A 56559-nucleotide genomic window follows, 5' to 3' on the forward strand; every position below is an offset into this window, starting at 1 on the left:
GGCAAGACCATCGCTTCTGCAAGTTTAGACAAAACCGTCATACTCTGGGATGCGGCTACAGGTAAATCAATCACCACCCTCAAGGGGCATAGCGATAGGGTCTATAGCGTCGCATTTAGCCCCGATGGCAAGACCATCGCTTCTGCAAGTGCTGACAAAACCGTCATACTCTGGAAAGTGTACCTAAATAATAATCTAAATGATTTAATCGTCTACAGTTGCAATAGGCTACGTGTTTATTTACAATCAAATCCCAATGTGAGCGATCGCGATCGCACTCTCTGCGATGGCATTCCTACCAAAAGCAATTAACTTTGCAGCCAGAAATCAATTACTGCGATCGCGCTTTCGGGAAACTTTCGGGGCGATCATAATTTGTAATTCGTAATTAAGAAAGTCAGATAGGGTCTGGGTTTTGCGGTTTGAATGTGTTGCAGAATTTTAGAGAATTGGGGTAAAACCCAATGGTCAAGGATGCACTTGGCGTAACCTACCGGGAGATTTTCTCGGCAAACTGTGTACACCTATTTTCGCAATTGGCGAGAAGATGGAACATGGGTGAGTATTCATGTCAACTAAGAGCCTGGGTAAGAGTGGACAACGAGGGAACCGCCAGCCCAACAAAAGCGATAATCGATAGTCAAGGGTTATGCGAAGTGCCCAAAACGAACAAATACCGTTAGAGATATTATGGCTAATTTGTACAGTGCCTAAGTCCTAAATCTGTCTGTAAAGCGATCGGCCCCATCCGCCAAAATCATGAATTTTAATTTCTAACAAAGAAATTATCCAGTAATCAACTTGCTGGATTAAAGCATTGTAGTAGCTGAGTTGTGTAGACTCTTAATCTATTGGTTGCGGGTTCAAATCCCTCGTCACCCACTTTTTAATTAAGTATTTTGTGCATTAACTAATTCTTTGTTACTGTTAACAGATTAATATCCTCTTTGAGAAATTATTGTCACTTTGAGCCTAAATTATTTATTAATTCTTCTAAAGCAGAATGTTTTATATCTTCAGGTAGATAATTAAAGACTTTTTGTAAAAGTTCTGGGGATGTATTTTTAGCGAACCAGTCATCACTAGGGTTTTCTGTGATTTTTAACAAATACTTTAAACGTTTTTCTATACCCTCTCTGTCTGGTGGTTCTAGTTGTCCAATTCGGTTTAACCAATTTCCTGCTGAGTCTTTAAAGCAATTAGCATCAACAGTACATATCTGATGCACTAAGGCAAAGGATTTCTGAACAAGACCATTTTTACTTGTACTGTTAATTGGATATACTGTTGGTAAACCTTTATATGTTTCTTTTGAAGTTAATGGAATAAGCGTAAAAGTTTGTATATAGTTACAGTCATCTTGAAATTGGTCATTTGTCCAAATAATGTGAGGATGCTCTCCCCTAAAAACGCGACTAGAATTAATTTGCAGCGTGCAGGAGATAGCCTTACATTCTAGCTCACCCGGTTCATTTAGGTCATAAATATGATTATGACCTGACCTGCAACAAAGAGATACTTTATGGGGATTTATTAAATAGATACAACCTTGTCGAGGTCTATATCCAGCCACTTTATAACCCTAATTCACTTATTAATTTTTCTCTTTCCGTTTGTAAGTTAAGCCGAACTTTTTCATCTGGTTTATGGATATCTTTAACTTCAAGCATCGGAGCAGTACTGTATACATAAGCTAGTAACTGATTCAGTTTATCTGAACCAGCCCACTCTCTTTTAATATTATCAAGCACTAGCTTGAGACTCACAGGCAGTTCCAGATCATCTGAACTAACCGCTTCAGCACCAAGTTTGATGAGCGTTGTATTAGAGTGAGATTCTTGAATAATCTCTTTTCCATTCATTTTATTTAAAGCAACATCAATGTCCTCATGCCAAGGTCCATAGTTATAATAATACCAGTCTAGTTCAGTAAGCTGCTTTCCCGTCCATTTAACAGAGTAAAGGTCAGCCAAGTACAAAAACTTAATTAATTGTGTTTTTGTGATATACCCTTTTGTCTCGTAGACAAAATACTTTATGAGCTTGTCCAGCATAGCTCTTTGTTCTTGTGATTGTTGATAAGTTGTTGGTTAAGCATTGATATACATAATGAATATTCGTGCTAAGTACTGTTTATTACTGTACCAGATAAACATTTTACAAATAATCAATAATACAACCTTGTTAGCTCAAATCTTAGTTCATATGTACTATAAGTTTTAGTACATATTCAACAAGCTTGTTAAAACTTTACAATTGACTAGGATGTAAGCCGTTGGGACAATTCCTTTCATAGGCATACTCCTGAGCGACACGAGACATAAATTTAGTGCCTCACTTTTAGCTTGGCGCCAAAGTTTCCCTTCCCATATCTGGCTATCCAAAGAAGCGCTATATTAACCAATTAGTGCGTGTTTACATGAGTTGCATCATGGTAGCTTAAATTCATCTTTGCAGAAATTATTTCAGAATTTATTTAAAAAAGAATATGGAAATCAAAAAAATTTGCGTGATTGGGGCTGGAATCAGTGGTCTGGTAACAGCTAAAACTTTTGTCGAAGAAGGCTACGACGTTACTGTATTCGAGAAACAAAAAGGACTTGGTGGTGTTTGGGAAAAATCTCGAAGTTACCCAGGATTAACAACCCAGAATACAGGCGACACATATAGTTTTTCTGACTATCCCATGCCTGCATCATACCCAGAGTGGCCCACAGCAGAGGATATGCGGAATTACCTAGATTTATACGCCCAGAATTTTGGGGTTTTTGAGAAGATTCGCTTCCAAACGGAAGTGACCAATGTTTCCCGAAAAACTGGGGAACGACCAGGATGGGTAGTTACCATCACAGTCAAGGAAGGTAATCGGGCTGAGACAAAAGAGGAAAAGCACGAATTTGACTTTGTGCTAGTGTGCAATGGGATATTTAGCATCCCTGAGCTACCTTCGTTACCAGGTAGGGAGGAGTTTGTAGTATCTGGAGGACGGGTACTGCATTCTACCGAGTTTAACGATGCCTCAATCATTGAGGGTAAGAGGGTAGTAGTAGTGGGTTTTGGCAAATCTGCCTGCGACATTGCAACTTTGGCGGCGAACACAGCCAAAGAATCCACCCTCGTCTTCCGTCAGCCCCTATGGAAGATTCCGAGATTTTTCCTGGGTTTAGTAAACCTGAAGTATATTTTATTAACCCGCTTTGCAGAAGCTTGGTTCCCCTACCGTCAGATGGGACGACTTGAAAGAGTGCTGCATACTCTGGGTAAGCCACTTGTGTGGGCTTTCTGGCGCACTAACGAGATGCTGCTACGCCTGCAATTTGGGCTTGATAGTTGCGGAATGTTGCCCGAACATTCGATGAATCAGGCTAACTGTCAAATTACCATAGCTCCTCCAGATTTCTTCAAGTACGTACACTCTGGTAAAATTCAGGCAATTAAAACGAGTATCGCCAAGTTTATCCCTGATGGCGTAGAATTAACTAATGGTCAGCAGTTGCAGACAGATATAGTAATTTTTGGTACAGGATTTCGCCAAGAGCTTCCCTTTCTCGAAGAAAAATATCGCCGACAGATAATTGATGAAGATGGTAATTTTAGCCTTTACCGTTATTTGATTCACCCTAATATTCCACAAATGGGTTTTGTTGGCTATAACACCAGCTTCTACAGTCAGTTAACATCAGAAGTTGCTGCTTGGTGGCTGCTAGAGTATGTCAAAGGCAACTTGTTATTGCCTTCGCCGTCAGTAATGTATCAAGAAATGGCAGCAGATATGGATTGGATGAAAACTCAATACCATAGTGTTGTAGCGAGAGGGACATGCATCTTTTCGTTTACCTTGCGTTACACTGAGCAACTTATGGAAGATATGGGTGCAAATAATCAGCTTGGTGTTTGGAAGGAAATTTCACAGATTATGATGCCTGTGGATTCATCCCTCTACAATAAACTTCGACAGGAATTAAAGTCGCAAAGACTGAAAAATATCAATGATTCTCCTAACCAATTAACCGAATCATTGTGAGTTTAAAACAGGCGGCTAAACTAACTCCACTGAGGAAGCACCGAAACGATAACCTTTGCCGTAGACTGTGTGAATCAGCGCAGTTTCTCTACCTATCTCAATCTTACGGCGCAGCAAACGAATTAATGCCGCGATCGCATTACTATTAGGTTGTTCTTCTTGCCACAAATTTTGCATAATCTGGGCATGAGTCATTAATTGTCCAGTATGTTCCATAAAATATTGCAGCAGCTGGCTTTCTTTTTGCGATAGCTCAATTATTCGTCCTTGGCGATAGGCTACTTGATTTTCACAATCGAGTTCTAAATCAGCGACAGTTAGGCGTCCAGTAGTGGTTTCATAGGTTTGGGAACCGGAACGACGCAATAAAGCACGGACTCTGGCTAATAACTCCCGCAGTTCAAAAGGTTTAACCAAATAGTCGTCAGCACCAGCATCTAAACCTTGTACACGGTCATCTAGAGTATCCTTGGCTGTGAGAAACAGCACGGGAGTGGTTTTGCCTTGGCGTCGCAATTGCTGACAAATCTCTAACCCCGTTTTTCCTGGCAGCATCCAATCTAAAATTAGTAGGTCATAACTGCCTACTTGTGCATGTTCGCTGCCACTTGTGCCATCGTAAGCGGCATCCACAGTGTAACCCTCGCGAGTTAATAAGCGACTCAAGGGTTCAGTTAGTTCAACTTCATCATCAACTAATAAAATTATCATGCTGCTTGTGGTAAGCATATAGAGATATTCTCAATATTATTCAACTGCTAAGACGCCAAGGATACTAAGAAAAAGAATGCTGACTGTTGCATTGCCAAAAGGGGAACTACTTAAAAATAGCATCCGTCTGCTACAATCTGTCGGGTTAGACTTTAGTGCTTTTTTAGATTCAGGAAATCGCCAACTTCAAATTCCTGACACGAAGGGACAAGCGAAAGCTTTGCTGGTACGGGCGCAGGATGTACCCGTTTATGTGGAATATGGTCAAGCACAACTGGGTATTGTTGGTTACGATGTGCTGCGGGAGAAGCAGCCGCAAGTTGCCCACTTGGTGGATTTGCAGTTTGGGCATTGTCGGATGTCGGTGGCGGTAAAAGCATCTAGTTCTTACCAATCGCCTTTAGATTTATCACCGCATGGTAGAGTTGCTTCCAAGTATGTAAATTGCGCTCGTGAATATTTCCACAATCTGGATTTACCCGTGGAAATAGTGCCGTTGTATGGTTCAGTGGAATTAGGGCCGATTACTGGGATGTCAGAGGCGATCGTGGATTTGGTTTCCACAGGGCGGACTTTGCGCGAAAATGGTTTGATTGAAATTGCTACTCTGTATGAAAGCACGGCACGGTTGATTGCCCATCCTTTGAGTTACCGTCTGAACACGGGTAATCTAAGTGATGTGATTGCCAAGCTGCGGTCAGCCGTTTTGGTTGGGGTTTAACAGTAGCCCTTTTAAGGTGAGCATATGTACTATCAAGGTTTTTACGACATTTTAGGCATCGGCTGGAATTGAACAAAGAATTTATCCATTAAACTCCTCTCTTTTTGGACTGTAAATTAAGCGATGCCTACGGCGGACTACGCCTACGACTGAGCAAAAATACCAAAATTGGGTTAAAATATCATTTATTTGATAGTACAAACGTTCACCTTGAAAGGGCTAGTCCTAATATAGTTTTTGTGAATTGGTATCAGATCAAAGCTTAAAGCCAATTTGTTTGCAAGTTCCTAAAGCTTGCCGATACAAGTTTAAGGATCTGGGATTTTGATTATAGTTAGCGTAGATTGCCCCAATGTTTTTCAAGGTTATGCATTCACTCCGAACGGAGCCGATTTGTTGGAGAATTACTAAAGCTTGCCCAAAAAACTCTAAAGCTTTTTTGTATTGACGCTGGTTATAGTAAACAGACCCAATGCCTCTAAGTGTTGCACCTTCCCCCTGTTTGTCGCCGATTTGTTTGGTAATCACTAAGGCTTGCTAGTATAACTCTAGGGCTTTGGGGTACTGACCGATATCGTTATAAACTTCCCCAATGTTATTAAAGGTCTTTGCTTGGTGGGAGCGATGCTCTTTTGGAGCCGCTTCGCTAACGCCAATTTCTCGATAAATAACTAAAACCCGTTGAAATGTCTCTAATGCTTCTGTTAACTGACCTTGATTATACTGTTGTTCGCCTACTTAGTACAGACGCAATGCCTCGTCTGTGCGTTTTTGGTCTGTTTGCGTCTGTGCCGATGCACTTAATATTCCTGAATTGGTTACAAAGAATGGTAAGGTCAAAGTTAGAGAAACTAACACACTCGCACTTAGCAAGCTCTGGCGATGAAGTCTGTTTTGCAACCAAGTGCGGAAAAAATAATCCATAGAAATACTCCTTGCTCATTTAAAGCAGAGATGTTTGGCTTTAGTTTTATATCACTCTTTTTCTCACAAAATTACGCAGATGTTGAACCTCAACAATAATGTGAATGTAGTATTTTAAACAGACTTTCCTGAAAAGCCAGAGGCGGGGAAAGGAGTAACAATTATTAAAAAAGGTTAAGCTATTCTTGAGATAGCCACGCTGCTAACTGAATATTATATTTAGACTTATTAATAAAAGTTAATGAAAGCTGGACACATTGATACAGAAGCGGCGAGGCTAGAAGCGCTCCGCCAGTATCAAATTCTTGACACCGAACCCGAAGAAGCCTACGACAATCTGGCTCAATTAGCGGCATCTATTTGTAGCACTCCCATATCCTTGGTAAATTTCATTGATGAAAACCGTCAATGGTTTAAGGCAAAAGTCGGTTTAGATGTATCAGAAATGCCTCGGAGTGTTGGGTTATCTTACCTTTGCCAAGAGCGGCGTAATGTTGTGGTGGTTCCTGATACCCTAGCTAATGAAAAATTGGCAACTAATCTGGTAGTAACTGGCTATCCCTATGTGCGATTTTATGCAGGTGTACCCCTAATTACCCCGAAGGGAGATATGCTAGGAACCCTGTGTGTAATTGACCGAGTTCCACGGCAATTGAGCCAAAAACAAGTGGAGGCGCTAGTAGCTCTGAGTCGCCTGGTAATCGACCAACTAGAACTCAGGCGTCATGTAGCTGAAGTATCTCAAATTACCGAGAAACTATTGGCGCACGAGCAAGCAGCCCACGCCCAATCTGAAGCCGCCAGAACCCGCATCACTAATCTGCTCGAAAGCATCACTGATGGTTTTTTTGCCCTGGATAAAAAGTGGCGATTCACCTACATGAATGGTCAAGCAGAACGGCTCTTGCAAAAAACCCAGTATGAGCTTTTGGGTAAAAACATCTGGGAGGTGTTTCCAGAAATCATCGGCACAACATACCATCGTCAGTATCACAGAGCAATCTTAGAACAGGTGAGTGTGGAATTTGAGGAGTTTTATCCGCCACAGAAGTGCTGGCTTCAAGTCCACGCCTATCCTGCAAAAGACGGCTTGTCTGTTTATTTCCAAGACATTACTGAACGGCGGAAAACAGCAGAAGCACTACGAGAGAGTGAAGAACGCTGGCAATTAGCATTACATGGTAATAATGATGGTATTTGGGACTGGAACCTGAAGACTAATGAAGTGTTTTTCTCAACTCAGTGGAAGGAAATGCTCGGCTATGAAGACCACGAAGTTTCCCATGATTGGGATGAATGGACAAAACGAATCCATCCCGATGAGCGAGATCGGGTACTTCAAGCTTTCCAATACCACTTTACCAAGAAAACACCGTTTTACGTTTGTGAATATCGAGTCCAATGCCAAGACGGCAGCTATAAGTGGATTCTAGATCGAGGACAGGCACTTTGGGACGCATTGGGTGATATAGTGCGGATGGTGGGGTCCTATACTGATATCACAGATCGCAAGCGGGTAGAAGAGGAATTAAAGCAGCAGAATCTGCGATCGCAACTATTTGCCGAAATCACTCTGAAAATTCGAGAATCTTTACAAATAGATGAAATTCTCCAAACCACGGTTACTGAGGTACAAAAACTACTACAAGCTGACCGAGTTTTTATTTTTCAACTGGAGACTGATGGTTCGGGAACAGTGGTGCAAGAGGCGGTGTTGCCTGGTTGGCCGGTAATTCTAGGAAAAAATCTGCTCGATACTTGCTTTAAAGAAGAATACCTAGAAAAATATCGCCAGGGAAGAGTGAGTGCAATTGAAGACATTGAATCTGTTGATATTCACCCGTGCCATCGAGAATTTCTTAGGCAGTTTGCCGTCAGAGCTAACCTGGTAGTACCGATTCTCGTCAGACAAGGTATTTGGGGCTTGTTAGTGGCTCATCAGTGTAGTGCACCTCGACAGTGGAATAACTTTGAGACGGAGTTGTTACAGCAACTAGGTAACCAAATTGGGATTGCTTTATCTCAAGCGCAACTATTAGAAAAAGAAACCCAGCAAAGTCAGGAACTTGCCCGTTCCAATGCAGAATTGGAACAGTTTGCCTATGTGGCTTCCCATGACTTGCAAGAGCCGTTGCGGATGGTAACCAGTTATTTACAACTACTGGAGCAAAGATACAAAAATAGACTGGATGCGAATGCCGATCAGTTTATCACCTACGCAGTAGATGGGGCCCGCCGGATGCAGACGCTAATTAACGATCTGTTGAACTATTCCCGCGTCAGCAGCCGGGGACAGCCCTTTATGTTAGTTGATTGTAATATTGTCTTAGAGGGGGCGATCGCTAATCTTCAACTGGCGATCGCGGATAGTAAAGCAGTTGTCACTAATGATCCTCTACCTGAAGTGATCGCTGATGCTACCCAACTGACACAAGTATTTCAAAACCTGATCGCCAACGCGATCAAATTTTGCCTTAATCAGCAGCCACGAATTCACATCGGAGTAGGGAAGCCAGATGCAAATCTAGATGGGGAAAGTTTAAATCTTATCCCGTCGGCAGATGAATGGTTGTTCTGGGTGCGTGATAATGCAATTGGTTTGGAATCCCAGTATGCAGAACGTATATTTATAATTTTTCAGCGCTTGCATGGTAGAAGCAAGTATCCAGGTACTGGAATTGGTCTAGCAATTTGTAAGAAAATTATAGAACGCCACGGCGGCCGAATCTGGGTTGAGTCGAAACTAGGTCAAGGCTCGACTTTCTACTTCACAATTCCAGATAGAGATATTAAGCTATCATGACCACCATCACAGCGATTATGCCTATTCAGGTTTTGTTAGTAGAAGACAATCCTGGCGATGCCCAACTCACACGCATCGCCCTGGAAGAGAGCAAAATCTCGATTCACTTGAACGTGGTCGAAGATGGTGTAGAGGCAATGGCATTCTTGCGAAAACAGGAAAAATATGTCAAAGCAGCCCATCCAGATATTGTACTGCTCGATTTGAACCTCCCTAAAAAAGATGGTCGGGAGGTATTAGCAGAAATTAAAGGAGATGAAAACCTCAAAAGAATTCCTGTAGTCGTCCTCACCACTTCCCAAGCTGAAGAAGACATTCTCAAAGCTTATAATTTATATGCTAACTGTTACATAACTAAGCCAGTAGATTTCGATCAATTCGTTAAAATTGTCCAATCAATAGAAAATTTTTGGTTTGCGATCGTAAAACTGCCACCGGAGTAATGAAAATGGCAGGTAAAAATATTAAAGTTTTGTTAGTAGAAGATAACCCTGGTGATGTCTTTTTATTACAGGAGTTATTAAAGGAAGTTACCACAGTTGTAGTTGATTTGATGCCCGTTGTGCGGCTTTCGGAAGCACTCAACTACCTAGCAAAGGAGATTTTTGATGTAATTCTGTTAGACCTCTCGCTGCCAGATGGCCAGGGACTGGAAACCTTTGTGATCACTCACAATCATGCAAAAGCCACTCCGATAATTGTACTGACGGGTATAGACGATGAAACCCTGGCAATTAGGGCAATGCAGGAAGGAGCGCAGGATTATTTGGTGAAAGGGCAAGTAACTGGCGATTTGCTGGTGCGCTCAATGCGTTATGCGATCGAGCGTCAACGGGCAGACAATGCACTGCGACAGAGTGAGGAACGATTTCGGGTTGCCCTGAAAAACTCTCCAATCTTTGTTTACAACCAAGATAGGGAGTTACGTTACACCTGGGTTTACAATCCCTCCTATGGATTGACGGTTGAGGAAATGTTGGGCAAACAAGACTTGGATATCATCCCAGTTGAAGATGCTCAACGTCTGATCACCATTAAACGTGGGGTGTTAACCACTGGCATCGGAACGCGAGAGGAAGTATCAATAACAATCAAAGATACAACTCGATATTATGACTTAACAGTCGAGCCATTGCGGAATGAGTCCCAAGAAGTTGTCGGGGTGACTTGCGCCAGTATCGATATTAGCGAACGGCAAGCTGCATTGCGCGAACAGCAAGCTGCGCTACGCGAACGCAAATTGGCTGAAGAAAAAATCCGCGAACAAGCAGCATTACTAGATGTCACTACAGATGCCATTTGTGTGCGAGATTTAAACAATCAAATTATCTTCTGGAACAAAGGCGCAGAAACACTTTTCGGCTGGGAAGCTACAGAGGCTTGGGGTAAAAATGCTAGTGAGCTTTTGTATGACGAACCTTCACCGGAAATCGAAGCGGCTCTGTTGCAAGTTATTAGTAAAGGTAAGTGGCAAGGCGAGTTAACTAAACTTACTAAAACTGACAAAGAAATCCTCGTTGCTAGTCGCTGGAGTCTAGTGTGCGATGAACAAGGGAAACCTAAATCAATTCTCACCGTTGACACAGATATAACCGAGAAAAAACTCCTAGAAGCCCAATTGTTTCGCGCTCAACGCCTGGAAAGTATTGGCACTCTAGCTAGTGGCATTGCTCACGACCTCAACAATATCCTGACACCGATTTTGACAGGAGCGCAACTGTTAACACTCAAATTTCCTAATGTGGATGAACGGACTCGCCATCTACTGGAGATTTTGGAAATCAACGCTAGACGCGGCGCTGATTTAGTCAAACAAGTGCTGTCCTTTGCGCGGGGTGTGGAAGGGAAGCGGATCACTTTGCAACTCAAGCATTTGATTGTGGAACTTGCCAAGATTCTTAAAGAGACATTTCCTAAATCTATAGAAGTTATCACTGATGTACCGCAAGATTTGTGGATGGTTTCAGGAGATAGCACCCAACTGCATCAAGTGCTGATGAACCTCTGCGTTAACGCCCGCGATGCTATGGCCAATGGCGGTAGTTTGAGTATCACTGCCGAGAATGTATTGATTGACGAAAATTATGCCCGCATAAACCTGGAAGCCAAAGAGGGACCATACACAGTGATTACTGTCTTTGATACTGGAGTTGGGATTCCTAGAGAGATATTAGATAGAATTTTCGAGCCATTCTTTACCACAAAAGATGTAGGACAAGGCACAGGGTTAGGACTTTCCACTGTACTTGGGATCATTAAAAGTCACAAAGGTTTTGTAAAAGTGTATAGCGAACCGGGAAGTGGCACTAGCTTTAAGGTTTATTTACCAGCAGTAGAGGGAATGGAAACACTCAGCCCCGAAGATTTGCCACCACAGACAGGACATGGAGAATTGATTTTGGTTGTGGATGATGAAGTTGCCATTCAAGAGATTACCAGAACATCACTGGAAGCTCACAACTACAAAACCATAATTGCCAGTGATGGCATTGAGGCGATTGCGATATACGCTCAAAATAGGGACAAAATTAGTGCCGTACTAATGGATATTATGCTGCCCTCGCTGGATGGTTTAACTGCCATCCGTACCCTGCAAAAAATTAACCCCAAAGTCAGAATTATTGCCAGCAGTGGACTTATGTCTGACAAGAAACTAAATGCAGTAGCCGCTATTGGTGTGAATACGTTTTTGTCAAAGCCCTATACTGTCAACGAATTATTGCTTTCTTTACAGAAAGTACTATCGTGAGTCAAGTCATTACCTAAGTAACCTGATAGCCGTAAGTACAAAAGGCTGCTTCACTGATGTGGGTGCAAATTGCCTGGATTTGATATGATTGAGCCTCGGTTAACACACTTCTCTTACCGATACTCACAACGCTGGCTAAATCAATATGCCTAGGTTTCTCAGGTTAATCATCAATCTAGTAGTCTTGGGAGCCTTGTTAGTCATATCTGTGCAAGTTTGGGCGCAAGATTGGCGTCCGGTTCGCGGTGGTATCCCTTTCGGTATCAGTGGTATAGCTTTGATAGAGCAGCAAAGCAATACGCTCAATTTTCTGATTGTCCATGACAATAAACAAAAAAACCAAGGTCGTTTAGCAATCATTAGCATTAAGGGTAAGAACCAACCTGAATATTTCCCATTGAACTGGCCAAGTAACACAGAATTGCCCATCGACTTAGAAGCTTTAACATCTGTTCCAGAGAAAACAAAATCTTCTTTTATTGCTTTAAGCAGTTCTGGAAAAGCTTATTACATCAGGTTAGAGCCTGCCAAGAAGACCATCTCGGTTCTCAAGGAATTCAATCTTCCAGGAATTATTCAAGGAAATAATTTTGAAGCATTTGGATTACAAAATATAGACGGCAAATTAGTTGCGATTTGGGGACATCGCGGTGAAGGAGAACAACCAGCAACTATTTTTTGGGGAGTGTTTGACTTGGCTAAATATCAAATTACTCTCGCAGGTTCTGCCAATCTGAAAGTACCGTTTCCATCGGGCAATGTTCGTCATATTTCAGATATTAAGGTAGACCCCGTAGGAATTGTGTACATCACCTCAGCAAGTGATGCTGGAGATGATGGCCCATTTCAGTCAGCTGTGTATATCGCTGGTTACCTGGGATTGCGTGATCAAAAAATTACATGGCGGCAAAATCCTCAACTTGTTCCCCTCTACCGCTCTAATTACCACAAAATTGAAGGTATAGAACTTGTTCCTGGTGCAGAAGGCGGTGTAGTGGTTGGTACAGATGATGAAAATTTGGGTTCCTATGTATACATTGTGGGTGGAAGTAGCTGAAAAGTATGTCCTTTGATGGCACAGCAAGTCAATCGGTTAGCAGGCGCTCAACAGCAGAAGGTTTCGACCTACACGCAGATTTTAGCAGGATTAAAATTTAAAAAAGACTTGATTCGTTGAATATTTCGAGAAAGTATGATATTCGAGCCGGTTTTCTACCAACATGCGATCGCGGATTAAGCATGTTGGCAATGAAAATAAAAACTATTGCGTTGCCGATAAATTTTGGTTATCCCTGATATCACCTGTAATGCGTAAGTAACAGCGATAGGCGTTGTTGCATGAAACAGAAAGAGACAAACTAACTCTTGGCAAAGTTGGTAGTTAGTCTTCCACTTTATAACTGTCTGGTTTGCCCAACTAGATCATGCGATTGATATCTGCATATTGGAGGAATAATTTGACTCAAACGAATTCTGAAGTTAGTTGTCAGCCTTATTGTCATGAGAACGCAATAGCTTTGGCACAGTGATTTCAAAGTTCGAGTCTATAATGCAAGCCTAACTCCTTGCATCTTGAATTGAACCAAGCAAAGTTGCTAGTTCATCTAATTTTTTCAAGATGCTATTAATAGCAGGATAATAAAATTATGCTTTCAGGTAGCATGAACGAAGAGGAAAAAGAATACTTAGACTATGAAGATAATAATCCATTACTGTCTAAAGTTATACAACGCAACATCCGCACTCTTATCCGTCTTCGGGCCAAGGCTGCTAATAAGAGAAACTTGCAAGACCGAATTGCCGACGCTATTACCTCTTTTTCAGGACATATAGTTTTTGTTTACGTACATCTTGTCTGGTTTGGTGCTTGGATTATTTTGAACACTGGTAAGTTAGGTGTACATCCCTTTGATCCATTTCCCTACGGATTGTTGACAATGGTGGTATCGCTGGAAGCAATTTTTTTGTCAACATTTGTGTTAATTAGTCAAAACCAACTGAGTCAAGAAAGTGAGTATCGCGCCAACTTAAATTTACAAATTGCACTCCTGACTGAGCATGAAGTTACACGAGTATTGCAAATGCTAGATGCGATTCAAGATAAAATGGGCATTGAAAATGATGAAGACAGTGAACTTGCTGACTTAGAAATGGAAACTAAACCGGAAGATGTGTTAGTTGAGATTGAGCGACTTCAGCAGTTGGCACTTAAGAGAAAAAAGCTGAATAAACTCAACCACAGATCATAACTACGATTGCAATAAAGTAGTGCGTTTCATCACACAATCGCAATAATTACTCCTTCTAAATGAAGAATATATTGTCATCATTTTGAGGATTACTGGTTTATTTGCGATCGCCTAGCAACTTCCTTAAGGAGTAGCAAGCATATATCGAGATTTTTGTCAATGTGTTGAGGGCGATCGCAATTTAGTGTAGGTTGACCATTATCTCATTGATAACGGCCACCGAATTAATTACACCTACACATTAAATCGGAACAACATTACATCCCCTTCCTGCACAACATACTCTTTCCCTTCACTACGAACCAACCCTTTCTCCTTCGCAGCATTCATCGAACCAGTTGTCACCAAATCTTTATAAGCGACAGTTTCGGCGCGAATAAATCCCCGCTCAAAATCACTGTGGATTACACCAGCAGCTTGAGGTGCAGACATTCCAGCATTAATTGTCCAAGCGCGGGTTTCTTTGGGGCCGCAGGTAAAATATGTCCGTAAGCCTAGAAGCATGTAAGTTGCCCGAATCAATGATTTCAAACCGCCTTCTTCCACACCTAAAGACGCGAGAAAATCAGCTTTATCTTCATCTGGTAATTCCACTAATTCCGCTTCCACTTGGGCAGAAACAATCACAACTTGGGCATTTTCTGTCGATGCAATTTGCCGCACTGTTTCCACAAAATGATTACCAGTTGCCAACTCATCCTCAGAGACATTAGCGGCGTAAATAATTGGTTTATAAGTGAGCAGTTCCAGTCCTTTAATAATTTCTGCTTCTTCTTCATTCAAGCTCACCTGACGCACCGATTTACCTTCATTTAAAGCCGCAGCTAATTTTTCTAAAACTGTGACTTCAAATTGTGCATCTTTGCTGGTACGAGCTTGTTTGCGAGTGCGGTCAATTCGCCGCTCAATTTGTGATAAATCTGATAAGCCCAGTTCTATATTAATGATTTCAATATCTCGCGCTGGGTCAACAGAACCAGCAACGTGGATAATATCGTCATTTTCAAAACAACGTACCACATGGACGATCGCATCAACTTCCCGGATGTGGGACAGGAATTGATTTCCTAGTCCCTCACCCTGACTTGCACCTTTAACTAAACCGGCAATATCTACAAATTCCACCCGCGCCGGGATAATTTGTGCCGAACTGGCAATCTTAGCAAGAACATTTAACCGTTCATCCGGTACTGCGACAACGCCGACATTCGGTTCAATCGTGCAAAAAGGGAAGTTAGCTGCTTCTGCTTTGGCATTAGCAACTACAGCATTAAATAAAGTAGATTTTCCGACGTTGGGAAGTCCGACAATTCCGGCTCTTAGCATTTTGGATTTTAGATTTGGGATTTTGGATTACATTACCAAGGTAATTCAAACAGGTTCCGGTATGGTTTGGGGAATCGGAGCAGGTACTGTTTGAGGAATGGGAGCAGGTACTGGTTCTGGTACAGGCCCTGGTAAAGGTTGGGGAATCGCTGGCCCTGGTACAGGTTCGGGACTCGGTAGCGGGTTCGGTTCCGGATTGGGACTCGGTAGCGGACTCGGGCCAGGAGTAGGAATTTGTGGATCGGGTATAGAAATCGCAGTGGGATTAATCATGGTAAGTCTAAATTAAATTATTCAACCTTCCTAAAGTAGATGACAACCTCATCTGTTGACATCTCCCCAAATGGCTATACCCACGAACACTTCTTTTAATAATTTACTGCTCTTGTCATTACAATTCTCTACGTCCGTCTGCGTTTCCCTCTGCGCGACGGTAGTCGCTACAACGGGGGGAACCCCCGCAACGCGCTGCCTCCCCTCTGCGTTTAAATTTCAACCCTCAATTCACCACGACTTTACGCAAAGCTGTACTAAACTACTGCTCTTTTACCTTTTCTACCACCTCTGGCACTGGATCGTAACCACCTGGATGAAACGGATGACAGCGCAAAATCCGCCGAGTTGCCATCCACCCACCACGCAACACTCCAAATCGTTCAATGGCTTGAATGGCATACATCGAACAAGTTGGTTGAAAGCGACAAGTCGGGAGAAACAACGGCGAGATAAACATTTGGTAGCCCCGAATCAGCCAAATCAATAATAGTTTCATTGCAGTTACCCAAATCTTATAAATTAGTAACAGAGGTAAAAATTTTCATTTGTTGCATCTTTGTTAATTACATTTTCTGACTTCACCTCAATTCCGGTTTTATGGCTGCAAATTGCGTCGGCTGCAATTTGGGTATTACTCATCCTCCTGATTGCATGGGTGGTAAACCGCTTCGCCGACAAGCCAGAAATCGTGCGGAAGATAGTTCATATTGGCACTGGGAATGTGATTTTAATCGCTTGGTGGCTCGATATTCCCGCCAGTGTAGGGATTACAGCTTCCATTTTAGCCAGTGCAATCACCTTATTATCCTACCGATTGCCCATTCTTCCTGGTATTAATAGCGTTGGCCGCCAAAGTTTAGGTACATTTTTTTACTCCGTAAGTTTCGGTATTTTAGTTGCCTGGTTCTGGTACTTGCAACAACCCCAATACGCAGCACTAGGAATTTTGATAATGACTTGGGGAGATGGACTAGCAGCCTTGATTGGGCAACGCTTTGGTAAACATAAGTATAAAGTTTTTGGTACAGAAAAAAGTTGGGAAGGCTCTCTAACGATGATGCTCGTTAGCTATGTTGTCAGTAGTTTGATTTTAGTTGGAACTCAAGGAAACAGTTGGCAAACTTGGGCAATATCGCTGATAGTGGCAGTTATAGCTACTGCTTTAGAAGCTGTTTCATTTTTGGGTATTGACAATTTGACAGTTCCTTTGGGTAGTGCAGCCCTTGCCTTCTTTTTAAGTAACTTAGTTCTTAGTTAATAATCTTCTTGAGCGCCATTCCTAATTGTTCAGGACTTACGCAAAAACTCTTTGTAACTCTTATTCCTTCTCTACGAAACGCCCAAGGGACTGCCTTGTGTACGAGACGCTATACGTAGCTTGCTTTTCTGTAGGGGTAGGCTATCGGTGACGCTTAAATCTTTAGCAATAACCAAAGGCTAATGAGATTATTCTTGAAATTATTGAGAATAAACTCTTATTATTGACACGATCGCTCTTTGACTAATTGTCTCAAAAGTGGTCCAACAACTTTGACGTAAAGAAATAAACATAAAAAAATCCCCAGGCTTAGGATGCTGGGGACTAGGTGCGTTAAGGTCGTAAACTGATTTACTGGTATTAGTAGTCCGATCGCCATTTCAAGATACATCTTAGCCTTGTGCAAGTTAAGCAAGCTCTCTTGGTCGTATCTGTCAGGGTAGCTCATAGCTTTACCTTCCATCGTCAGCTTGATCAGTGCTGCTTGCTCATCAGTGGGTGAATTCATCTCATCTACCACCCCTTCAAGGAATTGAGTAACGCTAAAGCCTGGGGACTTCAACCCTCTTCCTTGTCTTAGTTGAGCAAGTGCTATCTGTGGGAATGCCATCATGGTAACAATCCAACTGATCTTGTACCCTCCGTTCCCAGTAGGCTTTAGTCCGTAACGCCTACACAAGTCTCTCAACTCAGCAGTGGTTTTGATTTCGAGTTCTGACCTTGTAAACATAAAATAGAGTTACCTCTTGTAAAAGTGGTATCGGTGGTGAACCATTTACGAGGTGAGAACACCACCGATTTAAAACTTTATTTGAATGTTAACGTTCCAATCAAGCTATATTTACTTTTCGCAATAATGCCTAATCCTAAAGGGAACCCTCAGAATCTAGAACCCGCTCCATCAGATAGGGAGATTAAGTTAACCGAACAATTGAACTTTCGTGTCACCAAGGAAATGAAGGAAGAGGTAAAGGCTAAGGACGACCCTCCTGAGTTTTGTCGCCAAGCTATCCAAAAAGCACTAGATGAAGATAAGCAGAAGTAGTTAAAAGTTTTTGGACTAATACTTCAAGAACTATAAGAAAGTCCTTGTGAACCTCTTAGAGAGAAAGTAGCACTATATTTGAGATTAGAAAAGAAATTGGATCTTAAATCATGGCTTGGGAAATTACCACTGAAGAGTTATTGAAAAAGTACACTTCCGGTAAACGAAACTTCGCTGGGGCTGTGGTAATTAGAGAAAGAGGATATGGGCGCAACTATATTGACCTTAAAGGTGCTGTCTTGCGGGATATCAACTTGCGTGGAGCCGATTTGAGTTTCGCTGATTTGAGGGGAGCCGATCTGAGTAAAGCCGATCTCTTTAGTGCTTCTCTGATAGAAGCCCGGTTGGATAATGCGATTATCAGAGATGCTAACTTGGAATGTGTCAATTTGTGTGGGTGTAATTTGACCAATGCCGATTTGACTGGAAGTATTTTGTATTATATCAATGCTATTGGTGCCGTGTTCCGTGGAGCTATACTTACTCCTTTTGAACATGCCGTTTTGATTAAAGCTGATTTCCGAGGTGCTGGCCCTGCCCGTTGCAACTGGATCTGTAGTGGCATGAATGTAATCTGGGATACTATCATGTTCGATGGTACTGTTCTACATGGTGCCTACTTTGGAAATTGCGATTCCATCAGCAAGTAAGGGAACAGGTTCAATAATAGGCTTGATAGCATTGAGTTTTTCTATAATCCCTTCAATAGATCGTTCTTCAATTTTTTCTTGAACTTTCGTAGGAATATTAGCGAAGAAATCATATCCGTATAAAAAAGTGGTAGAAAGTAAATTTTTCGTATCGGCTCAATCAATAAAAAATAAATCTTTTTGAATATATTCAATAGCACCCATTACATTAAAATTCTGCCCTTGTCTATTACCGCGATCGCTCCAAAATCCAATCGAGTAAAATCGGATTGACTAACTCCGGCGCTTCATCCTGCGGACAATGCCCCACTCCTTCTAAAGGAATAAACTTTTCTACTTGGGGAAAGTTAGCTAATTCTCTCCCTAATTTAATTGGTTCCCACGGATCAGCCGTTCCCCACAAGATAATCGCCGGACAGGCTAATAGTGGTAAAAGGTCTTCTGGTAATGGCCCTGTAGAATAAGAAGTAAAAGCAAGAAACACAGCCCCAGCCCCCGGATCGCTTGCTGGTGAAGTGAGAATATCTACCAACTCATCTGTCACCATCTCAGCATTAGCATAGGCTTGCAGTAGAATTTTCCGCACTGTTTTCGGTTTGGCGAGTTGATTGAAAAAGAATTCACCAACTGGTTTGATAGATAACAGGCGTTGCAGTAGAGGCGCTCCGAAACGACGAGTCCAAGGTAAAGTTACCCGTTTGCGATCGTGCAACAGCCGTAAAGAACAGTTGAGCAAAGCAACTCCTAAGGCAATATCTGGGTTGCTTACTGCTGCTTGCATGGCTACAATACAGCCAATAGAATTTCCGACTAAAAAAGCTGGCTCACCCACTACTTCGCGGCAAAAATCTGCCACTTGCTGTCCCCAGGTTTCTAATGTGTAGGCAATTTTTTCACCAGGTTGAGGTTTTGCGGAAGCGCCAAAACCAATCAAATCAATTGCATAAACACGGCAATTTTGTGCTATGGCGGGAATATTTTTCTGCCAATGCCACCAAGAAGCGCCAAATCCATGCACGAGGACAACAGATGGTCCAGTGGTTCCTTGGGTTTGATAGCAGATAGTGAAATCTTGCCAAATCCAGGTTTTTGTAGAGGTAAGTGCTGTTTTTGAACTTGAGGTTGTCATGAGAAATTTGATGAATACAAGGGTAAAAGCCTTTCAGTAGCAAGGCGCAAGCAAAATTGTTTTGAATTTGAATAAAATTTATTAGATTTTCAAAGTAAATCCTTGGTAGTGATAACTTAGACATACACCATGAAAGCTTTTAGTACGCGACGGCGTAAATAGAGCAACCATTTAAAATCCCTAAAAAGCCTATTCCATAATACGTTTGAATTTTGAATTTTGACTTTTGCCTTGCGGTACTAGGCTGATAACACTAGCATCAAGCTGATAGTTTTATCCAGCATAGAGAGTTTTCATATTGTTGATAGAGATAATTTACTCACAACTTAGATTATGTCAGTATTAGAAATCATAACTTCTATAATGTGAGTAATATTTTTGCTATTTTTAGATGTGAGCGAATTAGCATCAGTGCTAGATTCAGTAGTTTCACAATTTACGATAGCTAATGCGAGTCTATAAGATTGTCGAATATGAGGCATCGGCTAAGGGGTGGTTTGCAACTGGAAACTGACGCTGAATTTAACAACATTTTTCTTGTTCCTAGTTCTGCGAGCCAGACAACATGAATATACTAGAAACAATCGATACTCCCATTGGGAGCTATGCACCTGATTTTGAACTGCCAGGAATTGATGATCAAGTACACCATCTCAGGCGTTATCTTGAGAAGTTCCGAGCAGTGGGCGTTATTTCCATGTGTAACCACTGTCCTTATGTAGAGTGGTATCTAGACAGGTTAAAAAACATTCAAGCCGAATTTGCCCCAGAAGGCTTCACACTAATTGGGATGAATGGTAGTGATGGTAATCACGACACTAGGTCAAGCTTTGAAAATATGAAAGCTTTTGCCCTGCATCACCAGTTAAATTTCCCTTATCTGTGGGACTCGACCCAAGATGTAACCCGCAGTTTTGGTGCCACAAAAACACCAATGGCCTTTCTAATAGATACTAATGGTATAGTACGCTACAAAGGTAAAATCGACAATCATCCGCAAGACCCATCATCGGTGGGAGAGGATTATTTGAGAACTGCGATCGCTTCTCTGTTTCTTGGTGAAGAAATAGATATACCACAAACCGAACCAATAGGTACTACATTGATTTGGCGTAACTAGACATAGATAGTCCCTGTAACTGCTATCTTAAATTGGAGGCAATTGCAACTTTTTTGATAAAGCGTAACTTCATGGGAACGAATTACCGACGGGTTTTACTCAAACTGAGCGGTGAAGCCTTAATGGGCAACATGGGCTATGGCATTGATCCAGAAGTGGTCAAAGGAATAGCACAAGAGGTAGCAGAGGTGATCGCCACTGGCGTTCAAATGGCCATAGTTGTTGGCGGCGGCAATATTTTTCGTGGCGTCAAAGCGGCGTCGGCGGGGATGGACAGGGCAACCGCTGACTACATAGGGATGATTGCCACGGTAATGAATGCCATGACGCTGCAAGATTCGCTGGAACGTATAGGGGTACAGACGCGGGTGCAAACTGCGATCGCTATGCAAGAATTAGCAGAACCGTATATCCGTCGTCGTGCCATCCGCCATCTTGAAAAAGGACGGGTGGTAATTTTTGGTGCTGGTTCTGGAAATCCCTTCTTTACAACAGACACCACTGCGGCATTAAGAGCCGCAGAAATTGATGCTGAAGTGATTTTTAAAGCTACCAAAGTAGACGGAGTATATGATGCTGATCCTCATATTTATCCTGACGCCAAGCGTTACAATAGCCTCACCTACGCACACGTTTTAGCCAAAGATTTGCGGGTGATGGATAGTACTGCGATCGCCTTGTGTAAAGAAAATAATATCCCAATTCTGGTATTTGACCTAACGGTGCGAGGTAACATCCACCGAGCAGTCTTGGGAGAATCCATCGGCACCCTTGTGGGAGGTTCTTGTGAAATTAGCTGAAGCTGAAAGTACGATGCAAAAAACCGTTGAGTCAACTCAACGAGCTTTTAACTCGATTCGCACTGGTCGCGCCAATGCGAGTCTATTAGATAAAGTCTTAGTGGACTATTACGGTTCGCCTACTTCCTTGAAATCACTGGCAAATATTAGCACGCCGGATGCTACGACGATCTTAATTCAACCCTACGAGCGCAACACCCTAAACATCGTTGAGAAGGCTATTTCCCTCTCAGATGTGGGTTTAACACCCAGTAATGACGGTTCTGTAATCCGGTTGAATATTCCGCCCTTAACGAGCGAGCGCCGTAAAGAATTCGTCAAAATGGCATCCAAATATGCTGAAGAGGGTCGTGTTGCTATTCGCAACATCCGCCGCGATGCCATAGACGCTATTCGCAAACAGGAGAAAGCCTCTGAAATCTCCAAAGATGAATCAAAAGACCAACAAGATAACTTGCAAAAACTCACAAACGAGTATGCTGCCAAAATAGACGCACTGTTGGCAGAAAAAGAAAAAGACATCACGACTGTTTAAAGTCTAAAGTCTGAAGCATAAAGGCTGAAGGATGATGGATAAATTCTTCAGCCTTTATCATTTCTTAGGCATTTAACAAAAATTGATCAAGTATCTCAATAGAAAATAAACTGATTCAGGAGCAAAAATTCAGCCATATGTACGACTGCATCATCGTCGGTGCTGGCCCAGCTGGTGGAACAGCTGCATATCATTTAGCCAAGCAAGGTCGCTCAGTATTAGTGTTGGAAAAAGAATCCCTGCCAAGATATAAACCTTGTGGCGGTGGTGTATCTCCAGCGATCGCTCAATGGTTTGACTTTGATTTTAGCCCAGCGATTTCTGTGAAAGCCGACTCCCTTCGCTTTACCTGGAAATTGGGCGACCCCGTGGAAGCAAAAATCGCCACCAAAGAACTAGTCTGGATGGTGCGACGAGATATTTTTGACCATTTCCTAGTGCAGCAAGCACAGAAGCAAGGGGCTGAACTCCGAGATAATACGGAAGTAACGGGTATTGAATTTAAAAGTGACCATTGGCAAGTTAACACAGCCAATGGGCCAGTTACAGGTCGCTACTTAATTGCGGCTGATGGTGCCAAAGGGTCAATGGCAAAATGGCTAGGCTTCAAAGAACGTAAACGTCGTTTAGCAGGAGCTTTGGAAGCAGAAGTTGCCGCAACTGTAAAGGATAAATCCACAATTCACTTTGAGTTTGGCTTGGTGAAAAATGGTTACATCTGGAACTTCCCGAAGGCGGACGGTTATTCCATTGGCGTCGGTACGTTTATCGGTGGCGAACCTCAGGACTTTAAAAAGATTTTAGATGAGTACGCGCGATCGTTTAATGTCGATATCAAAACTAGCAAGCAGTATGGTTATCCTCTTTGCTTGTGGGATGGCAACCAAAAGTTGCATACTCAAAATGCAGTTTTGGCTGGAGAAGCTGCTTGTGTAGTTGATCCCATGACAGCAGAAGGCATTCGCCCTTCAATTTTTAGCGGTTTGATTGCCGCAGGAGCCATTAATGAGGCTCTTTCTGGTGATACCAATGCTTTAGAAAAATATAGCGAAGCCATTAATGAACAATGGGGTACTGAGATGGCTTGGGCGCAAAAATTAGCTGGAGCATTCTATCGCTTTCCAGGCATTGGCTACAAAGTTGGTGTTAAGCGCCCCTCTGGTGCCCAAATCATGGGTAAGATTCTGTGCGGAGAACTGCGCTATGGCGACGTTGCTGGTCGCGCTCTTAAGCGTTTAATCCCTGGTTTTGGAGGTTAGGGATTGGTAACGAATCTCTAGCGGGCCGGTAAGATACCCACCCCAGAAAAATTAATCATCTCTTGTGGGGTGGGCATCCTGGCCGCTCTATTTTTACTTTATTTTTGCCTATCTACTTCCCATTTATCTAAACTAGGGTTTTAGACAAGGAACTCTCAAAGGTCTGCAATATATATTCCCAGAATCTGATCGACGGCATTAACATAGTATTCAATTGAGTCGATGCAAACAGTATTCTCTTCTAAAGTTAAGAATTTCCAAGCGGTTCCAGTTGTCACTACTCCATAGATGACTGGAATCTCATTTCCTGCCCTTTGATTAAATATCTGAGCAGCAATCATTGTGGCTGCACATTGCCCCAGTCCTGCAATGATATTTTCGTTTTTCGGCTCAATTATTATCACAACTGGAGCACTGATAAAATACTGTTCACCAGATGCACTGAGGATGAAGTCACAAAAACCTGAGAGTCCTTGAGCAGGATCAATATTGAACTCTGTACCTGAAAATAAGCTGATCTGATAATTGAACTGTCGCCTTACCTCAGACAGAATAGGAGCGATTAAGAATTCAGAACGAGCTTTTTAGCTGTTAATGGCAGTCGCTAAAATTAGGTTCTCATCCAGCAACCGCTTTAGCAGGTCAGAGGGCTGCACCCCGCCTACAGTCAGAAACAGATTACGTCTCTCTTGCAAAGTTAAGCCAAAGGCATCTCTGACTTTAACGAGACTAAAATCACTGTATGCATAGACTCATGCTCCAGTTCTATCTTAATTGTGCATAGCTTCCCCGGGCCGATAAGACATTGATCGCTCCATTAAGTAAGTGGGCGTGAATAATTAAAGGTTTATAATAAGCGGATCGAGCCGCTTACTACCAGCCAATTTAATTCATTTTACATTGCGTAACATAGTTTAATTTATTCTTGCCCACTTACTTAACGCGATATTAAAAATACCTAGAGAAAAACCAGATAATCACTCCAGTTCCCAGTACACAAATAATTCCCGCCAAACCAGCTAGGGGTTTTTTGTTCTTACCTGTGAACCAGTCAGAGACTTTATCTGTGTAAGTAATTAGTCCTGCTGTATCTAAAGTTGCGATCGCCCATACCCATCCCGCGTGCAGTCCCCAAGCTAAACCCAAATTGCCGCTAGAGGCAAAGCGTGCCAATACTAGCACCATTCCCATCAGCCACAATCCAGGGAGTTGGGGTACAGTTTCGCGTTGCTCCCAAACCAGGTGTAGCAAGGCAAAAATCAAGCTAGAAATTGCTGCTGCTACCCAAACTGGATAATCCTGCGCTAATTCAGTGAACAGGAAACCGCGAAAAACTAACTCTTCTATCCCACCCACTAATAACGCTATCAAGAAAATCTGTAGCAAGATGGGTAGTAGTAACTTGAAATCCGTCTTTTCAAAAGAACACCAACCTAACCCGAATTGCCCACTAAATACAATCGCTAGGCTCACCACTCCCAAACCGAAACCTAGTGCTAAAGAACCAAGAGTTGAAAGATTCCCAATAAAGCCATAATCCGAAAAAGATTTATTGGTTAGCCAATTAACTCCCCATAGAATCAGGGGAGCTAATAGGTAGAGTGACGCCAATAATGGCATTTTTTGCTCTGGCTGCAAAGGTTTGGGAGGTTGCCAATTGAGCAATATTGCTGATACTGTTGCGACTGGCAACCAGCAAACTATCCAGATAATAAAAAATGCCATCACTACAACTAGTGCTGGTGCATTTTCCATAAACGTCTGTAAGGCGTTGACCGAAGGCTCAAAGAAAGTTATCAAAATAAACAAAAAAAACACGATAGACTTCTTGCACTATAGATTTCTTGCTGATTAATCAAGACTCTACTAATTTTGGTGACTTCTGCAAGGGGTCTAATCGTATTTTTTACTTGTGACAAAATTATCTCAATAGAGCTACCAATTTGCTATTGGGGTAAGGACAAGTTATCATCACCTGAAACTTATCCCTACCATCAGCAAATTTACTCTTCCTCTTCCAAATCTTCATCCGATTCGTCGGAGTCTACATCTTGTGAGGTTAGTTTTTTATCGCTTTCACCAAGTTGAATCAGGTGAATATGCTTGTAACCCAGCCTAATTTCAAACTCATCTCCAGGTTTTAAGCCCATTGCTTTGGTATATGTAGCACCAATCACAATCTGACCATTTTGATGGACACTAACCCGATATGTCGGTTCACGACCCCGACCATCTTTAGGTGCTTCTGGACTTAGAGGAATTCCTCTAGCCGATAGCAAAGCGTCATAAAAATCGGTAAGATTGACACGAACCTGGTTATTCTTAGTAACAGTGTAATAGCCGCACTGTTTAGCTCTTTCTCGGCGTGGTAAAGTGGAAAGTTCTTTTACTTTAGCAAGTAGTGCTTTTCCGGTTAATGGCGCGGTTGCAGTTTCAGTCATTATGCTCAAATTTTCCTTACTCTCTCCAAACTGATAAACGATGTAGTCTCATGCCAGCATTTGTCTTTATTAGCATTTGCATAGAGCTACTTAGGACTCTAGTGTAACGGGTGAATTCCTACCGATAGGAGCCAAAAGCACTTCTATATATGGTTGTCCACAACCAACTAGAGGCCATAGTTGCCACAGACATTAATTTTGGCGATGTTACGGCACTTTTAACCATTATTCGCCATCAGAAAGAAAACTATTTTCTCCTTTGGCGCTACTGTAGCGGTGTAACTTTCAGCCACCTTTACAAATTGGGTAGGTTCTACTACAAATAAGTCGTAGACCCAATAAATTGCAGGTTTTTCACTTTCAGTGCTTGCCTTTCTGACCAATGAGCAAGTAAAGTTTTCTCTACTCGTCCTCTCAAGCTTTGGACAGCATAGTATTTCAATAGAGTCCTATGGGCATACGCCCTTTTGTCCTGCCAGTAGAGACGTGAATTTTCTTGTCTCTACATTACGAATCAACAAAGCAGTAGTAGCCGCGCTGATACGGCTATTGATTCTGGTTTTGTCACTTCGTAATTTTATATCAAATACTAGCATGGACTAATAATAGCAAAATAGTTGTTTAATTTTGAATTAAAGTTGCTGGTAAATTTTTATTTAAATTCCTGGACTTAAAGCTTGGAAAAAGCAGTGACTATTTTCCTAACCCTTTATTGCAAGCGTGAGTATTGCTCCATGGCTTTTATAAAAATTTATCTAATTTAGACGAGCAGTTTTGACCAATGAGTTAAATCCAAGATTTTCTTGATTGAGAGGAGGCAAAAATCTAAAAGTCTCCCGCATCCGGGATTCCCAGTGCAAGAACTTTTATTTAAAAGTGGTGAGGATTTTTCCTCGGTTTATTACCATAAGCTCAAAAGCAGTCAGAGGATTTTGTACGTCTGTCTAGGGGAAGAATAAATCTCTTAACATCTGCCTAGCGCTTGATTGCCACTACTATATATTAAACATCTGCTTTTACACTTCTATATAATCAAAAAATTCCGTCAAGCCGTAGCGAAGGCGGAATTTTCCAGTCAGGACTGCTTGACTCAAGTTGACATCAAGACGTATTGCTAACCTGACATGCATTTAATTTGGATATGATCGCTAAGTCAAAGATGAACTTAAGTCCCTTTCTAAGCAAACCCCCTTTCCTTTACATTCCCAAACAGATAAATTCAATGCAAAGCTGGGATTACATTTTTGGCGTTTTAACTCAGAATTTGACACAAATCTTGCCTACAGCGCTGCTACAAGTAAAGTTTTAATCGTTATCCTTAAACTAGAATCAGTCGCTCTTTCATCGTCAGCCTATTAACACCAGGATTTGAATTAAGGGCAAAAAAAGTATAGCTCACTTTTCGCAACTACCTGCCTTGATGCATGATTGTTAAGACTGGTGAAGCAATTTTAAAATTTTGGTTAGTGGTCATGGAAGTTATTTTTAAGGTCATTCGACAGCAACAAAATTCCTCCCCTGTTGTGCAAACCTACCTTGTAGAGACTCAAGCAGGTAATACAATCTTGGATTGCCTCAATCATATTAAGTGGGAGCAAGATGGAACTTTGGCCTTTCGCAAAAATTGCCGCAATACCATTTGTGGTAGCTGTGCTATGCGAATTAATGGGCGTTCGGCTTTAGCTTGTAAGGAAAATGTTGGCAGTGAACTTGCCAGATTACAACAAATACCATCATCCCAAAGTAAAGTAAATGCCATTGCTGAAATCACGATCGCCCCTCTCGGCAATATGCCCGTGATTAAAGATTTGGTTGTAGATATGAGCAGTTTCTGGAATAATCTTGAGGCAGTTGCTCCTTATGTGAGTACGGCAGCACGACAAGTACCAGAAAGAGAGTTTTTGCAAACACCACAAGAGCGATCGCGGCTCGATCAAACTGGCAACTGTATTATGTGCGGTGCTTGTTACTCTGAATGTAACGCCCGTGAAGTTAATCCAGACTTTGTTGGCCCCCATGCCCTTGCCAAAGCTTACCGGATGGTAGCAGACTCCCGCGATCGCGACACTCAAAATCGTTTAGAAAGCTACAACGAAGGTACTAAAGGCGTATGGGGTTGCACCCGTTGTTTATACTGCGATTCAGTTTGTCCAATGGATGTTGCACCCTTAGAACAAATCACCAAAATTAAACAAGAAATTCTCACCCAGAAACAAGCCTGCGATAGTCGCTCACTTCGTCACCGGAAAGTGTTGGTGGATTTAGTTAAAGAAGGTGGTTGGATTGATGAACGTCAATTTGGTTTACAAGTTGTCGGTAACTACTTTCGGGATTTAAAAGGATTACTCAGTCTTGCACCCCTCGGTTTGCGGATGATCCTCCGGGGTAAGTTTCCCATGTCATTTGAACCTTCAGAAGGGACGCAACAAGTGCGATCGCTCATTGAATCTGTGCAACAAGTAGAAAACGAAAGTTAGAAGTGAGGAGTTAAAAGTGAGGAATTTTAACTCCTAACTCATAACTCCTAACTCATAACTCTATTTCAACGCGGTTCCTGAGGGATATTTAACGGTTGTCCATAACGGTCATATACTAAAACATCCCATTGCCCGTTGTTACTCGATTCAAAAGCAATCCTGCTACCATCAGCGCTAATTGTAGGGTTGCGGACTTCCGCTTGCAGATTATTAGTCAAATTCCGTGATTGGCGTGTTTCCCGGTCGTAGAGAAAAATAGCCGATCGCCCCTGACGACTAGCACCAAACACAATATAACGACCATCTTGTGAAACGCTAGGATGAGTTGCGATCGCATCAAAGGAGTTTAAACCTGGCAAATCAACCAAATCACGAGTCACCGTATCAAACATATAAACATCTTGGCTACCGCGTCGGTCAGTAATAAAAACAATGTATCTCCCAGAAATTTGGGGATTTAATTCTGATGCTAAACTGTTGAGACTCCGACCCCCCGGATCAAAGGGATAACTCAAAATGCGAGGGTAGCCAAAACACCCAGTCAATAAACTTAAGCAGAAAAATACAGGTATAAAAAAAATACGTTTCATCTAATTAGTCATTAGTCAAATGAGTAACTATCAACAATTAAGCGAAGCCGAACTGAGAACTTATGTAAAGACACATCCAGATGATGAGGAGGCTTTTCAACATTATTTAACAATTATGAGGGCAAAACCTAACCGCGTTGTAGTTAGTACAGAGGAACAAGCCCTAATTGAATTTAGGAAAAGAATACAAGGGGAATAAACACCCTAACCTGCTCTAACCCCGTCACACCCGATTAACATTCCTCCAATATCCCAATTTTTACCCTGTAGCGCATCATATAGGACGGGGTTTTGTTTTGGTGGTTGAGTATGATCGCTAGAAACTAAAATTAAATGACTATATAACTATCTAAAGATTTTAATTCGTTAAAACACTATATTCAGTAGGCTTTTCAAAACTTAATTATAAGTAGTTTACCTCATCTAATATTATGTCTATAAAATCTTTGACTTAATTTTTGGAGATAATTTTTATGAAACTAATTCCTACTTTATTATTGGGTTTGATAGGCTTGAGTCCTATCGTGTTTTCTCAAGCTGCTTTTGCAGATGGTTGGCCAACCAGTGTGGTAGGAAACTGGAGTGTCAATGCTAATAATTCTACTGGAATTCTGAGTATTACAAATCAAGATGCAACAGGCAACTGTAGAGCAATATCAGGCAGTATATTTGGCGATCCTATAATAAAAGGTTTTTACTGTCCCTACAGTGGTCGCATCAACTTTATACGACAACAGTATGGTAATATCCTTCAAGTTTACAGCGCTAATGTTTCCGCAGATGCAAGTACAGTTAGGATAGGCGGCTTATTTGCTGACTATTTTTACAGCCCTGGAGAATATAGTTTTTTTGGCTCTAAGTAGAAAGAGTTTCATGTTTTTTTAGTGCCATTCCCGTCACATCCAATCAAACACCCATTCCCCCACAACCGCAAATTAAACCCCGTAGCGCGTCTCTAGCTGTGGGGTTTTGTTTTAGGTGGTTGAGTGCGATCGCTGTTTGTTTGGATTCCAAGAAAAAATTATCTGCAATTCAATTCTTGTATTTAAGAACACGACAACCTAAAGTGAAAACTTTATGACATCGGTATTTTGTAAACTCATATTATCTTCAATAACTAGGTGTCGCACCTCTCCATACGTGGTTACTAAGTAAAGTATTTCATAAATCCGTGAGGAATTGAGTGACCGACTAGTAAACTTTGCAAGATTTAATAACGCTACGAACTTGTGAAATACTGCCTACGGAGGTGAACCTACAGTTGCACCATTAGGAATATCTAACTCAATATTTGGCCCCCGGTCTAGGACTTCAATATCCCATTGACCACGGGTGGCGGTTTCAAAGACAACATAACGTCCATCTGGGCTGATATTTGGTTTTCTGACCCAGCCGCGATAAGTTGGTGTGACGATTTGCGACTGTTGTGTAGCGCGATCGTAAAGTGCCACCACTGGTCTACCTTGGTCACTAGTAAGATAAGCAATATAACGCCCGGTGTAGCTCAAGCTAGGACTTTCAGCAATTGTCTCCTGTCGGTTTATCCCCGGTGTGCCAATAAACAGTTGCCTCTCCAAATCGAAAACCAGTAGCTGCTGATTACCATTCCGATTAGATACAAACGCTAAAAAGCGCCCATTTCCACTCAAAGCAGGTTGCTCCTCGGTGTAGCGACTGTTGAGGGAAGTAGGCCCTATGGGAATATCGTTAGAACCACAAGATGCAAGCAAACTTGTTAAACCAAAAACCAGGCTCCAATGAATTGGTCTTTGGAGCCAAAATATGGGCGTAAATTTTTCCACCTCAACTGTTTTCCGTCGCCTCTAAACCTACTTCCACGCTAACTGTTTTAAACATCGTCAAAATCGGTCGAATTATCTGGCTCCTCATTTGGCTTTTCTACTGGGTTGTATGGTACATAATCAGTTGGGATCGCCTCATCATCTTCGCGCCCTCTTCTAGGAGCCGAGTCAGTGGGTGGACGACGCCTTCTTGGTCTGGGAGCGACATCATCTTCAGGACTTTCTGGACGCCCAGACCCATTATTACTACGGCGAGATGGTTTTCTGACTTCCCCTCCCGAACTTTCCCAATCATCAACTTCCCTAGATGAAGAACCCCAATTCTCTTCTTTAGAGCTTTCAGAAGGGCGATTCACAGGACGCCCAGAAGTCCGCCGCCGCGTTTTATCAGCTGGAGCCTGTCTTTCACTACTGCTACTGTTACGGCGTTCTGTACGACGGGGGGGTTGCTCCTGATAGTAGTCATCACGAGTTGAAATCTTATCCCTGCTACCCTGAATCCGGGGACGCACGGGGCGCTCCTCCTCGTCTTCATAAGGCAATGGATCTAAGTTTGCATCCATCTCAGCTTCATACTTTCTGCGATCATTGTATGAATAGCGATCGCTAACCGGTCGATCTTCGTCCACAATCGGAGTGTTGCGCTTTGCTTGCTGGGTAGCTATACTCCGCAGGCGAATACTTTCAACTGCAAAAAATACAGTTGTGCCAACTAAAAGCAGTTGACCAAATTGTAGAATTGGGTCTAGCCGCCATCCTTGAAAGATGAGAATAAAGCCGCAGAGCAAGCCGACTGCCGCAAAAAAGATATCTTGATCCCGTGACAATTCCGGACGCACAGTGCGGAGAAAATACAGTGCTGCCCCAGCCACAGCCAGGAAAATTCCTAGAATACTGGCTGAATTTGCCCCAAAATTTACCTGAGCCAGAAAACTGGCTGAGTTCAGCCCAAAATTTATCATTGCTGTTTTCCCAATATCAAATCTATGTTAGCGAGTCACAATTAAAATCACTACTCTAAGTTAGGCACGATAAATATTGAAGCTTCAAAGCCTCTGGCAAAGAAGCTCTGAAGCTGTTCACCGAAAAGTAAAAACACCTATGTCTGTCATCTACAACTGCCACCAGCAGCAGAAACTGCTACTTTTGGTGCAATTAATGTAGATAGCTGAGAGACAATCGATTATGAGAGTTGAATTAACTCTCATAAGCATTATGAACGCTGAATTTTATCTTTTTGGCTAATGAAAATTAGACCAACTGTAACGGGGATTACAACAATTGCAGTACCCCATAGCAGACTCCAAAGAAAATTTGCTAAAGAAGGCGTCATACTTCTCAACCTTTTTTTACACACTTCATCCTAATTTTAATAGTGTATTACTTTCTTGAGAAGCCTCTAAGTCTGAACTGCTAAACTTGGTAACTGCTTTCACCAATTGTTGAGTTAACCGCGTGAGCGAGTTCGCTTTTCTATTTCAGAAGAAAGTGACAGCATTTGGTTAAAATGATCATGAGAGTGCTTTACAAAGCTTAAAATTTTGTGGCGATCGCGACGCAGGAGCGTCAGCCGAAGGGCTTACCGTTGCCTAAGTTTTTTCTTTCTTTACAGATAGATAGTAGCTTAAACCGATGACTGGTGTTGACCTGACTGCTTGGATTTTGGGCCCTGTGTTAGGGCTGATGACATTTTTATTTATATTCCGGATCATTCTCACTTGGTATCCGCAAGTGGATCTGAATCGTTTGCCCTTTAATTTAATAGCTTGGCCTACTGAACCATTTTTAGTGCCATTGCGAAAGCTAGTCCAACCTATAGGCGGGGTGGACATTACACCTATTATTTGGGTTGGTATCTTCAGCCTGCTGCGAGAAATCCTGCTAGGTCAGCAAGGATTGCTGACTATGCTATCTCGTGTGAATTAGGGATGGGGCATGGGTCAGAAGAATTTTAGATTTTGGATTTTGGATTTTGGATTTTGGATTGAACATCTAAAATCTAAAAGACGCTTGATAGCGCAGCATAAAGCCAACTCTTGGAGAGGCTGCGCCAACGGCATGGCAACTCTTAGAGACGCTACGCGTAGCTTGCTTCCCCGAAGGGGTACGCTTAGAGCAACTGTGCGTAGCGTCTGACTCGCTAACGCAAATCCAAAATTGAGGAGGCATAGGGCATAGGGCATTGGTTATTTCCCCCCTGCTCCCCCTGCTCCCCTGCTCCCCCTACTTCCCACTTTCCACTTTCCACTCCCTTAACCGTTCATTTCTTGCACAAAATTTGTATAGACATTACCCTGCAAAAACTGTGGAGTTTCCATAATTTTTTGATGAAACCCAATAGTGGTGGGTAGTCCAGTAATGGCACATTCCCGGAGTGCGCGTTTCATGCGGTTAATAGCAGTGGATCGGTCTGGGGCCCAAACAATCAACTTGCCGATCAAGGAATCGTAATAGGGCGGGATTTGGTAATCTGTGTAAACGTGGGAATCAATCCGAACACCAGGCCCTCCAGGGGGAAGATAGCCACTGATCCGTCCAGGAGAAGGGCGAAAGTCATGATCTGGGTCTTCAGCGTTGATCCGGCATTCGATCGCATGACCCCGCAAGACTACTTGCTCTTGGGTAAGCTTGAGTCTTTCCCCTTGAGCAATCCGAATTTGTTCGGCAACCAAGTCTATTCCAGTAATCATCTCTGTTACAGGATGTTCTACTTGAATCCGGGTGTTCATTTCCATAAAGTAGAATTTACCAGATCTGTCTAAGAGAAACTCGATAGTACCCGCCCCACTGTAATTAATGAATTGGGCAGCTTTGACAGCAGCTTGTCCCATTTTCTCACGCAGGCCTTGATCGAGAGCTGGACTTGGTGCTTCTTCTAGTAGCTTTTGGTTCCGGCGCTGAATTGAGCAATCCCGTTCGCCCAAGTGGATGACATTACCGTAGTTATCCGCCAAAATTTGAAATTCGATGTGGCGGGGACGTTCAATAAATTTTTCTATGTAAACGCCAGAATTCCCAAAAGCTGCTCCTGCTTCCCCTTGGGCCGCCAGGAAAAGTTTGACAAATTCATCTTCAGAACGAACTAGGCGCATACCCCGTCCACCACCACCAGCTGTAGCTTTGATCATCACTGGATAGCCGATATCCTTGGCGAATCTTAATCCTTCTTCCTCAGATTCTACTAACCCCTCAGTACCTGGTACTGTCGGGACTCCAGCTTTTTGCATGGTTTCTTTGGCAGTGGATTTATCCCCCATCAGCTTGATAGCTTCTGGAGTTGGGCCGATAAAAGCAATATGATGGTCGGCACAGATTTCCGCAAACCGGGCATTTTCTGCTAAAAAGCCATAACCTGGATGAATGGCTGTCGCATTGCGCGTTAGGGCGGCAGCAATAATATTGGGAATATTCAAATAACTTTTACTGCTGGCAGGTTCGCCAATGCAAACCGCTTCATCAGCAAGTTGGACATGGAGAGCATTCCGGTCAACGGTGGAGTGAACCGCAACTGTGGCAATCCCCATTTCTTCACAGGCGCGGAGAATGCGAAGGGCGATTTCTCCCCGATTGGCAATTAATATTTTGTCAAACTTCATTTTTTAGTTTCGATATCATTACCAGTAGATTGACATTTTCTCTGATCCAACTTGAAACAACGTTTTCGCATTATTTCAAATTATCACAGTCGATTCGCCACCCCGATTTTAAGCAAACTTAAGATTGCAGGCTTGCTGCCTCTACAGGTCTTACTACACTAACAACATTGCTGCTGTAAGTCTTGGCTAGCTTACCAAACTGGGCTTTTGCGTAAGCGTAGCCCGTCGTAGACATCGCCTACGGCAGGCGGTTACGCCGGGAGCACCCTGCCTAACACACTAGCTCTACCCTTTTTAATATCACTTGTGCAGATGCTAGATTTCTGTCAGTCTGATACCGCCTTGAGGAAATTTATATTTTTGATAATTTTGATAAACATAACTTTAGATATCACCTTACTATAATTATTTTCTTATGCTATAGTCTATGTTTAGACAACCCGTGCGGATGTGGCGGAATTGGTATACGCGCACGCTTGAGGTGCGTGTGGCTTTGCCTTGCGAGTTCGAGTCTCGCCATCCGCATATTTGTTTATTTAGTCAAGGGTCAGTAGTCAAGGGTCAAAATACCCTAGACTGTTGACCCTTAAATCTGGGTATAGCTCTGGTTTTTTATGCTTTTATAGAGATAGATGAAGTTTTGTAAAAAGCATTGAGTATTACTTTTACGCCAACAAATAACTTAACACTGCCAGCAGCTTGGCATCGCCTCACTCCGATTTGGCAAGGAGGGGAGGAAATAATTCAACAAAGTTTACCTCACACTCAGCTGGCACCTGCCTGGCAGCTAATGCTTTTGGGTGACGGCTCTCCAACACGTCACTTAGAATTGCTTACAGGTGAGCCTGTAGAAGTAGATGTGATTGATATGTCATTGATTGGCATGGATTTGGATAGTGCCCCTGACTTAATCCAAGCTGTCCCAGGCCCGCGACTACGGCGACAAGTGTGGCTGCGGACTGCTTCTGGTCAACGATTAGCCTATGCCACTTCGTGGTGGGAAGCCAGTCATATAGATGAGTATTTGCAAAATCGTTCATTACCAATTTGGGCGAGTTTAGCTCGTCTTCGCACAGAGTTGTATCGGGATGTTCGAGGAATTTACTACGGTGACTCATCGGCGCTAGAGTCGGGTTTTGATGTAATTGGGCCTTTTTGGGGTCGCCACTACTTGTTTTGGCATCATGGACAGCCACTGACCTTAATTTATGAAGTTTTTTCGCCTTATTTAACCAAATATTTGGGAGCTATGCAATTAAATTCAAAAAATCAGTAAAAAGCCTGAAAAGAATATTACTTTTAAGTTTTGATTGCTATTTAGATAACTCAGGACTTACGCAAAAATCGCCGAAAAGCTTAATTTATTGTCAACACGTAGTGGCTTGCCGCAGGCTACCGCCAAGACGAGAAGCAACTGGCGGCGGCATCGCAAAAGACCTACGACTAATTTACCCACACAAGTGTTCGCCCAAAAGTAGAAATGGGAAATCCCAGATGAAGTATTTGAGATCGGTAAAAATCTAAAATAGAGTCATCCCCCAAAACCAACCATGATTCAACTCAAAACCCAACTCACCCTCGAAGAATTTCTCGCACTTCCCGAAGGAGACATCATCTACGAACTCATTGATGGAGAAGGTGTTCCCAAATTCAAAAACGATGAGATGGCACCAAAATTTTTTTATAGTTCTATAACAGGTGCGTTATTTATACTATTGTCTGCATGGGCGCAAGGAAAGGGGCGGGTTGTAATTGAATGGGCAATTAAGCTAACACGAAATCAACAAGACTGGATTCCTGTAGCAGATTTGACATATATTTCTTATAACCGTCTTTCTGCTGATTGGTTGCAAGATGAGGCTTGTCCTGTTGCACCCGAATTAGTCATTGAAATTATCTCCCCCGGTCAAACTTTCCCAGAAATGACAGAAAAAGCAACTGATTATCTAAAAGCTAAAGTTCAACGAGTTTGGATTATTGATACTAGAGCAAAAACTATTACTATTTTTTATCCCGATATTCTCCCTCAAACTAAACGCGGTACTGATAGGTTAAAAGATTCCTTATTTGAAGGGCTACAAATTACACCTCAACAAATTTTCCAACAAGCAAGAATTTCCGACTGATGTTAGCAACAAAGACACGAGGAAAGGTTTAATGAATACTGTTGTGCTAAATCTAGAACCGATTGCTCATTTAACCGATGAGCAATTTTATCAATTGTGTATTGCCAATCGTGATTTAAGCCTGGAAATGAATGCAGCCGGAGAATTAATCATTATGCCACCAGTAGGAGGAGAAAGCGGAAATCAAGAAGCAGATTTAATTACAGACTTGAATAATTGGAATCGTCAAGCTAAATTAGGGAAAGTTTTTAGTTCTTCAACTATCTTTATACTTCCCAATGGTGCAAAACGTTCTCCTGATGCTGCTTGGGTAAAATTGGAGCGGTGGGAAGCTTTAACACCAGAACAACGAAAAAAATTTCCGCCACTTGTACCCGACTTTGTGATTGAACTGCGTTCGGAGACAGATCGGCTTGCACCGATTCAAGAGAAAATGCAGGAATACATCAAAAATGGTCTGCATTTGGGTTGGCTGATTAATCCTCAAGATGCAAGAGTGGAAATTTACCGACTTTTGAAGGCTGTAGAAGTTGTGCAAATGCCAGGGATTCTTTCTGGAGAAGATATATTACCTGGATTTGAGTTGCAAGTATAGGTAAGCGATAAGCCTGAGGGCATAGCTTTGCTTACCACATTATCCATCCAAAAGATGCGATCGCTGATTAAAAATTGTAGCCAAAGTACTTGATATTCCTTTCTCTGGAACGAACGCAAGCTTTGCCAACGCAGAGTAGTGTGATCTAAGCATGACTTGCAGCTTTGTCCAGTTAGTTATATTCTCAAATTGCTTGGAATAACGGATTTACTTGCACAAACCTTCCGACTGAGGAATAAATCTTAGGGAAACGTCCTACGAAATTCAACAAAGCGTGTTAAAAATGGTAACTGAGCCAAAAACACAGGTTTTGAAAGACTCGGGAAGGTTTATTAGGGAAATATCATCAATGTCTAGGATGGAGAAATTTATGCAGTTAACTGCCCTAGATAACAAGAAACTTTTTGGTTAACTTAACCAATCAAACAAGTAATGAGTTTGCAAGTATAAGGTATAGGTTTCAATGGCACCGCCTCTTGTGTCTGTTCCGATGAAGAAAAATAAGAAACCGTCTCTGGTGCTGACGCTCTCGGCTGCTGGGTTATTGATTGGTGCCGGGAGTGTAGCATACTGGTTGTTTGCCCAAAGACAAATGTCTTCTGGCGATTTGATATTAGGTGCAAATATTATTCCTGGTGATGCCCTGTTTGCGGTTTCTCTGACAACAGATCCCCAGCAGTGGCAGAAATTGCGGCAGTTTGGCACAAAAGAAACCCAAGCAGAACTGGACAAAAATTTAGTAGAATTGCGCGATCGCTTTCTAACTAATAATGGTTACGACTTCCAGAAAGATGTCGCTCCTTGGGTAGGTGATGATGTTACAATCGCATTTCTGGCCCCAGACACAGCGAGTAAACCTGCACCCAAACCAGTTACCACCAATGAAGATGCTGCTAACGATCAGCAGTCGATGGTAATGGTATTGCCAGTGAAAAACCCAGAAATCGCCAAAAGCATTTTGGCACGACCCAAAACCCTTAAACAAGGCAAATGGATTGACCGTACTTATCAAGGGATTGCCATTAAACAAAATCAGGGACAAGCAGGAGAAAACTTCTCAGCGACATTACTAGATGGGCGTTTTTTAGTCATAACTGATAGTCTCAAAGCCACAGAACGAGCAATTGACGCCTACAAAAATAAAACATCCCTAGCCACAACAGGGGGCTTTGCTGAGAATTTTCCGAAAATTGCCAATTACCAACCCTTTGCCCAGTTTTACGTAAATGTGCCAACAGCAGCCAAAATAGCCGCAGCTTCTCCAAACCGCCCTTTACCCGCTCAAGTTTTGGCTCAACTGCAAAATAACCAAGGTTTAGCGGGGACAATGACCTTAGAGCCAGAAGGAATTCGCTTTAAGGGCGTTTCTTGGCTAAACCCTAATAGTCAACGTGTGCTGGCGGTGGAAAACAAAGCTGGGAAAATGCAAAGCCGCGTACCAGCAGAAACCTTAATGATGCTATCTGGCGGTAACTTACAGCGGTTGTGGGGAGACTATGTTTTAACATCTCAAGGAAATCCCCTCTCACCGATCGCACCAGAACAGATCAGAGGTAGTATAAAATCTCTTACCAATCTCGATTTAGATAAGGATTTGCTCGATTGGATGAAAGGCGAATTTTCCTTATCAGTGATTCCTACTACTCCAAAACAAGGTTCACCAGATGATTTTCGTGCGGGTTTAGTGTTCATGGTACAGGCAAGCAATCGCCAATCAGCTCAAGCATCCATAAAACAGCTCGATGAAGTGATGAGAAATCAATACCAGTTCCAAGTCCAACCGGGGAAAGTTGCCGGTCAACCTGTTGTTAACTGGGTTTCACCCTATGGTACGTTAACTGCCACCCACGGCTGGTTAGATGGAGATGTCGCCTTTCTAGTAGTGGGCGCTCCCATCACTGATAAAATTGTTCCCCAACCCAACAACACACTAGCTAGCAATCTTCCCTTCCAACAAACAGTTCCTACAGAACCAAATCCGACAAATGGTCAATTTTTCCTGGATGTGGAACGAACTGTGAAAAATTTCCCTTTACCAACTATAATTCCCAATCAACAAACTTTGCTAGATGCAACGCGCTCAATTGGGATGACATCTGCTGTCAGTGACAGTCGCAGTAACCGTTACGACATTTTTATAGCACTCAAAAAAGTTAGGAACTTGACTGCCTTGCCTAGTCCTACTACATCATCTACGACTTCTCCATAACAGCAATTGGAAAAGTTAGAAGTTAGGAGTTTGGAGTTAGGAGTTTGGAGTTAGGAGTTTGGAGTTAGGAGTTTGGAGTTTGGAGTTTGGAGTTAGGACTTTGGAGTAACTCCCTTCCCGCTAGAAGAATACCGATGTAAAAAACCGCCAAGACGCCTTCTCTGCGAGAGGCTGCGCCAACGCGAAGCGTCTCGTTCACTGAAAGCGTCTCGTAGAGAAGAGAAGAACGCCAAGAAAGTCAAGAAGAAAATAGGTAATCTTACACCGGAAAGGGAGTAGGAGTTAGGAGTTTAGAGTTTGGAGTTAGAAGTTAAGAGTTGTACCAATTCTCAAAAATCTTGCTATACATCAATCTTCGCGTCTGGTGTGTCTTTACCTCAGAGCAATATCATCTGTAGCAACGTTAAAATGAAATAGGATTAAAAATTATTAATTCATAACTCATAACTCTTAACTCCTAACTTTCACCTGTTTCCTGACCCTGTAAGCATATAGGATCAGAACAGTCAGAATCCATATTTTAAATCATCCACGGAGAGAACACTTTATGAATCTGGTTGTACTCCAGAATTGGCTGGACAATGCTTCCTTTGCCATATTATTCCTGACAATGCTGGTGTATTGGGGAGGAGCGGCTTTTCCGAATCTGCCTTATCTAGCCGCTTTGGGGACAGCTGGGATGGCGATCGCTAATTTGTGCATGGCGACTCTACTAGGGGCACGATGGATAGAAGCTGGTTACTTTCCCTTAAGTAATTTATATGAATCTCTATTTTTCTTAACTTGGGGAATTACCACCGTCCATCTAATTGCCGAAAGTAGTAGCCGTAGCCGCTTAGTAGGAGTTGTTACAGCTCCTGTGGCAATGGCGATCGCTGCTTTTGCTACCATGACATTACCATCCCAGATGCAAACGTCAGAACCCCTAGTACCTGCCTTGAAGTCAAATTGGCTGATGATGCATGTCAGCGTCATGATGTTGAGTTATTCTGCTTTGATGGTGGGTGCGTTATTAGCGATCGCTTTTTTAGTGGTCACTCGCGGTCAAAACATCCAATTACAAGGTAGTTCTGTAGGTACTGGTGGCTATCGCAGCAACGGCTACCGCTTACACAAGGCATCTGAACTAATTTCTCAACCACCAGCACCCCCTGTCGAAAATAACGGCTTTGCTCGTTTTGAAAGTAGTAGCAACGGCAACGGTAACGCTAACACCGCTGTTTTGAATTTAGTAACTACCTCTGAGCCTCAAACTGTAGCATCTGCCGAACCCCTTTCACCCCAGCGCCTTAGCCTTGCCGAAACCCTCGACAACATTAGCTATCGCATCATCGGACTAGGATTTCCCCTACTGACAATTGGTATCATTGCCGGTGGCGTTTGGGCTAACGAAGCTTGGGGTTCCTACTGGAGTTGGGACCCCAAAGAAACTTGGGCATTAATCACCTGGTTAGTGTTCGCCGCCTACCTCCACGCCCGAATCACTCGCGGTTGGCAAGGACGCCGTCCCGCAATTTTAGCCGCCACCGGCTTTGTTGTTGTCTGGGTTTGCTATCTCGGTGTGAATCTTTTGGGTAAAGGTTTGCATTCTTACGGTTGGTTTTTTTAATAACCTCACTCCTAACCCCTCTCCGGTGGCGGAGAGGGAGAAAGGAGCAGATTGAAATTTACTATTATCTCTTGGGAATTATTTCGGATGAACTGTTATATCACTGGAAAGTATAGATTTAGTGATAGGACATTTTTATGGAAGATGGATTTGAGAGACTGAATCACGATGAAGTTGTATCTATAGAACCAGACACTTTTAATAAGTTAGATATTGCTAAAACTTTTAAAGTCCGTGATTTGATTACCGCAATTAAGGAATATATTGGAGCAGAGGAAACAGATGAAGTAAATTTGTATACCCAAGGATTAAATTGTGAAGTTTTGCAATTTAGTACTCAGGGATGGAAAAAAGGAAAAGTTAGACTTGCTTTAGAATTTTGTCCTGATGAATCAGAATCACCACTTGATGAGATTTTTCAAAAGCTCAAACAAGTAGAAAACTAGAATAATCTGTAATTGATAATTAAATTAGGAATTACGAATTATCAATTACGAATTATTTTAATTGCATAATAGATAAAATAAGTCTTCAGGTGCAACTCAGGCAAAGTTCCACCAACTTACGTCGAGTTTGCGATCTGGATCTGCATGACCGTTGTAGGGACCAGCAAAAATAAGTTCATCAGTATTTTTAACTAGCCATTGCATACCGTGTTCTATCTCCCAATCACATTCGAGTTCGACATCGATAAAAGTACTAAATGGATCTTGTTGGGAAGATTTAAAATGGATGTTCATTGGCTGACAATGGTTCCAGATTTCTGCTGAGGTGATCTCAACTTGTTCTCCAATACTATCCAAATGAGCTTGGTAATATTCAAAACTCGCTTGTTGTAATTTAGTAAATAGGGTTTCCCTCCAAGCGAAGAAGGTTTCAATACATCGCTTGTCATAAGCATCTAACTGTTTGTCCGCAACTAAACGAACGTTCTTATCAAACTTAGCAAAATAAATGCTAGCCTCTATCGCACCGAAGTTATCTGCTGTGAGAGTGGCTAAAACTTTTTCTAGTGTATCTGGCTTCATTAAAATTATTATCTTTGTAGAACTGGTTAATGTAAATAAAGTTTTTATACTTGACACCATCGCGAAAAAAAGAGAATGAACGGATAAGCCTAATGTATAAACAGTCATGGGCGGCAAAGGAGCTTACTTGCTATCTACCGAAGCCTTGGGAGCGTCATTTAAAACAACCGGATGAGTATGATTATGATTCCAAGTACTTGAGCATACAAAGATTATCATCCAAAGGTGCAAAATCTATTAACATCTTCGTATATTGACGGTTCGCAATATCCAAAATCCAAAACCTAAAATGGTATGGACTCCTCTACATGCAAAAATACATCGCACCATCCGATCGCGCCACTTATTTGAGCGTAATCAGCGGCTATTAGTTGCTGTTTCCGGCGGACAGGATTCTCTATGCTTAATAAAATTACTTTTAGATTTACAATCCAAATGGGGATGGTATTTAGGTATTGCTCACTGTGATCATCGCTGGCGTTCTGACTCCCAAGCTAATGCTAATCACGTCGAAAACTTAGCTAAAACTTGGGGTATATCCTTTTATTTAGAAACAGCGAACGAACCTATAAATAGTGAAGCTACTGCACGCGATTGGCGCTATCAAGCTTTAAGTGCGATCGCTCAAGCAAATAATTATCAGTATATAGTTACAGGACACACCGCAAGCGATCGCGCCGAAACTCTCCTCTACAATTTAATTCGCGGTACTGGTGCTGATGGCTTACAAGCCCTGACTTGGCAACGCCCTCTAACTACGGGGATTATGCTAGTGCGTCCACTTTTAGAAATCACTCGCACACAAACAGAGCAATTTTGTCAAGAGTTTAAATTACCAATTTGGGAAGATTCCACCAATCAAGATTTGCAATATGCCCGCAACCGCATTCGCCAAGAGTTGATACCATATTTACGAGAAAATTTCAACCCCCAAGTAGAATCAGCCTTAGCCCAAACAGCAGAACTTCTGCTTGCAGAAGTGGAATATTTAGAAAAAGCTGCCCAGCAGTTGCGAGAAAAGGCGATGTCATGGGGCATTGGGGATGAAGAAGATTCCCTTACTCGCCTTCTTCCCTTACGGTTAAATCGTCGGGTATTACAGAAAGCACCATTGGCGTTGCAACGTCGCGTGATGCGTCAGGTATTGCAGCAAATACAGACTGACGCAGCGAGTTTTGAACACATCGAAAAATTAACGACTTTAATTTTAGCACCAAACCGATCGCAAACTGATCCATTTCCTGGTGGTGCGATCGCTCAAGTAGAAGGCGACTGGATCTGGTTGAAATAGTTATTTAAAGTCTTTTTGTTATCAGTGACGATGCACATTATTAGTTTTAGAATATTAAGAGAATATGCAGAAACCCATGTAGATTGTCAGGAAATATTAAGCAATTGGTATAAGGTTGCCACTAAAGCGAAATGGTCAAATTTAGTTGAAGTACAGCAGATTTTTCCTAAAGCTGAAGCTGTTGGTAATTTTACAGTTTTCAATATTAAAGGAAATAAATATCGCTTGATTGTTAATATAGATTATGAAGGGCAGTTAATTTATATTAAGTATATCCTCAGCCATGCGGAATACGATAAGGAGAACTGGAAAGATGACCCTTACTTTTAATCCAGATAAATACAAGGAATTATTAACAGCTTATCTTCCCAAGCTGATAAAAAGTGAAGCTGAAAATGAGCAAGCTTTAGGGATAGTGGAAGATTTAATGCACCGGGAACGCACCCTAGAAGAAGACGAACTTTATCAGTTATTAATTACTTTAATTGAAAAGTTTGAACAAGAATATTATCAGCCAAGCCAGCCGAATAATCCTGTATCTATATTGTTATTTATTTTAGAGGAATCTGAGAGAACTAGAGATGATTTAATAGCGGTTTTAGGGACAGAAGATTTGCTTGATAATATTTTAAATGGACAAGAAAAGATAAATATAGAACAAGCGCGTAAGCTAGGAGAGTTTTTTCATATAGAATCTAGTTTATTTATGGAATAATAACTTAGTTGGTAGTTGGGCTTTATCTCAAAAAACAAGTTAGGGCTGAAGCCTAACTACAAAGATTTGAGTTAAAAACTTTCTTAATAGAAAGACAAAATCCTTAAAACAAGACCGAAAGGGTTGATAGGTATAGTTTTGACAGCAAGTATAGTTGCGGGTAATAGTACATAAGTTAAAACACTGATTTTTTATGTATAGACAGCAAATACGTAAAATAGCATAATCTTAACTGTCAGTTTGCTATACACCCTCATGAATACAAAGAAAGTTTTATGAAAGTTAAAAAAATCGGTTTTGGATTATCAACACTTGCAACCCTAGCAGTGATTCCGATTTCAGTTGTAACGATGCCGTTAGTGCTAAACCAGCCAGTGTACGCACAAGCAATCTACGGGGCTATTTTTGATAAATGGGTAAGTCTAGGTGGTTATTCAAGCCCAGTTGGTTCTCCTACAACTGATGAACTGCCTGCTGCCAGAGGAGGACGGTACAATGAGTTCCAAAATGGTTATATTTATTGGCTTCCCAACTTGGGCGCACACGCTGTCTACGGAGCCATTGGTGTGAAGTGGAACCAATTTGGGCGGGAAAATGGCTTGGGCTATCCCATTACCGACGAGCTTCCTGCTGATAATGGAGGACGATACAATGATTTTGAGAATAACGCATCAATCTATTGGCATCCGAGCATTGGTGCTTATGCCGTGTATGGCGATATTCGGGCAAAATGGGTAAGTATGGGGCGTGAAAGAAGCGTCTTAGGTTATCCAATTTCTGACGAACAACCTGTTGGTTCTGCGGGGCAGCGAGTTAGCTATTTTCAAAGAGGCGCACTTTACTGGAATTCAGGTACGCGTGAGGTTACTCCTGTTTACTACTAACCTTCTTCTGTCAAACTTGACGGAGCAAAATTTTAAATCTTTATTCACCAAAGCTTTTAGCGAATTATCAAGGCTTTAAAATGGAATGGCACTAAGATAAGCCCAAAGTCTTGTGTCACCTCGTTAAGAGCCTCTGGACTGGGAATGTATTCTGAGAGGCTCTATCTTCTAGTCTAAGTCCCACTTGTTAAGACGCTAGTAATTCTGGCTGAGATATTAAACTTTGGAGAGTATGACGCAACTGGCTGATCGCTTGGAGTTGATAATTACCAGTTTCCTGGAATTGATCCAAAGATTCTCCAATTAAGAGCAGCTTTTGCCGTAATCCATCGAGTGAATCCTGAATTGGTTGTAGTGCTTCTTGATACAGATTCACCCGACCCCAGTACTCGGCAGTTGTTTTTCGCAGGGACAGCAAGTTTTCCTCGATCGCTTTGAGTTCTTGGCGTATTTCATCCAAATCGTGAGTTTGATTGTCAATCATTCCCTGATTTAGCTCAATACCAGCACGGATCTGCTCAATCTCACGTTCCAGCTTTTGGATTTCCTGTGAATATTGTTGTCGCTGGGTTTCAATTTGTAACAGAATCGGTTCTAAATTAATTTTGTTATTACCTTCTTTTTCATCAGTAACAGTATGTCCTTGCCGCCGTAGCAGTACAACTTGGTGTTGCTTGAGAAACTTCTGATGCTGTAACATATTGCGGCGTTGTCCCACCAAACTGGAGTTTAGCATCTGATAGAGGTCTTTTTCATCCGTTAGTTCTAGTTCCAAATTGATGTGGTCATGGTCAGATGCGTGATTTATTTTAGTTTGCAGTTCTTCTATAGCTTCTTGTTTATATTTCAGTTCTTGTTCTTGATCGTGAACAAAGCTAGCGTCTATTTCCAACTTATATTGCAAGTCTTGCACTATTTTTTGTAGTTCTTCTAAAGGCTTTTTCTCCAAAGCTTCCACATCAGCTTGCTGGCCGAGAACTAGATCACCAGATGTTGCAGCCAAATAGTGAATCTGTTGATATAACTCTTCGGCGTTTCGTAACTGCTCTTTGATTATCCGAGCATACTCTTGCTTGCTGGTAAGGTCTGCTGTATTTATCTGCAATTGGGCTGTTTGCTGGGCTAAAGAATTTTGTACTTGTTGGGATGCGTTTTGGCGATCGCTAAAGGTTTGTGACAAACGCTCAACTTCTTCTTGCTGTTGAGCGATGGCTGTTTTTTGCTCCTCCAGTTTTTGCCAGTGCGGGGTTAGAGTAGCTTGCTGCTTTTCGACAAATTCAAAGGCCAGATGGAGGTGTTCTCTGACTGTTTCCGTGGGAGCAGCACCACTAGACAAGCGATCAAGTAACTCACTCATCACCCGACTTTGCTCCTCATCTAAAACCGTCCCCTGTTGGAAATCCGCTTGACGCTCCTCCAGGCGACGCTGCTCACCATGCAAATGCTCCCAAGCGCCTTCCAATTCCTGGCGGTTGCGCTGATTTTCTGCTTGCAACCGTTCAAGTTCCTGGCGCGAGGTGTCAACTTCCTGTTTTTGCTCCTCCAGGCGTTGCACCTCATCCTCCATTTCTTGCAACTGTTCTGAGCGTACTTCCATGTCCATTTCACGGCGATTCAACTCTTGCGCCTGAAACGTCAGCGACTGCTTCCACTGATCAATCTCATCTTCCTTGAGCTTAAATTTCTCCAATTGGCGGGAAAAATTCTGCAAAATATTGACTAGTGGACGCCCTGCTTCTTGAATCCGCTGCACTTGACGATTCGGATTCAGTTCAACTAGTACCAAAGCACCATCATTTAATTTGCTTGCGTCCTCAGCGGCAATCACATCTTCCGACACAGTACTCCAATTCTGGTCAGTTCGCTGACAAGCTAGCAGTTTCAGTTCCGTTTTAGCACCGCCACTGAGTAAACCACCTTTCTGTTTTTGTACTTCTGCTAAATACAGCACACCGTTAGTCCTTTATTGATGCACTTAAAGTTTGTGTTTTGTTTTGGGATATACCTTAAATAATTCTGTTAACTTCTCTCACTGAACCGAAGTTTAGGAGAACAAGACAGACAAAACTATAGACGCGAGATGTTACGTCTTGGATACTTATAAAAGCGACTTGGTCGCGTCTTTATATTTTGTACTGATGACAGTGATGATGACTTCCGTGTTAACACTAGCTTTGTCGAAGTGTATTACGAAAGATAAAGGTTTATAGTTTAATGTATTCTCGGATGAGAACAAGGAACAGGGTAATAATCTTTGCAATACTCCATAATTAATACTTAGAGGATGTTTGAAAAGTATTAGGCGAATAGAATTCGATACTATACAAGCCTTAGCGTAGCCTCCCGTAGGGAAGTCCACGGAGGTAGACTAATACAAAATGAAGGGTTTTTAACCCACGGAGGTGGGTTTTGTCTGTATAGCCAAGCCAGTACCTTGGGCGAGCAATGCCCGATTTGTCCCTTGCGCGTCTCCCCGCAGGAGTTGCACCTGGCGCACGACTTCTAGTCGCCAGGGCTAGTAATAAATTAGACTTTTCAAACATCCTCTTAAAGAAGAAGTCAGAATTCAGAATTCAGCAATACTTAAGGAGTACTTTTTAGATAAATGCAGGGAAATTTAAATGAAATTGATATTTGCAGTATCCTGCAATTGATTGAGTTGGGACAGCGAACTGGGCAACTATGGGTAGAAGCTCATAGCTCTCACCATAACAACAAACTGGGTGGAGACGGAGTAAGCATTTTTCGCCCCAAACAACAGTCTTGGTTCGTCTTTTTCCTGAATGGTCAAATTATTTATTGCCAAGAAGGTGAAAGTAGTTTGTCCAGAATTAGCGATTATTTACGTTATTACCGAGTTGAGACGCGACTCACCGACAAACAAATTGCCTCCCTACCATCAACCGATGCGCCAGAGTATGCCTATCTTTGGGCACTTTTAGAGCGGAATATCATCAACCCAAAGATCGCTGGTAGTATTATTCACGGCTTGGTGCATGAAACCCTTTTTGATCTGTTGAGCTTACACCAAGGTAACTTCATTTTCCATCAGGGTGCGGCACTTGCCCCGCAATTAAACACTTTCGAGATTGCTCCTTTTGTGACAAAAATTACGAAGCAGGTGCAAGAGTGGAAGCAACTGTATCCACACATTCAGTCTCCAGAACAATTGCCATTGCTATCTGACAAAGTTCAGCTACAATCTTCCCTACCAGAAGCAACCGTAAATAAGCTACAACATTGGGCTGATGGTAAAACATCCTTGCGTCAATTGGCTCGCTATCTCAACCGAGACATTTTGACAGTCGCTAAGGCAATATATCCATATGTGCAAGAGAGTTGGCTACAACTAGTATATTCAGAGACAAATAAACCAGATATCCACACGGGTAGCGGGGAATTGAAGGGAAAACACAGGGGGCGGATAGTATGTATTGACGATGCGATCGCCATCGGTGAGACTGTAAATTCCATCTTACAACCACAAGGTTATGAAGCGATCACCCTTACCAATCCCTTAGAAGCGCTCACTCTGGTTTTTCAACTCAAACCAGATTTAATTTTATGCGATATTACCATGCCGGAATTGGAGGGGTACGAGGTTTGCGCCATGCTGCGACATTCAACAGCATTTCGGCTCATACCGATTATCATGCTTACTGTTAAAGATGGATTTATTGATCGAGTCAAAGCTAGGATGGTCGGGGCAACCGATTATCTAACAAAACCATTTACAGACACTGAGTTACTTATGCTTATAGAGAAATATATCAACAACCAATGAAAATTGGGCATGGGGGAGGCAGTGCGGTCTTCTCCCTTGACGTTAGCCTCTCCCTTTGGGACGAAGGGGAGACGCCAAAGGCGATAGCGGAGCGTTAGCGAGTCTGCGAGCGTCTGGGGTTTCCCCAAGTAGAGCAACTGCCGTCATGGGGCAGAAGAACTTTAGATTATATATTTTGGATTTTGGATTGAACAATCTAAAAGACGCTAGATGACTCTCGAACGCGAACAGCGTCTCCAAAGGAGAAGAGAAGGTATGCCGTACTCCTACTCAAAAGCTAGCTAGCAAGAGTGTTTTTGTTAAGAGAAGGCTTTACGCTACGCTATTGCAAATCCAAAATTGAGGGGGCATGGGGCACATAAAGAGATCCAAGATTTGTTGATCTACTAAAAGATCAGGTAAAAGATGTTATCACAGAGTCAGCCAACTCAGTGAAATCTCAATATCCAGGAAAATAGTGAAACCATAGAATTAATTTATACAGTTAATACTTGCGGAGGAATCAGGGAATGTTCCAAATAGGAACGTCTACATCAGGAGGTAAATAGACATTTATGAGTACAGTTCTGATTGTGGAAGACAGTATCGCGCAAAGGGAGATGATTACAGACCTCCTGAAAGCTACTGGACTAACAGTGACCCATGCTAGTGACGGATTAGAAGCATTAGAGGCAATTCAAATAGCACCTCCCGATTTAGTGGTATTGGATATTGTCATGCCCAGGATGAACGGCTACGAAGTTTGTCGGCGGTTAAAATCCGATCCAAAAACCCAAAATGTCCCTGTGGTTATGTGTTCTTCCAAAGGTGAAGAATTTGATCGCTATTGGGGCATGAAGCAGGGTGCAGACGCCTATATAGCCAAACCGTTTCAACCAACCGAGTTGGTGGGAACAGTCAAACAACTGCTGCGAGGATAAGGATAAAAGCAATATGGTCAGCAAACCGGACTTTTTAAGTGGCAGTGGTCAAGACCATTTCCGACCTGAATTACAAGTAGAAAGTCCTGAAGGTGAGTTACATTTGAGGTTTTACATTCCCTCGCATCAGGAGTTTGCACTACAAGCAACTGGCATCCGGGAGGTAATTGAACTAAGTCCTGATAGAATCACCCCGATTCCTAATGCTTCTCCTTTACTTTTGGGTACTCTAAATTTACGAGGTCGAGTTATTTGGGTGGCTGATTTGGGTCAATTTCTTGGGGAAGCAAGTGCATTAAACACGGATAGAGCTGAAATTCCGGTGATTGCCATTGAAGAGCAAGACACAATAGTGGGTTTAGCAGTAGAGGAAATCGGTGGTATGGACTGGTTGGATGTCCAGAATCTCATGCCACCAACAACTGTTCCAGATACTATGGCTCCCTTTTTACGTGGAGAGTGGTTATTACGTGCTAAAAATAATCAGTGTCTACGACTGCTCGATCAAATGGCAATTTTACGGAGTGCGCGGTGGGCAGGATGAAATTGGAGGAGGAAATGGCAGCAAGTATTGATAATTACGAGCCAACATATCAACAGGCGATGACCGCCTATGTTCAAAGGAATTATGAGGTTGCCGCCACTTTAGTTGACCAAGTGGTGCAAAATTTACCAAATGACCCCAATTCCCATTTGTTACGGGGTCACATCTACTATGTTTTGCAGCAGTACGATGTAGCAAAAGAAGAATATCAACAGGTATTACGCTTGACTGACGAGCAAGAAATTATTGGTTTTGCCAATAATGGAATTGAGAATATCAACCAATATTTACAGTCATTCAGTGGGGAGATTGATACATCAGGAAGTCAAAAGCAAATAAATTCCTCAGAGATGTCTGATGCAGTGGCATATAGCGAACAAGAATTAGAAAATTTGGGCGCTAGTGAGGAGTTTGACAGCAAGAATCTTGATTTGAACTTTTTTGGAGAGCATGAAGAAACTGTGAATGGCATTGAAGATATATCTTCAAAAAGTCCATTTGACATACCCACAGAAGACAGTATTGGATCGGTAAAAATATCAGATTCTTCTACAGCTTTTGGGGACGACCCTTTTGCCTTGAATGAAGAATCACAGGAACAAGAGTCAAATAGTAACAGTCGGGAGGAGAAAACAGAATTAGAGTTACCTGCTTTTTGGCAGGAAGATATGTCAGAAGATAGTCTGGAAGAATCATTAGTAAATAGTCAATCTTCAGATAATCGGAAAAATTCTAACCCCGAAAATTCAGCTATTGACAAGAATAACTCTTCATCTTCTAATTCCCAAACTGGTAATAGCGAAAATGATTTACCTGATTTGTTGAGTCAATCAAAGTCTCAAGAGCTTAGTATTGGAAATTTAGAATATAAAAAATCTAGTTTTAGAGACGAAACTTTACTGATTGTTGATGAAGAACTTAGAAATGGTTCGTCAATAACAAATAACTTGGAATACAGCAGTCAAGATAATTTGTCAGAAACCGAAGCACATAATTGGTTGGAACCAAAAGGTTTGGGAGAAAAGTCAGCTTTTGAGCCTGATTTGTCTGATGATTCTTCATCTTTCAGCAGCAATATACCTTTGGAAGAAAAGCAGTTTAAATCAGGTAAAGTCAGCGATAAAAATAGCTTTGATGATGATGAAAATTTTGATATGGAAGCATTTGAGTCTGCCTTTGGCTCAGAGGGTTTAAGCTCTTATGAAGATTCAAACAATATACTAAATGGGGAAAATTCTAAGAGCAATATCGAGTTTTTAGATGACTTTGAGGAATTTGACGATTTAGGCAACATTCCAGGGTTTGACCTGATCGAAGGAGATTCTAAGTTCAGTGATCCAGCAATACATTCTGCTCCATTAGAAACTAGTGGTACTGGCCACCTTCAAAGCGCAGAGGCTTTTTTAAGTAATGCAGCTAGCGATCGCGAAGAAGAACTATTCTCGATGACTGGTTCACATGAAGCAGTTCCAGTCTTTAGCCAAACAGATGTCTCCAAACAAGAACCCAACGTCAGCATCGAGCAAGGATGGTTAGCACCATTAGAGAATGCCTCCATAGAAAGGAAACAATGGTTAATTGCTGGAAGTGTAGGCATTGTCTCGGCGCTGGTTGTAGCCACAGTTAGCTTTGTCGCCACCACATTTTCGCCACCCCAACAACGAGAATCAGTACGAAACACAGGTTGGGCAATGTCACTAGCAGCTGGGATTGCCGGATTTACCACCGCAGGCTTCATGGGGAATCTTGCGCTCAAACAAATTCGGCGCACAACCAATGATCTGCAAACTCAGTTTGAAGCTGTACGCCAAGGAAATCTGAATGCTCAAGCCACAGTGTTTTCCGAAGATGAATTGGGGCATTTATCCACTGGCTTTAATGAAATGGCGCGAGTAATTTTCACGACGACAAGTGAAGCCCAACGGAAAGCCGATGAACAAGAGGAAGCCAAAGAAAACCTGCAACGTCAGGTGATTCGCCTATTGGATGATGTAGAAGGAGCTGCAAGAGGAGATTTAACAGTCCAAGCTGAAGTGACAGCCGACGTACTGGGAGCCGTAGCTGACGCCTTTAACCTGACAATTCAAAACCTGCGGGATATTGTCCAACAGGTAAAAGTGGCAGCCAAGGATGTGACAAAAGGTGCAACCAACTCCGAAACCTTTGCTAGAGCCTTATCTGGTGATGCTTTGCGGCAAGCAGAAGAATTGGCAGTGACGCTGAATTCTGTACAGGTAATGACTGACTCGATTCAGCGGGTAGCAGAGGCGGCGCGGGAAGCTGAAACCGTTGCCCGTGATGCTAGTACGATCGCTCTCAAAGGTGGAGAAGCAGTAGAAAATACTGTGGCGGGGATTTTAGAAATTCGAGAAACCGTTGCCGAAACCACTCGAAAAGTGAAGCGGTTGGCGGAATCTTCCCAAGAAATTTCTAAAATTGTGGCGTTGATTTCTCAGATTGCTTCGAGAACAAACTTGCTAGCACTCAATGCTAGTATTGAGGCGGCAAGGGCGGGAGAAGCTGGACGCGGGTTTGCGATTGTCGCAGATGAAGTGCGCCAGCTAGCAGATAAATCTGCTAAATCCCTGAAGGAAATTGAACAAATTGTGATGCAAATCCAAAGTGAAACAGGCTCTGTAATGACCGCAATGGAAGAAGGCACACAACAAGTAATTAAAGGGACAAAATTGGCAGAAGAAGCCAAGCGATCGCTCGAAAACATTATTCAAGTGGCGAATCGCATCGATATTCTTGTGCGCTCCATTACCAGCGACACTGTGGAACAGACTGAAACCTCCCGCGCCGTCGCTCATGTAATGCAATCAGTAGAACTCACCGCGCAAGAAACTTCCCAGGAAGCACAGCGAGTTTCAGGTGCCCTACAACACTTAGTAGGTGTATCCCGTGACTTGATCGCCTCCGTTGAACGTTTCCGAGTGGAAACTATGGAAAGCAGATAAATTGTCATTTGTCCTTTGTCCTTTGTTATTTGCTAATGACCAATGACCAATGACCAATGACCCATGACCAATGACTAATGACTAAAAAACTATGCTGCCGGAACAACAACAGCGGATTTTAGGTTACTTTATCGAAGAAGCTAGAGATCACCTGAATACCATTGAGCAGGGGTTGCTGAATTTACAGGGTACCTTGAACGACCCGGAAATGATCAGTGAAGTCTTCCGGGCGGCTCACTCCATCAAAGGAGGAGCGGCGATGCTTGGATTGACTAGCATCCAGCATACCTCCCACCGTCTGGAAGATTGTTTCAAAGTTCTCAAAGATCATCCGGTTCAGATTGACCAAAAGTTAGAGTCTTTATTTCTTGGTGTATCTGATACCCTGAAATCGCTGTTAGAGCATTTGAGTGGGCCATTTGGTCTTTCTGAAGATGCAGCTAATACTTTGATGTCAGAAACTGAGCCAGTCTTTCAATGGCTGTATCAGCATCTGGAACTACTTGTAGAACAAGGAAAAAGTGGAGTAGCCAGCAATCCTTCGGCAACAGAACTACACACAACCTCTGTAGATAATGTCTCCACACTTACAGAACTTTTCCTGCGGCGAGATATTCCCAGTTTGGCAGAAGACACTCATCAGGAATCTCCAGAAATATCTTTCTCGGTAGCACCCCAGGAGGTGCGAGACGCTCGCTTTGAGACGCTAGGCGTAGCTCGCTTAAGAGAAGGGGTAGGCGGACTCGTTGGTGCAGCCCAAGGTAAAGAAGAGGCTGCGCTATCCCCAGTCACCGCCAAAGAAAATAATAATTGGGGCGAATTTCAAGCCCAGGTGCTGCAAAGACTGCGGGAAATGTTGCAACTGTTTAAGCAAACCACAACACCCTCAACTCGACAAAACCTTCAGCAATGCTGTTACCAATTAGTCAAACTTGGTGAGACTTGGAATTTGTCCAAGTGGTGTGGTTTGTGTCAAGCAGCAGCCAGTGCGATCGGCAATCCCGAAAATACTTATCTGACTTTAGCTAAAATTGTCATTACCGAAATCAAGCAAGCTCAAGAATTAGTCCTGCAAGGTAGGGAAGCTGAAATTGCAATTAGTCAGCAACTAGAAGCACTTTTGAGCTTTGCAGAAATTGAGTTATTAGAAATTACCCCTGATTTGGTTGATGAACAGTCTGCGGCTTTGACAGAATCATTAACTGCCTCAGAGCCAATTCTATCTGGTAATACCAAGCCGTTAGTCATAACTAACCTAGCCCAGACAACTGAGGAACTGAATCTAGACGAGGATACTAGCGTTCGCCCCTATCTTCAATTCCAAGGGACACCACTAAACGCTGCAACTCACACTAGTCTTACTTTCACCGCACATGAGGAAGCACATCCAATCAGTAGCAATCTTGACTCCAATGGGCCAGAGGTAGGAATAGCTGAGTTAAATACGCTTGCTGATTTATTTGAAGGTGAAACTCCCGAACTAGATGAAACCTGGCATCAAGAAGAAACCTTAGATATTATTGACACCGATGACTTTGGAATTGATTTCAGCAGCAGTGAGACTGAGGCTGCTGATGGCGATTTATCCGATTTACTCTCCTTTGATCAAGACATAAGTAACCAGCAGCACTCAACAAGCACAGCCACGACAGAAGATTTATCCCTGTTATTTGGGGACAATTTCCTAGAAAAGGAGAATTCAGAACCGCAAAATCAACAAACATCTGCTACGACTCTAGAGTTGAGCGATATTAACGTACCTAATAGAAATTTAGACTCTTATTCTCCCGAAACTTTACAAGAATTTACTGAGATTTCTAGTGATATAAACCAGCCTCCTGGGGAGATTGTCCAAAATAGTGTCAACAAAAACGATGTGGTTGAAGATTTATTGACACTGGCACTAGAAGATGATGATACAGAACTATTGCCTACAGGCGAAGTGACTCAACCAGAAACAGAGGCGTTCGCCAGTGTGGAACTATCTACCAACCAACAAAACAGTTTTGATAACTTATTCTTAGAAACTAGAAATGCAAATTGGGTAGAAGAAACTATCCCTAGTGACTACATAAAATTACCCCAGCAAACAGGCTTGTCTTTGCACAACCTGTTTGCTGAAATGGAAGAACAGACACTACTGCCTACAAGTGAACCAGAAATCGGCGATTTATTTGATACATCTCCAGCAACAGCACCTGAGTTTTCTCAATCAGAAAATGATCTGAGCAACTTCTGGAACCAGGAAACCACAGAGGAACTGGACGAATTTGATTCCTTAATTGAACAGAATGTGGAAAGGGCGTTAGATGAAAGTTTGTTTACTGCGGCGAATGATGATATTTTTGCCGACAGTCAGCAGCCCATACCTTCTCCTATAGCCAGTTTTAACATAGAAGAAGATTTTGATATCAATTTCCAGCACCAAGAGCAGCTAGATTTGATATCCTCATCAGATTCTGGAGATGATTTGTTTGATGAGTTAGCACCGAGTAACTCAACTATTCTCCCTGTAATCAAAGATGCCTCCACGCCGGAAACGCCTTTGTTGGCGCGGCATCCAGGGGAGGAAATTCTCAGACTGCAACAACCAGAAGCTTTAGATTTTGTTCCTGAATTTACTAATCAGCCTCCAGAGATATCTGCTGTTGATCTGGAACTTAATTCATTCAGCTCTTTCGATGAAAACAGCGATGAAAATTCGCAACTGCTGTTTGAAGATGTAGCCACAGATAACTCCACCTACATTCAGATGTACACCACAGATAATACTGTGGATGAACAAGAAGCTAGAGAAACTTCTCTAGATATTAATTTTGGGGAAACTTCAGATTTAATATCACCCCAAGCACAGCCAGGTAATTTGTTCGGCTCTTTCGATGAAAATCCGCAACTGCTGTTTGAAGATGTAGCCACAGATAACTTCACCTACATTCAGATGGACACCACAGATAATACTGTGGATGAACAAGAAGCTAGAGAAACTTCTCTAGATATCAGTTTTGGGGAAACTTCAGATTTAGTATCATCCCAAGCACAGCCAGGTGATTTATTCGGCTCTTTCGATGAAAATCCGCAACTGCTGTTTGAAGATGTAGCCACAGATAACTCCACCTACATTCAGATGTACACCACAGATAATACTGTGGATGAACAAGAAGCTAGAGAAACTTCTCTAGATATTAATTTTGGGGAAACTTCAGATTTAATATCACCCCAAGCACAGCCAGGTAATTTGTTCGGCTCTTTCGATGAAAATCCGCAACTGCTGTTTGAAGATGTAGCCACAGATAACTTCACCTACATTCAGATGGACACCACAGATAATACTGTGGATGAACAAGAAGCTAGAGAAACTTCTCTAGATATTAATTTTGGGGAAACTTCAGATTTAATATCACCCCAAGCA

The 56559-nt window shown here is 42.3% G+C and carries 54 protein-coding genes, 1 tRNA gene and 3 pseudogenes; 37 read left to right on the forward strand and 21 right to left on the reverse strand.

Annotated features, from left to right (window positions below):
- On the forward strand, positions 1-312 hold a 312-nt coding region (locus V7K85_RS32510; RefSeq protein WP_334820243.1), incomplete at its 5' end, for a WD40 repeat domain-containing protein.
- A 157-nt stretch (positions 313-469) separates the two neighbouring features.
- Positions 470-674, forward strand: a pseudogene (locus tag V7K85_RS32515) (transposase); the annotation flags it as partial.
- Between the two features lie 287 nt (positions 675-961).
- On the opposite strand, the gene V7K85_RS32520 reads toward V7K85_RS32515, so the two are convergent.
- Positions 962-1573, reverse strand: a complete 612-nt coding sequence (locus tag V7K85_RS32520) for a type II toxin-antitoxin system PemK/MazF family toxin (RefSeq protein ID WP_334820244.1) — start codon at positions 1571-1573, stop codon at positions 962-964.
- A gap of 1 nt (position 1574) precedes the next feature.
- Positions 1575-2054, reverse strand: a complete 480-nt coding sequence (locus tag V7K85_RS32525) for a type II toxin-antitoxin system antitoxin SocA domain-containing protein (RefSeq protein ID WP_334820246.1) — start codon at positions 2052-2054, stop codon at positions 1575-1577.
- 434 nt (positions 2055-2488) lie between these two features.
- Between V7K85_RS32525 and V7K85_RS32530 the strand changes: the two genes are divergently transcribed.
- Positions 2489-4024, forward strand: coding sequence for a flavin-containing monooxygenase (locus tag V7K85_RS32530; protein ID WP_334820248.1), 1536 nt, complete (start codon positions 2489-2491; stop codon positions 4022-4024).
- Between the two features lie 15 nt (positions 4025-4039).
- On the opposite strand, the gene rppA is transcribed toward V7K85_RS32530, so the two are convergent.
- Entirely contained in the window at positions 4040-4735 is a 696-nt protein-coding gene (gene rppA / locus V7K85_RS32535) for a two-component system response regulator RppA (RefSeq protein ID WP_334820329.1), read from the reverse strand.
- 76 nt (positions 4736-4811) lie between these two features.
- Here rppA and hisG point away from each other — a divergent pair, with 76 nt between their 5' ends.
- Positions 4812-5456, forward strand: a complete 645-nt coding sequence (gene hisG / locus V7K85_RS32540; RefSeq protein WP_334820250.1) for an ATP phosphoribosyltransferase — start codon at positions 4812-4814, stop codon at positions 5454-5456.
- A gap of 255 nt (positions 5457-5711) precedes the next feature.
- Here hisG and V7K85_RS32545 read toward each other — a convergent pair whose 3' ends face one another.
- The 3 genes and pseudogenes from V7K85_RS32545 to V7K85_RS32550 all read right to left on the reverse strand — a co-directional run bounded on the left by V7K85_RS32545 (position 5712) and on the right by V7K85_RS32550 (position 6380).
- Complete coding sequence (locus V7K85_RS32545; RefSeq protein ID WP_334820252.1) at positions 5712-5984, reverse strand: tetratricopeptide repeat protein; 273 nt, start codon at positions 5982-5984, stop codon at positions 5712-5714.
- A gap of 9 nt (positions 5985-5993) precedes the next feature.
- Positions 5994-6179 (reverse strand): annotated as a pseudogene (locus V7K85_RS36745) (tetratricopeptide repeat protein); the annotation flags it as partial.
- A gap of 15 nt (positions 6180-6194) precedes the next feature.
- A complete protein-coding gene (locus tag V7K85_RS32550; RefSeq protein WP_334820254.1) occupies positions 6195-6380 on the reverse strand; it encodes a hypothetical protein in 186 nt (61 codons plus the stop codon).
- A gap of 241 nt (positions 6381-6621) precedes the next feature.
- Here V7K85_RS32550 and V7K85_RS32555 point away from each other — a divergent pair, with 241 nt between their 5' ends.
- From V7K85_RS32555 to V7K85_RS32575, 5 genes are all read left to right on the forward strand, one after another.
- Complete coding sequence (locus V7K85_RS32555; protein ID WP_334820256.1) at positions 6622-9183, forward strand: GAF domain-containing protein; 2562 nt, start codon at positions 6622-6624, stop codon at positions 9181-9183.
- Positions 9180-9626: a response regulator gene (locus V7K85_RS32560; RefSeq protein WP_334820258.1), complete on the forward strand. Its 447-nt coding sequence runs from the start codon at positions 9180-9182 to the stop codon at positions 9624-9626. The genes V7K85_RS32555 and V7K85_RS32560 overlap by 4 nt, the downstream gene beginning before the upstream one ends.
- Before the next feature lie 5 nt (positions 9627-9631).
- Positions 9632-11932 (forward strand): hybrid sensor histidine kinase/response regulator, encoded by a 2301-nt coding sequence (locus V7K85_RS32565; RefSeq protein WP_334820260.1) that lies wholly within the window; start codon positions 9632-9634, stop codon positions 11930-11932.
- A gap of 145 nt (positions 11933-12077) precedes the next feature.
- Entirely contained in the window at positions 12078-12989 is a 912-nt protein-coding gene (locus tag V7K85_RS32570) for a hypothetical protein (RefSeq protein ID WP_334820262.1), read from the forward strand.
- 589 nt (positions 12990-13578) lie between these two features.
- Positions 13579-14181 carry a DUF1003 domain-containing protein gene (locus V7K85_RS32575; protein ID WP_334820264.1) on the forward strand — a complete coding sequence of 201 codons (603 nt, stop codon included), beginning with the start codon at positions 13579-13581 and terminating at the stop codon, positions 14179-14181.
- A gap of 234 nt (positions 14182-14415) precedes the next feature.
- Here V7K85_RS32575 and ychF read toward each other — a convergent pair whose 3' ends face one another.
- The 3 genes from ychF to yidD form a co-directional block, all read right to left on the reverse strand.
- Entirely contained in the window at positions 14416-15507 is a 1092-nt protein-coding gene (ychF, locus tag V7K85_RS32580; protein WP_334820266.1) for a redox-regulated ATPase YchF, read from the reverse strand.
- 45 nt (positions 15508-15552) lie between these two features.
- On the reverse strand, positions 15553-15780 hold the full coding sequence (locus V7K85_RS32585; RefSeq protein WP_334693680.1) for a hypothetical protein: 228 nt from the start codon (positions 15778-15780) through the stop codon (positions 15553-15555).
- Between the two features lie 262 nt (positions 15781-16042).
- A complete protein-coding gene (yidD, locus tag V7K85_RS32590) occupies positions 16043-16279 on the reverse strand; it encodes a membrane protein insertion efficiency factor YidD (protein WP_334820268.1) in 237 nt (78 codons plus the stop codon).
- A gap of 60 nt (positions 16280-16339) precedes the next feature.
- Between yidD and V7K85_RS32595 the strand changes: the two genes are divergently transcribed.
- Positions 16340-17041, forward strand: a complete 702-nt coding sequence (locus V7K85_RS32595) for a diacylglycerol/polyprenol kinase family protein (protein ID WP_334820270.1) — start codon at positions 16340-16342, stop codon at positions 17039-17041.
- 220 nt (positions 17042-17261) lie between these two features.
- Here V7K85_RS32595 and V7K85_RS32600 read toward each other — a convergent pair whose 3' ends face one another.
- Positions 17262-17771 carry a hypothetical protein gene (locus V7K85_RS32600; protein ID WP_334820272.1) on the reverse strand — a complete coding sequence of 170 codons (510 nt, stop codon included), beginning with the start codon at positions 17769-17771 and terminating at the stop codon, positions 17262-17264.
- 126 nt (positions 17772-17897) lie between these two features.
- On the opposite strand from V7K85_RS32600, the gene V7K85_RS32605 reads away from it, so the two are divergent.
- Both V7K85_RS32605 and V7K85_RS32610 read left to right on the forward strand, forming a co-directional pair.
- Positions 17898-18086 (forward strand): hypothetical protein, encoded by a 189-nt coding sequence (locus V7K85_RS32605; protein WP_334820274.1) that lies wholly within the window; start codon positions 17898-17900, stop codon positions 18084-18086.
- A gap of 110 nt (positions 18087-18196) precedes the next feature.
- Entirely contained in the window at positions 18197-18736 is a 540-nt protein-coding gene (locus tag V7K85_RS32610; protein WP_334820276.1) for a pentapeptide repeat-containing protein, read from the forward strand.
- A 229-nt stretch (positions 18737-18965) separates the two neighbouring features.
- Here the strand turns inward: V7K85_RS32610 and V7K85_RS32615 are convergent, their stop codons facing one another.
- On the reverse strand, positions 18966-19865 hold the full coding sequence (locus V7K85_RS32615; protein ID WP_334820277.1) for an alpha/beta fold hydrolase: 900 nt from the start codon (positions 19863-19865) through the stop codon (positions 18966-18968).
- 565 nt (positions 19866-20430) lie between these two features.
- Here V7K85_RS32615 and V7K85_RS32620 point away from each other — a divergent pair.
- The 4 genes from V7K85_RS32620 to V7K85_RS32635 all read left to right on the forward strand — a co-directional run bounded on the left by V7K85_RS32620 (position 20431) and on the right by V7K85_RS32635 (position 23579).
- Entirely contained in the window at positions 20431-20985 is a 555-nt protein-coding gene (locus V7K85_RS32620; RefSeq protein WP_334820278.1) for a thioredoxin family protein, read from the forward strand.
- 71 nt (positions 20986-21056) lie between these two features.
- Positions 21057-21785, forward strand: a complete 729-nt coding sequence (gene pyrH, locus V7K85_RS32625) for a UMP kinase (protein WP_334820279.1) — start codon at positions 21057-21059, stop codon at positions 21783-21785.
- Entirely contained in the window at positions 21772-22320 is a 549-nt protein-coding gene (gene frr, locus V7K85_RS32630; protein ID WP_334820281.1) for a ribosome recycling factor, read from the forward strand. The genes pyrH and frr overlap by 14 nt, the downstream gene beginning before the upstream one ends.
- A 137-nt stretch (positions 22321-22457) precedes the next feature.
- Positions 22458-23579, forward strand: coding sequence for a geranylgeranyl reductase family protein (locus V7K85_RS32635; protein WP_334820283.1), 1122 nt, complete (start codon positions 22458-22460; stop codon positions 23577-23579).
- A 127-nt stretch (positions 23580-23706) separates the two neighbouring features.
- Here the strand turns inward: V7K85_RS32635 and V7K85_RS32640 are convergent.
- The 3 genes and pseudogenes from V7K85_RS32640 to V7K85_RS32650 all read right to left on the reverse strand — a co-directional run bounded on the left by V7K85_RS32640 (position 23707) and on the right by V7K85_RS32650 (position 26020).
- Positions 23707-24274, reverse strand: a pseudogene (locus V7K85_RS32640) (hypothetical protein).
- Positions 24275-24527: 253 nt separating this feature from the next.
- Positions 24528-25397: a CPBP family intramembrane glutamic endopeptidase gene (locus V7K85_RS32645; RefSeq protein ID WP_334820285.1), complete on the reverse strand. Its 870-nt coding sequence runs from the start codon at positions 25395-25397 to the stop codon at positions 24528-24530.
- A 185-nt stretch (positions 25398-25582) separates the two neighbouring features.
- Complete coding sequence (locus V7K85_RS32650) at positions 25583-26020, reverse strand: AbrB family transcriptional regulator (protein ID WP_334820287.1); 438 nt, start codon at positions 26018-26020, stop codon at positions 25583-25585.
- 149 nt (positions 26021-26169) lie between these two features.
- On the opposite strand from V7K85_RS32650, the gene V7K85_RS32655 reads away from it, so the two are divergent.
- Both V7K85_RS32655 and V7K85_RS32660 read left to right on the forward strand, forming a co-directional pair.
- The gene (locus tag V7K85_RS32655; protein WP_334820289.1) at positions 26170-26346 is read left to right on the forward strand and encodes a hypothetical protein; all 177 of its coding nucleotides are present in this window, start codon (positions 26170-26172) and stop codon (positions 26344-26346) included.
- Between the two features lie 1146 nt (positions 26347-27492).
- On the forward strand, positions 27493-28497 hold the full coding sequence (locus V7K85_RS32660) for a succinate dehydrogenase/fumarate reductase iron-sulfur subunit (protein WP_334820331.1): 1005 nt from the start codon (positions 27493-27495) through the stop codon (positions 28495-28497).
- 65 nt (positions 28498-28562) lie between these two features.
- Here V7K85_RS32660 and V7K85_RS32665 read toward each other — a convergent pair whose 3' ends face one another.
- Positions 28563-29087, reverse strand: coding sequence for a TolB family protein (locus tag V7K85_RS32665; RefSeq protein WP_334820291.1), 525 nt, complete (start codon positions 29085-29087; stop codon positions 28563-28565).
- Positions 29088-29106: 19 nt separating this feature from the next.
- Between V7K85_RS32665 and V7K85_RS32670 the strand changes: the two genes are divergently transcribed.
- On the forward strand, positions 29107-29286 hold the full coding sequence (locus V7K85_RS32670; RefSeq protein ID WP_334820293.1) for a DUF6887 family protein: 180 nt from the start codon (positions 29107-29109) through the stop codon (positions 29284-29286).
- A 274-nt stretch (positions 29287-29560) separates the two neighbouring features.
- Positions 29561-29950, forward strand: coding sequence for a hypothetical protein (locus tag V7K85_RS32675; RefSeq protein ID WP_334820295.1), 390 nt, complete (start codon positions 29561-29563; stop codon positions 29948-29950).
- A 378-nt stretch (positions 29951-30328) separates the two neighbouring features.
- Here V7K85_RS32675 and V7K85_RS32680 read toward each other — a convergent pair whose 3' ends face one another.
- From V7K85_RS32680 to psbX, 3 genes are all read right to left on the reverse strand, one after another.
- Entirely contained in the window at positions 30329-30889 is a 561-nt protein-coding gene (locus tag V7K85_RS32680) for a TolB family protein (protein WP_334820297.1), read from the reverse strand.
- Positions 30890-30936: 47 nt separating this feature from the next.
- Positions 30937-31851 (reverse strand): Ycf66 family protein, encoded by a 915-nt coding sequence (locus tag V7K85_RS32685; RefSeq protein ID WP_334820299.1) that lies wholly within the window; start codon positions 31849-31851, stop codon positions 30937-30939.
- Positions 31852-32102: 251 nt separating this feature from the next.
- Entirely contained in the window at positions 32103-32222 is a 120-nt protein-coding gene (psbX, locus tag V7K85_RS32690; RefSeq protein WP_012412183.1) for a photosystem II reaction center X protein, read from the reverse strand.
- Positions 32223-32521: 299 nt separating this feature from the next.
- Here psbX and V7K85_RS32695 point away from each other — a divergent pair, with 299 nt between their 5' ends.
- Positions 32522-32815, forward strand: coding sequence for a YggT family protein (locus V7K85_RS32695; protein WP_229462437.1), 294 nt, complete (start codon positions 32522-32524; stop codon positions 32813-32815).
- Between the two features lie 326 nt (positions 32816-33141).
- Here the strand turns inward: V7K85_RS32695 and accC are convergent, their stop codons facing one another.
- On the reverse strand, positions 33142-34485 hold the full coding sequence (accC, locus tag V7K85_RS32700; protein WP_334820301.1) for an acetyl-CoA carboxylase biotin carboxylase subunit: 1344 nt from the start codon (positions 34483-34485) through the stop codon (positions 33142-33144).
- A 444-nt stretch (positions 34486-34929) separates the two neighbouring features.
- Here accC and V7K85_RS32705 point away from each other — a divergent pair.
- The 7 genes from V7K85_RS32705 (at position 34930) to V7K85_RS32735 (ending at position 41470) form a co-directional block, all read left to right on the forward strand.
- Positions 34930-35010 (forward strand) — tRNA-Leu (locus tag V7K85_RS32705).
- A gap of 127 nt (positions 35011-35137) precedes the next feature.
- The gene (locus V7K85_RS32710) at positions 35138-35761 is read left to right on the forward strand and encodes a chorismate lyase (protein WP_334820303.1); all 624 of its coding nucleotides are present in this window, start codon (positions 35138-35140) and stop codon (positions 35759-35761) included.
- Between the two features lie 274 nt (positions 35762-36035).
- Positions 36036-36611: a Uma2 family endonuclease gene (locus V7K85_RS32715; protein ID WP_334820305.1), complete on the forward strand. Its 576-nt coding sequence runs from the start codon at positions 36036-36038 to the stop codon at positions 36609-36611.
- 31 nt (positions 36612-36642) lie between these two features.
- Entirely contained in the window at positions 36643-37206 is a 564-nt protein-coding gene (locus V7K85_RS32720; protein WP_334820307.1) for a Uma2 family endonuclease, read from the forward strand.
- Positions 37207-37669: 463 nt separating this feature from the next.
- The gene (locus V7K85_RS32725) at positions 37670-39415 is read left to right on the forward strand and encodes a DUF3352 domain-containing protein (protein WP_334820309.1); all 1746 of its coding nucleotides are present in this window, start codon (positions 37670-37672) and stop codon (positions 39413-39415) included.
- A gap of 547 nt (positions 39416-39962) precedes the next feature.
- Complete coding sequence (ccsB, locus tag V7K85_RS32730; RefSeq protein ID WP_334820311.1) at positions 39963-41024, forward strand: c-type cytochrome biogenesis protein CcsB; 1062 nt, start codon at positions 39963-39965, stop codon at positions 41022-41024.
- Between the two features lie 137 nt (positions 41025-41161).
- Positions 41162-41470: a KGK domain-containing protein gene (locus V7K85_RS32735; RefSeq protein ID WP_190937299.1), complete on the forward strand. Its 309-nt coding sequence runs from the start codon at positions 41162-41164 to the stop codon at positions 41468-41470.
- A 96-nt stretch (positions 41471-41566) separates the two neighbouring features.
- On the opposite strand, the gene V7K85_RS32740 is transcribed toward V7K85_RS32735, so the two are convergent.
- The gene (locus V7K85_RS32740) at positions 41567-42052 is read right to left on the reverse strand and encodes a DUF6985 domain-containing protein (protein ID WP_334820313.1); all 486 of its coding nucleotides are present in this window, start codon (positions 42050-42052) and stop codon (positions 41567-41569) included.
- A 289-nt stretch (positions 42053-42341) separates the two neighbouring features.
- Between V7K85_RS32740 and tilS the strand changes: the two genes are divergently transcribed.
- The 4 genes from tilS to V7K85_RS32760 all read left to right on the forward strand — a co-directional run bounded on the left by tilS (position 42342) and on the right by V7K85_RS32760 (position 44942).
- On the forward strand, positions 42342-43343 hold the full coding sequence (gene tilS / locus V7K85_RS32745) for a tRNA lysidine(34) synthetase TilS (protein ID WP_334820315.1): 1002 nt from the start codon (positions 42342-42344) through the stop codon (positions 43341-43343).
- 30 nt (positions 43344-43373) lie between these two features.
- Positions 43374-43673 carry a type II toxin-antitoxin system HigB family toxin gene (locus V7K85_RS32750; RefSeq protein WP_334820333.1) on the forward strand — a complete coding sequence of 100 codons (300 nt, stop codon included), beginning with the start codon at positions 43374-43376 and terminating at the stop codon, positions 43671-43673.
- The gene (locus V7K85_RS32755; protein WP_334820317.1) at positions 43657-44058 is read left to right on the forward strand and encodes a helix-turn-helix domain-containing protein; all 402 of its coding nucleotides are present in this window, start codon (positions 43657-43659) and stop codon (positions 44056-44058) included. The genes V7K85_RS32750 and V7K85_RS32755 overlap by 17 nt, the downstream gene beginning before the upstream one ends.
- A 275-nt stretch (positions 44059-44333) precedes the next feature.
- Positions 44334-44942 carry an LGFP repeat-containing protein gene (locus V7K85_RS32760; protein ID WP_334820319.1) on the forward strand — a complete coding sequence of 203 codons (609 nt, stop codon included), beginning with the start codon at positions 44334-44336 and terminating at the stop codon, positions 44940-44942.
- Positions 44943-45129: 187 nt separating this feature from the next.
- On the opposite strand, the gene hmpF is transcribed toward V7K85_RS32760, so the two are convergent.
- Positions 45130-46893 (reverse strand): pilus motility taxis protein HmpF, encoded by a 1764-nt coding sequence (gene hmpF, locus V7K85_RS32765; RefSeq protein WP_334820321.1) that lies wholly within the window; start codon positions 46891-46893, stop codon positions 45130-45132.
- Positions 46894-47547: 654 nt separating this feature from the next.
- Between hmpF and V7K85_RS32770 the strand changes: the two genes are divergently transcribed.
- From V7K85_RS32770 to V7K85_RS32790, 5 genes are all read left to right on the forward strand, one after another.
- The gene (locus tag V7K85_RS32770) at positions 47548-48726 is read left to right on the forward strand and encodes a response regulator (RefSeq protein WP_334820323.1); all 1179 of its coding nucleotides are present in this window, start codon (positions 47548-47550) and stop codon (positions 48724-48726) included.
- Between the two features lie 554 nt (positions 48727-49280).
- Positions 49281-49646, forward strand: a complete 366-nt coding sequence (locus V7K85_RS32775; RefSeq protein ID WP_069073698.1) for a response regulator transcription factor — start codon at positions 49281-49283, stop codon at positions 49644-49646.
- A gap of 13 nt (positions 49647-49659) precedes the next feature.
- Complete coding sequence (locus tag V7K85_RS32780; protein WP_334689033.1) at positions 49660-50190, forward strand: chemotaxis protein CheW; 531 nt, start codon at positions 49660-49662, stop codon at positions 50188-50190.
- Positions 50191-50204: 14 nt separating this feature from the next.
- A complete protein-coding gene (locus tag V7K85_RS32785; RefSeq protein WP_334820325.1) occupies positions 50205-53150 on the forward strand; it encodes a methyl-accepting chemotaxis protein in 2946 nt (981 codons plus the stop codon).
- A gap of 91 nt (positions 53151-53241) precedes the next feature.
- Positions 53242-56559: Hpt domain-containing protein (locus V7K85_RS32790; RefSeq protein ID WP_334820327.1), on the forward strand; the 3318-nt coding region annotated here is incomplete at its 3' end.

Source organism: Nostoc sp., from assembly GCF_036917615.1.
Lineage (GTDB): Bacteria > Cyanobacteriota > Cyanobacteriia > Cyanobacteriales > Nostocaceae > Nostoc.

Excerpts from the sequence above, each read along its gene's own strand:
- V7K85_RS32525 (WP_334820246.1), bottom strand. The coding sequence starts at position 2,054 with ATGCTGGACAAGCTCATAAAGTATTTTGTCTACGAGACAAAAGGGTAT.
- V7K85_RS32530 (WP_334820248.1), top strand. The coding sequence starts at position 2,489 with ATGGAAATCAAAAAAATTTGCGTGATTGGGGCTGGAATCAGTGGTCTG.
- rppA (WP_334820329.1), bottom strand. The coding sequence starts at position 4,735 with ATGATAATTTTATTAGTTGATGATGAAGTTGAACTAACTGAACCCTTG.
- hisG (WP_334820250.1), top strand. The coding sequence starts at position 4,812 with ATGCTGACTGTTGCATTGCCAAAAGGGGAACTACTTAAAAATAGCATC.
- V7K85_RS32550 (WP_334820254.1), bottom strand. The coding sequence starts at position 6,380 with ATGGATTATTTTTTCCGCACTTGGTTGCAAAACAGACTTCATCGCCAG.
- V7K85_RS32555 (WP_334820256.1), top strand. The coding sequence starts at position 6,622 with ATGAAAGCTGGACACATTGATACAGAAGCGGCGAGGCTAGAAGCGCTC.
- V7K85_RS32560 (WP_334820258.1), top strand. The coding sequence starts at position 9,180 with ATGACCACCATCACAGCGATTATGCCTATTCAGGTTTTGTTAGTAGAA.
- V7K85_RS32565 (WP_334820260.1), top strand. The coding sequence starts at position 9,632 with ATGGCAGGTAAAAATATTAAAGTTTTGTTAGTAGAAGATAACCCTGGT.
- V7K85_RS32570 (WP_334820262.1), top strand. The coding sequence starts at position 12,078 with ATGCCTAGGTTTCTCAGGTTAATCATCAATCTAGTAGTCTTGGGAGCC.
- V7K85_RS32575 (WP_334820264.1), top strand. The coding sequence starts at position 13,579 with ATGCTTTCAGGTAGCATGAACGAAGAGGAAAAAGAATACTTAGACTAT.
- ychF (WP_334820266.1), bottom strand. The coding sequence starts at position 15,507 with ATGCTAAGAGCCGGAATTGTCGGACTTCCCAACGTCGGAAAATCTACT.
- V7K85_RS32585 (WP_334693680.1), bottom strand. The coding sequence starts at position 15,780 with ATGATTAATCCCACTGCGATTTCTATACCCGATCCACAAATTCCTACT.
- yidD (WP_334820268.1), bottom strand. The coding sequence starts at position 16,279 with ATGAAACTATTATTGATTTGGCTGATTCGGGGCTACCAAATGTTTATC.
- V7K85_RS32600 (WP_334820272.1), bottom strand. The coding sequence starts at position 17,771 with ATGTTTACAAGGTCAGAACTCGAAATCAAAACCACTGCTGAGTTGAGA.
- V7K85_RS32605 (WP_334820274.1), top strand. The coding sequence starts at position 17,898 with ATGCCTAATCCTAAAGGGAACCCTCAGAATCTAGAACCCGCTCCATCA.
- V7K85_RS32610 (WP_334820276.1), top strand. The coding sequence starts at position 18,197 with ATGGCTTGGGAAATTACCACTGAAGAGTTATTGAAAAAGTACACTTCC.
- V7K85_RS32615 (WP_334820277.1), bottom strand. The coding sequence starts at position 19,865 with ATGACAACCTCAAGTTCAAAAACAGCACTTACCTCTACAAAAACCTGG.
- V7K85_RS32620 (WP_334820278.1), top strand. The coding sequence starts at position 20,431 with ATGAATATACTAGAAACAATCGATACTCCCATTGGGAGCTATGCACCT.
- pyrH (WP_334820279.1), top strand. The coding sequence starts at position 21,057 with ATGGGAACGAATTACCGACGGGTTTTACTCAAACTGAGCGGTGAAGCC.
- V7K85_RS32635 (WP_334820283.1), top strand. The coding sequence starts at position 22,458 with ATGTACGACTGCATCATCGTCGGTGCTGGCCCAGCTGGTGGAACAGCT.
- V7K85_RS32650 (WP_334820287.1), bottom strand. The coding sequence starts at position 26,020 with ATGACTGAAACTGCAACCGCGCCATTAACCGGAAAAGCACTACTTGCT.
- V7K85_RS32655 (WP_334820289.1), top strand. The coding sequence starts at position 26,170 with ATGGTTGTCCACAACCAACTAGAGGCCATAGTTGCCACAGACATTAAT.
- V7K85_RS32660 (WP_334820331.1), top strand. The coding sequence starts at position 27,493 with ATGGAAGTTATTTTTAAGGTCATTCGACAGCAACAAAATTCCTCCCCT.
- V7K85_RS32665 (WP_334820291.1), bottom strand. The coding sequence starts at position 29,087 with ATGAAACGTATTTTTTTTATACCTGTATTTTTCTGCTTAAGTTTATTG.
- V7K85_RS32670 (WP_334820293.1), top strand. The coding sequence starts at position 29,107 with ATGAGTAACTATCAACAATTAAGCGAAGCCGAACTGAGAACTTATGTA.
- V7K85_RS32675 (WP_334820295.1), top strand. The coding sequence starts at position 29,561 with ATGAAACTAATTCCTACTTTATTATTGGGTTTGATAGGCTTGAGTCCT.
- V7K85_RS32685 (WP_334820299.1), bottom strand. The coding sequence starts at position 31,851 with ATGATAAATTTTGGGCTGAACTCAGCCAGTTTTCTGGCTCAGGTAAAT.
- psbX (WP_012412183.1), bottom strand. The coding sequence starts at position 32,222 with ATGACGCCTTCTTTAGCAAATTTTCTTTGGAGTCTGCTATGGGGTACT.
- V7K85_RS32695 (WP_229462437.1), top strand. The coding sequence starts at position 32,522 with ATGACTGGTGTTGACCTGACTGCTTGGATTTTGGGCCCTGTGTTAGGG.
- accC (WP_334820301.1), bottom strand. The coding sequence starts at position 34,485 with ATGAAGTTTGACAAAATATTAATTGCCAATCGGGGAGAAATCGCCCTT.
- V7K85_RS32715 (WP_334820305.1), top strand. The coding sequence starts at position 36,036 with ATGATTCAACTCAAAACCCAACTCACCCTCGAAGAATTTCTCGCACTT.
- V7K85_RS32720 (WP_334820307.1), top strand. The coding sequence starts at position 36,643 with ATGAATACTGTTGTGCTAAATCTAGAACCGATTGCTCATTTAACCGAT.
- V7K85_RS32725 (WP_334820309.1), top strand. The coding sequence starts at position 37,670 with ATGGCACCGCCTCTTGTGTCTGTTCCGATGAAGAAAAATAAGAAACCG.
- ccsB (WP_334820311.1), top strand. The coding sequence starts at position 39,963 with ATGAATCTGGTTGTACTCCAGAATTGGCTGGACAATGCTTCCTTTGCC.
- V7K85_RS32735 (WP_190937299.1), top strand. The coding sequence starts at position 41,162 with ATGGAAGATGGATTTGAGAGACTGAATCACGATGAAGTTGTATCTATA.
- V7K85_RS32740 (WP_334820313.1), bottom strand. The coding sequence starts at position 42,052 with ATGAAGCCAGATACACTAGAAAAAGTTTTAGCCACTCTCACAGCAGAT.
- tilS (WP_334820315.1), top strand. The coding sequence starts at position 42,342 with ATGGTATGGACTCCTCTACATGCAAAAATACATCGCACCATCCGATCG.
- V7K85_RS32750 (WP_334820333.1), top strand. The coding sequence starts at position 43,374 with ATGCACATTATTAGTTTTAGAATATTAAGAGAATATGCAGAAACCCAT.
- V7K85_RS32755 (WP_334820317.1), top strand. The coding sequence starts at position 43,657 with ATGACCCTTACTTTTAATCCAGATAAATACAAGGAATTATTAACAGCT.
- V7K85_RS32760 (WP_334820319.1), top strand. The coding sequence starts at position 44,334 with ATGAAAGTTAAAAAAATCGGTTTTGGATTATCAACACTTGCAACCCTA.
- V7K85_RS32770 (WP_334820323.1), top strand. The coding sequence starts at position 47,548 with ATGCAGGGAAATTTAAATGAAATTGATATTTGCAGTATCCTGCAATTG.
- V7K85_RS32775 (WP_069073698.1), top strand. The coding sequence starts at position 49,281 with ATGAGTACAGTTCTGATTGTGGAAGACAGTATCGCGCAAAGGGAGATG.
- V7K85_RS32780 (WP_334689033.1), top strand. The coding sequence starts at position 49,660 with ATGGTCAGCAAACCGGACTTTTTAAGTGGCAGTGGTCAAGACCATTTC.
- V7K85_RS32785 (WP_334820325.1), top strand. The coding sequence starts at position 50,205 with ATGGCAGCAAGTATTGATAATTACGAGCCAACATATCAACAGGCGATG.